General features: G+C 66.1%; 56 protein-coding genes and 1 other RNA gene (1 of these 57 cut by a window edge). 48 read left to right on the forward strand and 9 right to left on the reverse strand.

Features of this window, described 5'->3' with window-relative positions:
• Positions 1-651, forward strand: a 651-nt coding sequence (locus VH499_RS25545) for a zinc-dependent alcohol dehydrogenase family protein (RefSeq protein ID WP_332055599.1), incomplete at its 5' end; no start/stop codon positions are given.
• A gap of 17 nt (positions 652-668) precedes the next feature.
• On the forward strand, positions 669-1,046 hold the full coding sequence (locus VH499_RS25550; protein ID WP_332055600.1) for a nuclear transport factor 2 family protein: 378 nt from the start codon (positions 669-671) through the stop codon (positions 1,044-1,046).
• Between the two features lie 103 nt (positions 1,047-1,149).
• Here VH499_RS25550 and VH499_RS25555 read toward each other — a convergent pair whose 3' ends face one another.
• Positions 1,150-2,664, reverse strand: a complete 1,515-nt coding sequence (locus tag VH499_RS25555; protein WP_332055601.1) for an amidase — start codon at positions 2,662-2,664, stop codon at positions 1,150-1,152.
• Positions 2,665-2,778: 114 nt separating this feature from the next.
• On the opposite strand from VH499_RS25555, the gene VH499_RS25560 reads away from it, so the two are divergent.
• Positions 2,779-4,311: an amidase gene (locus VH499_RS25560; protein WP_332055602.1), complete on the forward strand. Its 1,533-nt coding sequence runs from the start codon at positions 2,779-2,781 to the stop codon at positions 4,309-4,311.
• 125 nt (positions 4,312-4,436) lie between these two features.
• On the opposite strand, the gene VH499_RS25565 is transcribed toward VH499_RS25560, so the two are convergent.
• On the reverse strand, positions 4,437-4,868 hold the full coding sequence (locus VH499_RS25565) for a MarR family winged helix-turn-helix transcriptional regulator (protein WP_332055603.1): 432 nt from the start codon (positions 4,866-4,868) through the stop codon (positions 4,437-4,439).
• 294 nt (positions 4,869-5,162) lie between these two features.
• On the opposite strand from VH499_RS25565, the gene VH499_RS25570 reads away from it, so the two are divergent.
• The 6 genes from VH499_RS25570 to VH499_RS25595 all read left to right on the forward strand — a co-directional run bounded on the left by VH499_RS25570 (position 5,163) and on the right by VH499_RS25595 (position 11,077).
• Positions 5,163-6,188, forward strand: a complete 1,026-nt coding sequence (locus VH499_RS25570) for a substrate-binding domain-containing protein (RefSeq protein ID WP_332055604.1) — start codon at positions 5,163-5,165, stop codon at positions 6,186-6,188.
• Between the two features lie 97 nt (positions 6,189-6,285).
• The gene (locus VH499_RS25575; RefSeq protein ID WP_332055605.1) at positions 6,286-7,521 is read left to right on the forward strand and encodes a transporter substrate-binding protein; all 1,236 of its coding nucleotides are present in this window, start codon (positions 6,286-6,288) and stop codon (positions 7,519-7,521) included.
• Between the two features lie 145 nt (positions 7,522-7,666).
• Positions 7,667-8,533 (forward strand): branched-chain amino acid ABC transporter permease, encoded by an 867-nt coding sequence (locus VH499_RS25580; RefSeq protein ID WP_332055606.1) that lies wholly within the window; start codon positions 7,667-7,669, stop codon positions 8,531-8,533.
• Positions 8,530-9,648, forward strand: coding sequence for an ABC transporter permease subunit (locus VH499_RS25585; RefSeq protein ID WP_332055607.1), 1,119 nt, complete (start codon positions 8,530-8,532; stop codon positions 9,646-9,648). The genes VH499_RS25580 and VH499_RS25585 overlap by 4 nt, the downstream gene beginning before the upstream one ends.
• Positions 9,645-10,373, forward strand: a complete 729-nt coding sequence (locus VH499_RS25590) for an ATP-binding cassette domain-containing protein (protein WP_332055608.1) — start codon at positions 9,645-9,647, stop codon at positions 10,371-10,373. Before VH499_RS25585 ends, VH499_RS25590 begins: the two co-directional genes overlap by 4 nt.
• Positions 10,373-11,077 (forward strand): ABC transporter ATP-binding protein, encoded by a 705-nt coding sequence (locus VH499_RS25595; RefSeq protein WP_332055696.1) that lies wholly within the window; start codon positions 10,373-10,375, stop codon positions 11,075-11,077. Before VH499_RS25590 ends, VH499_RS25595 begins: the two co-directional genes overlap by 1 nt.
• Positions 11,078-11,115: 38 nt before the next feature.
• Here VH499_RS25595 and VH499_RS25600 read toward each other — a convergent pair whose 3' ends face one another.
• Both VH499_RS25600 and VH499_RS25605 read right to left on the reverse strand, forming a co-directional pair.
• Positions 11,116-11,595: a peptidylprolyl isomerase gene (locus tag VH499_RS25600; protein ID WP_332055609.1), complete on the reverse strand. Its 480-nt coding sequence runs from the start codon at positions 11,593-11,595 to the stop codon at positions 11,116-11,118.
• A gap of 32 nt (positions 11,596-11,627) precedes the next feature.
• Entirely contained in the window at positions 11,628-12,173 is a 546-nt protein-coding gene (locus VH499_RS25605; RefSeq protein ID WP_332055610.1) for a peptidylprolyl isomerase, read from the reverse strand.
• Positions 12,174-12,517: 344 nt separating this feature from the next.
• On the opposite strand from VH499_RS25605, the gene VH499_RS25610 reads away from it, so the two are divergent.
• The 15 genes from VH499_RS25610 (at position 12,518) to VH499_RS25680 (ending at position 26,336) form a co-directional block, all read left to right on the forward strand.
• Positions 12,518-14,272 carry an ATPase, T2SS/T4P/T4SS family gene (locus VH499_RS25610; protein ID WP_332055611.1) on the forward strand — a complete coding sequence of 585 codons (1,755 nt, stop codon included), beginning with the start codon at positions 12,518-12,520 and terminating at the stop codon, positions 14,270-14,272.
• A 215-nt stretch (positions 14,273-14,487) separates the two neighbouring features.
• Positions 14,488-15,351, forward strand: a complete 864-nt coding sequence (gene coxB / locus VH499_RS25615; RefSeq protein WP_332055612.1) for a cytochrome c oxidase subunit II — start codon at positions 14,488-14,490, stop codon at positions 15,349-15,351.
• A 24-nt stretch (positions 15,352-15,375) separates the two neighbouring features.
• Positions 15,376-17,004 carry a cytochrome c oxidase subunit I gene (ctaD, locus tag VH499_RS25620; RefSeq protein ID WP_332055613.1) on the forward strand — a complete coding sequence of 543 codons (1,629 nt, stop codon included), beginning with the start codon at positions 15,376-15,378 and terminating at the stop codon, positions 17,002-17,004.
• Positions 17,005-17,067: 63 nt separating this feature from the next.
• The gene (locus tag VH499_RS25625) at positions 17,068-18,003 is read left to right on the forward strand and encodes a heme o synthase (RefSeq protein WP_332055614.1); all 936 of its coding nucleotides are present in this window, start codon (positions 17,068-17,070) and stop codon (positions 18,001-18,003) included.
• Between the two features lie 8 nt (positions 18,004-18,011).
• The gene (locus VH499_RS25630; RefSeq protein WP_332055615.1) at positions 18,012-18,155 is read left to right on the forward strand and encodes a hypothetical protein; all 144 of its coding nucleotides are present in this window, start codon (positions 18,012-18,014) and stop codon (positions 18,153-18,155) included.
• Positions 18,152-18,742, forward strand: a complete 591-nt coding sequence (locus VH499_RS25635) for a cytochrome c oxidase assembly protein (RefSeq protein ID WP_332055616.1) — start codon at positions 18,152-18,154, stop codon at positions 18,740-18,742. Before VH499_RS25630 ends, VH499_RS25635 begins: the two co-directional genes overlap by 4 nt.
• Positions 18,739-19,617, forward strand: a complete 879-nt coding sequence (locus VH499_RS25640) for a cytochrome c oxidase subunit 3 (RefSeq protein WP_414709839.1) — start codon at positions 18,739-18,741, stop codon at positions 19,615-19,617. The genes VH499_RS25635 and VH499_RS25640 overlap by 4 nt, the downstream gene beginning before the upstream one ends.
• Positions 19,618-19,683: 66 nt before the next feature.
• Positions 19,684-20,046, forward strand: coding sequence for a DUF983 domain-containing protein (locus tag VH499_RS25645; RefSeq protein WP_332055617.1), 363 nt, complete (start codon positions 19,684-19,686; stop codon positions 20,044-20,046).
• Positions 20,047-20,061: 15 nt separating this feature from the next.
• Complete coding sequence (locus tag VH499_RS25650) at positions 20,062-20,814, forward strand: SURF1 family protein (protein ID WP_332055618.1); 753 nt, start codon at positions 20,062-20,064, stop codon at positions 20,812-20,814.
• Positions 20,811-22,313 (forward strand): carboxypeptidase M32, encoded by a 1,503-nt coding sequence (locus VH499_RS25655; protein ID WP_332055619.1) that lies wholly within the window; start codon positions 20,811-20,813, stop codon positions 22,311-22,313. The genes VH499_RS25650 and VH499_RS25655 overlap by 4 nt, the downstream gene beginning before the upstream one ends.
• Before the next feature lie 161 nt (positions 22,314-22,474).
• On the forward strand, positions 22,475-22,981 hold the full coding sequence (locus VH499_RS25660) for a dienelactone hydrolase family protein (protein WP_332055698.1): 507 nt from the start codon (positions 22,475-22,477) through the stop codon (positions 22,979-22,981).
• 7 nt (positions 22,982-22,988) lie between these two features.
• Positions 22,989-23,168 (forward strand): hypothetical protein, encoded by a 180-nt coding sequence (locus VH499_RS25665; RefSeq protein ID WP_332055620.1) that lies wholly within the window; start codon positions 22,989-22,991, stop codon positions 23,166-23,168.
• Positions 23,169-23,224: 56 nt separating this feature from the next.
• Positions 23,225-23,476 (forward strand): DUF1272 domain-containing protein, encoded by a 252-nt coding sequence (locus VH499_RS25670; protein ID WP_332055621.1) that lies wholly within the window; start codon positions 23,225-23,227, stop codon positions 23,474-23,476.
• A 140-nt stretch (positions 23,477-23,616) separates the two neighbouring features.
• Positions 23,617-25,071, forward strand: a complete 1,455-nt coding sequence (gene thrC / locus VH499_RS25675; RefSeq protein WP_332055622.1) for a threonine synthase — start codon at positions 23,617-23,619, stop codon at positions 25,069-25,071.
• A complete protein-coding gene (locus VH499_RS25680) occupies positions 25,068-26,336 on the forward strand; it encodes a pitrilysin family protein (protein ID WP_332055623.1) in 1,269 nt (422 codons plus the stop codon). Before thrC ends, VH499_RS25680 begins: the two co-directional genes overlap by 4 nt.
• Positions 26,337-26,442: 106 nt before the next feature.
• On the opposite strand, the gene VH499_RS25685 is transcribed toward VH499_RS25680, so the two are convergent.
• Positions 26,443-27,282, reverse strand: a complete 840-nt coding sequence (locus VH499_RS25685; RefSeq protein ID WP_332055624.1) for an aspartyl/asparaginyl beta-hydroxylase domain-containing protein — start codon at positions 27,280-27,282, stop codon at positions 26,443-26,445.
• 164 nt (positions 27,283-27,446) lie between these two features.
• Here VH499_RS25685 and VH499_RS25690 point away from each other — a divergent pair, with 164 nt between their 5' ends.
• From VH499_RS25690 to VH499_RS25705, 4 genes are read left to right on the forward strand one after another with little or no spacing between them, the layout of a single operon-like run.
• Entirely contained in the window at positions 27,447-28,055 is a 609-nt protein-coding gene (locus VH499_RS25690) for a GNAT family N-acetyltransferase (RefSeq protein ID WP_414709840.1), read from the forward strand.
• Positions 28,056-28,091: 36 nt separating this feature from the next.
• Complete coding sequence (locus VH499_RS25695; protein WP_332055626.1) at positions 28,092-28,961, forward strand: dioxygenase; 870 nt, start codon at positions 28,092-28,094, stop codon at positions 28,959-28,961.
• Positions 28,961-29,731, forward strand: a complete 771-nt coding sequence (locus tag VH499_RS25700; protein ID WP_332055627.1) for an ABC transporter ATP-binding protein — start codon at positions 28,961-28,963, stop codon at positions 29,729-29,731. Before VH499_RS25695 ends, VH499_RS25700 begins: the two co-directional genes overlap by 1 nt.
• Positions 29,728-30,504, forward strand: coding sequence for an ABC transporter permease (locus VH499_RS25705; protein WP_332055628.1), 777 nt, complete (start codon positions 29,728-29,730; stop codon positions 30,502-30,504). The genes VH499_RS25700 and VH499_RS25705 overlap by 4 nt, the downstream gene beginning before the upstream one ends.
• 13 nt (positions 30,505-30,517) lie before the next feature.
• Here the strand turns inward: VH499_RS25705 and VH499_RS25710 are convergent, their stop codons facing one another.
• From VH499_RS25710 to uvrB, 3 genes are all read right to left on the reverse strand, one after another.
• Positions 30,518-31,291: a slipin family protein gene (locus VH499_RS25710; protein WP_332055629.1), complete on the reverse strand. Its 774-nt coding sequence runs from the start codon at positions 31,289-31,291 to the stop codon at positions 30,518-30,520.
• Between the two features lie 36 nt (positions 31,292-31,327).
• Complete coding sequence (locus VH499_RS25715; RefSeq protein WP_332055630.1) at positions 31,328-32,680, reverse strand: nodulation protein NfeD; 1,353 nt, start codon at positions 32,678-32,680, stop codon at positions 31,328-31,330.
• 105 nt (positions 32,681-32,785) lie between these two features.
• Positions 32,786-34,975: an excinuclease ABC subunit UvrB gene (gene uvrB / locus VH499_RS25720; protein WP_332055631.1), complete on the reverse strand. Its 2,190-nt coding sequence runs from the start codon at positions 34,973-34,975 to the stop codon at positions 32,786-32,788.
• Between the two features lie 72 nt (positions 34,976-35,047).
• On the opposite strand from uvrB, the gene VH499_RS25725 reads away from it, so the two are divergent.
• From VH499_RS25725 to VH499_RS25735, 3 genes are all read left to right on the forward strand, one after another.
• Positions 35,048-35,779 (forward strand): sulfite exporter TauE/SafE family protein, encoded by a 732-nt coding sequence (locus tag VH499_RS25725; protein WP_332055632.1) that lies wholly within the window; start codon positions 35,048-35,050, stop codon positions 35,777-35,779.
• A gap of 24 nt (positions 35,780-35,803) precedes the next feature.
• On the forward strand, positions 35,804-36,577 hold the full coding sequence (locus VH499_RS25730; RefSeq protein WP_332055633.1) for a TerB family tellurite resistance protein: 774 nt from the start codon (positions 35,804-35,806) through the stop codon (positions 36,575-36,577).
• 63 nt (positions 36,578-36,640) lie between these two features.
• Positions 36,641-37,330, forward strand: coding sequence for an N-acetylmuramoyl-L-alanine amidase (locus VH499_RS25735; RefSeq protein ID WP_332055634.1), 690 nt, complete (start codon positions 36,641-36,643; stop codon positions 37,328-37,330).
• Positions 37,331-37,341: 11 nt separating this feature from the next.
• Here the strand turns inward: VH499_RS25735 and VH499_RS25740 are convergent, their stop codons facing one another.
• Positions 37,342-37,794: a cupin domain-containing protein gene (locus VH499_RS25740; protein WP_332055635.1), complete on the reverse strand. Its 453-nt coding sequence runs from the start codon at positions 37,792-37,794 to the stop codon at positions 37,342-37,344.
• A gap of 303 nt (positions 37,795-38,097) precedes the next feature.
• Here VH499_RS25740 and rnpB point away from each other — a divergent pair.
• From rnpB to ftsZ, 17 genes are all read left to right on the forward strand, one after another.
• Positions 38,098-38,496, forward strand: an RNA gene (rnpB, locus tag VH499_RS25745) — RNase P RNA component class A.
• Positions 38,497-38,745: 249 nt separating this feature from the next.
• Positions 38,746-39,225: a hypothetical protein gene (locus VH499_RS25750; RefSeq protein ID WP_332055636.1), complete on the forward strand. Its 480-nt coding sequence runs from the start codon at positions 38,746-38,748 to the stop codon at positions 39,223-39,225.
• Positions 39,222-40,154, forward strand: a complete 933-nt coding sequence (gene rsmH / locus VH499_RS25755; protein WP_414709842.1) for a 16S rRNA (cytosine(1402)-N(4))-methyltransferase RsmH — start codon at positions 39,222-39,224, stop codon at positions 40,152-40,154. The genes VH499_RS25750 and rsmH overlap by 4 nt, the downstream gene beginning before the upstream one ends.
• Positions 40,151-40,702 carry a cell division protein FtsL gene (ftsL, locus tag VH499_RS25760; protein WP_332055637.1) on the forward strand — a complete coding sequence of 184 codons (552 nt, stop codon included), beginning with the start codon at positions 40,151-40,153 and terminating at the stop codon, positions 40,700-40,702. The genes rsmH and ftsL overlap by 4 nt, the downstream gene beginning before the upstream one ends.
• The gene (locus VH499_RS25765) at positions 40,699-42,549 is read left to right on the forward strand and encodes a penicillin-binding protein 2 (RefSeq protein ID WP_332055638.1); all 1,851 of its coding nucleotides are present in this window, start codon (positions 40,699-40,701) and stop codon (positions 42,547-42,549) included. Before ftsL ends, VH499_RS25765 begins: the two co-directional genes overlap by 4 nt.
• The gene (locus VH499_RS25770) at positions 42,533-44,020 is read left to right on the forward strand and encodes a UDP-N-acetylmuramoyl-L-alanyl-D-glutamate--2,6-diaminopimelate ligase (protein ID WP_332055639.1); all 1,488 of its coding nucleotides are present in this window, start codon (positions 42,533-42,535) and stop codon (positions 44,018-44,020) included. The genes VH499_RS25765 and VH499_RS25770 overlap by 17 nt, the downstream gene beginning before the upstream one ends.
• Positions 44,017-45,423 carry a UDP-N-acetylmuramoyl-tripeptide--D-alanyl-D-alanine ligase gene (locus VH499_RS25775; RefSeq protein WP_332055640.1) on the forward strand — a complete coding sequence of 469 codons (1,407 nt, stop codon included), beginning with the start codon at positions 44,017-44,019 and terminating at the stop codon, positions 45,421-45,423. The genes VH499_RS25770 and VH499_RS25775 overlap by 4 nt, the downstream gene beginning before the upstream one ends.
• A gap of 1 nt (position 45,424) precedes the next feature.
• Positions 45,425-46,516: a phospho-N-acetylmuramoyl-pentapeptide-transferase gene (mraY, locus tag VH499_RS25780; RefSeq protein ID WP_332055641.1), complete on the forward strand. Its 1,092-nt coding sequence runs from the start codon at positions 45,425-45,427 to the stop codon at positions 46,514-46,516.
• Between the two features lie 3 nt (positions 46,517-46,519).
• Positions 46,520-47,917 (forward strand): UDP-N-acetylmuramoyl-L-alanine--D-glutamate ligase, encoded by a 1,398-nt coding sequence (gene murD, locus VH499_RS25785; protein ID WP_332055642.1) that lies wholly within the window; start codon positions 46,520-46,522, stop codon positions 47,915-47,917.
• Entirely contained in the window at positions 47,914-49,041 is a 1,128-nt protein-coding gene (locus VH499_RS25790; protein WP_332055643.1) for a putative peptidoglycan glycosyltransferase FtsW, read from the forward strand. Before murD ends, VH499_RS25790 begins: the two co-directional genes overlap by 4 nt.
• On the forward strand, positions 49,041-50,162 hold the full coding sequence (gene murG, locus VH499_RS25795) for an undecaprenyldiphospho-muramoylpentapeptide beta-N-acetylglucosaminyltransferase (RefSeq protein WP_332055644.1): 1,122 nt from the start codon (positions 49,041-49,043) through the stop codon (positions 50,160-50,162). Before VH499_RS25790 ends, murG begins: the two co-directional genes overlap by 1 nt.
• Positions 50,159-51,622 (forward strand): UDP-N-acetylmuramate--L-alanine ligase, encoded by a 1,464-nt coding sequence (gene murC, locus VH499_RS25800; RefSeq protein WP_332055645.1) that lies wholly within the window; start codon positions 50,159-50,161, stop codon positions 51,620-51,622. The genes murG and murC overlap by 4 nt, the downstream gene beginning before the upstream one ends.
• Positions 51,619-52,548 carry a UDP-N-acetylmuramate dehydrogenase gene (gene murB / locus VH499_RS25805; RefSeq protein ID WP_332055646.1) on the forward strand — a complete coding sequence of 310 codons (930 nt, stop codon included), beginning with the start codon at positions 51,619-51,621 and terminating at the stop codon, positions 52,546-52,548. The genes murC and murB overlap by 4 nt, the downstream gene beginning before the upstream one ends.
• On the forward strand, positions 52,545-53,474 hold the full coding sequence (locus tag VH499_RS25810; RefSeq protein WP_332055647.1) for a D-alanine--D-alanine ligase: 930 nt from the start codon (positions 52,545-52,547) through the stop codon (positions 53,472-53,474). The genes murB and VH499_RS25810 overlap by 4 nt, the downstream gene beginning before the upstream one ends.
• Positions 53,471-54,385 (forward strand): cell division protein FtsQ/DivIB, encoded by a 915-nt coding sequence (locus tag VH499_RS25815; RefSeq protein WP_332055648.1) that lies wholly within the window; start codon positions 53,471-53,473, stop codon positions 54,383-54,385. Before VH499_RS25810 ends, VH499_RS25815 begins: the two co-directional genes overlap by 4 nt.
• A gap of 19 nt (positions 54,386-54,404) precedes the next feature.
• Positions 54,405-55,640, forward strand: coding sequence for a cell division protein FtsA (gene ftsA, locus VH499_RS25820; protein ID WP_332055649.1), 1,236 nt, complete (start codon positions 54,405-54,407; stop codon positions 55,638-55,640).
• A gap of 143 nt (positions 55,641-55,783) precedes the next feature.
• Positions 55,784-56,401 carry the beginning of a cell division protein FtsZ gene (ftsZ, locus tag VH499_RS25825; protein ID WP_332055650.1) on the forward strand. It continues 1,167 nt past the right edge of the window, so only the first 618 of its 1,785 coding nucleotides appear in the window; the start codon lies at positions 55,784-55,786; its stop codon lies off the right edge, out of view.

Below are 56,401 nucleotides of genomic sequence, written 5' to 3' on the forward strand. Positions count from 1 at the left end.
GATCTCAGGCAGGCAGCAATGGTGCGCATCAATCCGCCGACCGCCGAGCTGATGCTGTCTGACTTCGTCGATCTCAAGGGCGGTGAATGGGTGATCCAGAACGTCGCGAACTCGGCGGTCGGGCGCCTTGCGATCGTGCTGGCGCATGAGCGTGGGCTGCGCACGGTGAACGTCGTGCGGCGGGCCGAGCTAGCGGACGAGTTGAAGCAACTCGGCGCCGACCTCGTGCTGGTCGACGGCGACGATCTCGCGGCACGGGTCGCGCGCGAGACCGGCGAAGCGCCGATCAGGCTCGGGCTGGAGGCGGTCGGCGGCAAGGCGACCGGCCGCATCGCCGACTGCCTCGCGAGCGATGGCACGCTGGTGCACTATGGCTCCATGAGCGGGGAGAATCCCGAGGTCAGCCGCTCCAACTTCATCTATCGCGGCATAAGGCTCACCGGCTTCATGCTCGGGCGCTTCCTCGCACGCCGCAAGCCCGAGAAGATCCGCGAGATCTATGCCGGGCTCGCAGGGCAGGTACTTGAAGGAAAGCTCGGCGCCGCGGTGGACACGGTCTATCCGATCGACAAGATCAAGGAGGCGCTCGCACATGCCGACCGGGGCGGGCGCAATGGCAAGATCCTGGTCAGCCCCGGCGGGGCGATCTGAGTGCAAGGAGGAAAGAAATGAGTTCCGACGTCGCCGAAATCGAGAAAGTGCTGCAGGTCTATTTCGATGGCCTGTACGAAGGAGACACGAAGAAACTCGGACAGGCGTTCCATCCGGCGGCGCACCTTTACAGTGCCGGTGCCGATGGCAAGGCGGCCGATCTGCCGCGCGCCGACTGGTTCAAGGGCGTGGAAAGCCGGCCCTCCGGCAAGGCGAAGGGAAGCGAACGACGCGATCGCATCGTGTCGATCGATTTCTCCGGCCCGGCGACCGCCTTCGCCAAGGTCGAGTGCCAGCTACCGCCGCGTTACTTCACCGACTACCTCACGCTCCTGAAGGTCGAGGGCCGCTGGCAGGTCATCGCCAAGGCCTTCCATGCCGTGACTAAGGAGTAACAAGAAAGATCCCTCAGCTTCGCCTCGCGATGACAACAACATTTGTGTCATCCGGAATCGCGCTTGGGAATCTGCAGGCCCGAGCCAGCGATCTTCGATTCCCCTACATCTTCTTCCAGTCGCCGTCCTGCTCGAAGGCATGGGCGGCGCGGTAGACGGTGGCTTCGTCGTAGTCCTTGCCGATCAGCATCAGGCCGACAGGCAAGCCGTCGCTCATGCCGCAGGGCAGGGTCATCGCCGGATGGCCGGTGACATCGAACGGAGCCGTATTGCCGACCATCTCGAAGGCGCGCTGGATGTAGAGCGGCAACGGGCTGTCCGGAGCAGGAATGGGCGTGGCCTTCATCGGCAAGGTCGGCATCAGGAGCAGATCGTACTTGCCGAGCACCGAATCGTAGGCGGCCTTGAGCTTGCGGGCGAGGTTCTGCGCCTTGGCGTAGTAGTGCCCGCGATAGTGCTTCAGGAAGTACTCGCCGACGAACATCGAGATCTTCAGGCTGTCGGACAGCTCGTTCGCGCGGGCACGCCAGCCGGCATGGGCGTCGAGCAGGCTGGTCGTATAGAGACCCTTCCAGTTGAAACCCATGCCGTTGCCGCGCATCATCTGCGCCTGCAGGCCTTCCAGCGCGATGGGCGTCCAGATGGCTGGCCCGACGCGGTGCATGGCAATGCTGACCTGATCTACGGTCGCGCCGAGTCTGGCGAAGCGCTCGGCGCCCGCTCTCACGCGCTCGTCGACGTCCTTCTCCGAATTGGCATGACCGAAGCCTTCGTTCACGACGGCGATGCGCAGCCCCTTTGCGGGCCTGCCCAGCGCCTCGGTGTAGCGGGCCGTCCTCGGCGCGTACTGGCGCGGATCGAGGCCGTCGGCGCCGGCCAACACCTCGAGCAGCAGCGCATTGTCGCTCACCGTCGCGGTCATGGGGCCGGTATGGTCGATGGTGGACTCGATCGGCATCACGCCGGTGTAGGGAACGAGCCCGTGCGTCGCCTTCATGCCGTAGATGCCGCAGAAGGAGGAAGGGATGCGGATCGAGCCGCCCTGGTCGCCGCCGATCGCCATATCCACCTCGCCCCCCGCAACGAGGGCACCGCTGCCCGACGACGACCCGCCGGCGGAGTAGCCCATCTTGTGCGGATTGTGGACCGGACCGAGCGCATTGGTGTGGCTGCCGCCCGAGAGGCAGAAGAACTCGCAATGCGCCTTGCCGGCGATCGTGGCACCGGCATCGAGCATGCGGGTCACGATCGTGGCGTCGATGTCGGGCACGTAGCCTTCGAGTGTCGAGGCGCCGTTCATCATCGGCACGCCGGCCAGGCAGACATTATCCTTGAGCGCCACCGTCTTGCCGACAAGCTTGCCGGATGACGCGCCCTTGACGGTCGTCTTCACGTACCAGGCATTGTACTTGTTCTCGTCGCCTTCGGGCCGGTACCCCGGCGTGCGCGGATATTTTACCTCGGGCTTGTAGTCCGGCATCGCCTCCAGGAGATCGTAGGCGTCGAAATTCCCCTGCATCAGGCCGAGAAACTCCGCCGCCCGCTCGTCGGTGAGGGGAATGGCGAGGTCGTCGGCGATCGCCTTGAGCTCGGCCAGCGTGGCGCGCTTGACGGTCATGGACTCCTCCTCCTTGTTCCTGTCGCGGCGTGGAGTATGCGTCGAGGAAAGTTTACTTGAAAAGTAAAATAACGCCGCCATAGACTGCGTCCGACCGACGAGGAGAGCGATCGAATGACGACAGCGCCGCGGCTGCCGACTGCCGCCGAGATCCTGGACCTCGCGCAGGGCTTCGGCATGACGCTCACCGAGGCGGACGCGGACTCCTTCCGGGGCTTGATGGTGGGATCGATGGCGTCCTATGCGCGCCTCGACGAGCTTGCCGAACCGAAGCTGCCGGTGCGCTATCCGCGCTTGCCCGGCCATCGACCTGGACCGCAGGAGAACCCGCTGAACGCCTGGTACTGGAAGTGCGAGATCCGCGGCGCGGCAACCGGTCCGCTCGCCGGTAAGAAGATCGCAGTGAAGGACAATATCTGCGTCGCGGGCGTGCCGATGATGAACGGCTCGCGCGTGCTCGAGGGCTATGTGCCCGACGTCGACGCGACGGTGGTGACGCGCATCCTCGATGCCGGCGGCACGATCGTCGGCAAGGCGGCGTGCGAGGATCTCTGTTTTTCTGCCGGCAGCCACACCTGCGCCACCGGCCCGATCCGCAATCCGCACAGTCCGCAGCACTCGGCCGGCGGTTCGTCGGGCGGCAGTGCTGCTCTGGTTGCTGCGGGCGAGGTGGAGATGGCGCTGGGTGGCGATCAGGGCGGTTCGATCCGCACACCGTCGGGCTGGTGCGGCGTCTATGGCCTGAAGCCCACGTGGGGCCTCGTGCCGATGACCGGCGGCATGCCGATCTCCTACTCTGTAGATCACTGCGGACCGATCTGCGACAGCGTCGAAAACGTGGCGCGGCTCCTGGCCGTCATTGCCGGCCCCGACCCGCATGATCCGCGCACCGTCGGTGCCCGGGTGGGCGATTTCGTAGGCGCGCTCGGGCAGCCGGCCAAGGGCTTGCGCATCGCGGCGCTGAAGGAGGGCTTCGGCCACGAGACCGGCAATCCGCTGACGCCGGACACCGGCAAGAAGGTACGCCTTGCGCTCAGCAAGCTCGAGGACGCGGGCGCAGCGGTCGAGGAGGTGTCGATCCCTCTGCATCTCGACGGCCCGCACATCTGGACGGGCATCATCTTGGAGGGCGCGGCCGAGATGATGATCAAGGGCTATGCGTTGGGCAACAATTGGGCTGGTTACTACACGACCTCGCTTCAGGAGGCCTTCGCGCGTGGCTGGCGGTCACGGCCGGACGACGTGTCCGAGACGGTGAAGCTCGTTCTCCTGCTCGGCGAATACATGCACCGCAACTATCACAATCGCTACCACGCCAAGGCGCAGAACTTGCGTGTCCTGCTGCGCCGCGCCTATGACGAGGTGCTGGCGCGCTACGACGTGATCGCGATGCCGACGCTGCCATTCCCGGCGACGAAGATCCCGGCGCCCGACTGCAGCCGTGAGAACTATGTCGATCTCGCCCTCAACATGCAGCAGAACACCTGCCCGTTTGACGCGAGCGGGCATCCGGCCTTCACAGTGCCTTGCGGCAAGGTTGCCGGCCTGCCGGTCGGCCTGATGCTGGTCGGCAAGCATTTCGACGAGGCGACCCTGATCCGCGCCGGCCATGCGTTCGAGCGGCTTGGCGATTGGAAAAAGACGTAGGAATAAAGGTCCCTCGTCTTCACCCTAGGATGACGATTTTGGTTTGGCGCAAGGCGAACGCCAGAGAAGCGATGTCGCTCCGAGCGCAGGGGCCGTTTCCGGATTGAAGGCCGCGAGTCCAGCGCTCAAGCCGTGTGTTCGATGAGGCCCTCGATCAGGCGCTTGAGCTCCTCGGCCTGGCGGTTGCCATAGCTCTCGACGATCTCTGCCTGGTGCAGGTTGGCGAGCCGGTTGAGGCGCTGGATCACGGCGCGGCCGCGCTCGGAGATGAAGATGAGAACGCGCCGTCCGTCGCTCTTGTCGGCGCGGCGATAGACCAGCGCGCCCGAGACCATGCGATCGATAGTCTTGGTGAGTGTCGGATGGTTGAGCAGCGCAACCTCGGCAAGGTCGCCCATCGAGCGCCCATTCTTCTCGGCGAGCAGCTTGAGGATCCGCCACTGCTCGACCGGCACTCCCTCGGCGCGAAACTCCTGATCGAGCTGCCGGTTGAGTTGCCGTTCGGCCTGGGCGAGCAGGTAGGCCAAGTATTCGTTGATCGGAGGTGTCGTCGCCATTTCCAGTGTCTGCGCCAAGCGAAAGAGTTTAACTTTTCAAGGATTGATAGGGGTGCTACCGTCCATTGGCAAGATCGGAAGCGACCGTGGCGATGGGAACAGCGACCGGCAGGGCCGGTCGCGGCGCGGGCTGCGGCCGTTCCGGGATGGGGACGACACCACATGGTCGCTGCAGCCTCCGCATCGTCGATTGCGGCACGCGCAAGGTCAGCAGGAGCGTTCCTGCCCGGCGGCGCGCTCGATGCGGCTCCTTGGCTCCCGCGCCGGCGGCGCGATCGCCTTTGCATTGCGCTGTTGGCGCCGTTCAGCGGCCCCGCCGGACTTTGGGGACCATCGTGCCAGACCAGTGCCTTGCTGGCGGCGCGCGAGGTCAATGAGAGTGGCGGATTGCTCGGGCGTGAGCTCGAGCTCACCTTCATCGATGCCGGTCGCGATCCCGAAATTGTAACCGATGAGACCCTCGACCTCGTCGAGGGCGGGGCCGAGGCGGTGATCGGCATGCACATCAGCGCCGTCCGCCAGGCGCTGGTGCGTGCTCTCAGGGGCAGGGTCCCCTACGTCTATACGCCAGTCTACGAAGGCGGCGAGAAGGCGCCTGGTGTGTTCATGGTCGGTGAGACTCCCGCATTGCAGTTGAGGCCGTCGATCGCGTGGCTTGTCGGGCGACACGGAGCAAGGCGATGGTACCTCATGGGCAATGACTACGTCTGGCCGCGCGTCTCCCATCGCGCTGCCCGGCGCTACGTCGCAGCCGATGGCGGCGAGGTCGTTGGCGAAAGCTACGTACCCTTCGGCTGCGAGGACTATGACGCCTGCCTCGACTGCATCCGCAAGGCGCATCCCGACGCCATTCTCGTATCGATGGTCGGCAGCGACTGCGTGACCTTCAACCGTGCCTTCGCCGACGCCGGCCTCGACCGCCACATCCTGCGGCTGTCGGCAGCCAGCGAGGAGAACACGCTTCTGGGGATCGGCGCCGAGAACGCGGCCAACTTCTTCTTCGCTGCGGGCTATCTCTCGGGTCTGCAGACCGATGACAATCTGGCCTTTCTCGACCGTTATCACGGCGCGTTCGGCAGGGAGGCGCCGGTCCCGAACACGATCGGCCAGTCCTGCTACGAGGGCGTCCGGTTCTACGCCGAGTTGGGCCGCCGCGCGCAGGCGCTCGACATCGAGACGCTCGGCCGCGCCTCGCAGGACCTGAGCTACGTCGGCGCCCGCGGGCGGTCGCACATGATGGCGCGCCACTTGCATACCGATATCTATCTCGCCCAGGCGGACGGTCTCGATTTCCGCGTCGTTCAGCATTTTCCCGCTTGAACGCCGGGCGTCCTCCCGGGGTTATTTCTTGAAAAGTAAAATAAACTGACTTCTAATCAGCCGGCATCCGTCATCGGACGAGGCCAGGGAGCGAAGCATGAAGATAGCCCGCAGAAATCTCTTGAAGACATCGGCCGCCACCGCTGCCGCATTTTCCGCCAGTGCCGCGCTGAGTTCGCGCAGCTACGCCGCCGATCCGATCAAGGTCGCGAGCATTCACGACCTGTCCGGCGGGCTCGACATCTACGGCAAGCCGATGGTTGACGCGCTGACGCTCGCCATCGAGGAGACCAATGCCGGCGGCGGACTGCTCGGCCGCGAGCTCAAGCTGGTGAGCTACGATCCGCAGTCCAACATGCAGCTCTATACGCAGTATGCCCAGGACGCCGCCCTGAAGGAGAAGGTGGCGGTGGTTCACGGCGGCATCACGTCGGCATCGCGCGAGGTGATTCGGCCGGTTCTCGACCGCTTCAAGACTCTCTACTTCTACAACACGCAGTACGAGGGCGGTGTGTGCGACCGCAACCAGTTCGACACGGGCGTGACGCCGGCTCAGACGGTGCAGAAGCTCGTGCCTTATTCGATGAAGAAGTGGGGCAACAAGGTCTACATCGTGGCCGCCGACTACAACTACGGGCAGATCACCTCGGAGTGGGTGAAGAAGTATGTGAAGGACAATGGCGGCGAGACGGTGGCGACTGAATTCTTTCCGCTTGACGTCACGAACTTCGGCCCCTCGATCGCCAAGATCCAGGCGGCGAATCCAAACTTCGTCTGGTCGGCGCTGGTCGGCGGCGCGCACATCTCGTTCTACCGCCAGTGGGCCGCCGCCGGGATGAACAAGAAGATCCCGATGGCATCGACCACCTTCGCCGTCGGCAACGAGCACATCGTGCTGTCGCCGGAAGAGTGCAACGGCATGCTGATCTGCTACAACTACTTCCAGGATCTGAAGAACCCGCAGAACGCGGCGTTCATCGAGCGCTTCCACAAGCGCTTCGGCGCCAACTATCCCAACGTCACCGAGCTTGCCATGGGTACCTGGCAGGGCTTCCAGCTGTGGGCCACGGCGGTGAAGAAGGCGAACAGTGTCGATCGGATGAAGGTTATCGAAGCGCTCGAGACCGGCATCAGCATCGACGCGCCGAGCGGCAAGGTCACGATCGATCCGCCGACCCATCACTGCGTGCTCGACGTTCACATCGCGGAAGTGAAGGACAAGAAACTGAACGTGCTGGAGGATTTCAGCCAGCAACCGCCGGCCGATACCGCCGCCGTCTGCAACCTGAAGAAGAATCCGAACGACAACAAGCAGTATGTCATCAAGGCATGAGGCACCTTTCATCCCGACCGAAGCGGAGCGAGGTGGACCTTGCTTCAACGGCCGCAAATCGTTCGCGAGAAGATCCTTGCACGCCGCCTCGCTTCGCTCGGCTCCGGTCGGGACGACGGATAGGATTGTGATCGAGGGTAAGTAGGTGGATCTGGTCCTCGTTCTGGTCATCCAGGTGCTGTTTGCGATGGCGAGCCTGGCGCTGATCAGCGTCGGGCTGGCCGTCATCTTCGGGATGATGCGGGTCATCAACCTCGCCCACGGCGAGTTCCTGATGCTGGGCGGCTACAGCGCCATCGTCGCCAACCAGCACGGCATCAATCTCTGGATCGCGATGCTGGTTGTGGCGCCCCTCGTCGTGGGCGCTATTGGGGTTCTGGTGGAACGCACGTTGATCCGCTTCCTGTACGGCCGGATGATTGACACCATGCTTGCGACTTGGGGGCTGAGCCTGTTCCTGATCGGCCTGATCACCGGCATCTTCGGCAACACGACGGTCGGCATCTCGGCGCCGCTTGGCGGCATGGCTATCGGCAACTACCGCACCAGCATCTATGGCCTCGTGGTTATCGCCATCACGGCAGTACTGCTGGTCGCCATTTATCTCGTGCTTCGGCATACGCGAGTGGGCCTGTTGGCCCGCGGCACCATGCAGAATCCGAACATGGCGGCGGCACTGGGGCTGAGCCCGCCCAAGGTCTATGCCGTGACCTTCGGCGTCGGTGCGGCATTGTCGGGGCTCGCCGGGGCGCTGATCGCGCCGATCTCCGGCGTGTTTCCGACGATCGGCATTGCCTACATCGCCAAGGCCTTTATCACGGTGATCGGCGGCGGCGCGGCGATTCTCAGCGGCACGGTCACGGCCGCGGCCCTGTTCGGTGCCATACAGGAGGTGGCGACCTATTTCACGACGCCGGTGTTCGGCGTGGTCATTACACTGGCGGCGGCGATCGTACTCATTCGCCTCCTGCCGCAGGGCATCACCGGCCGCTTCTTCAAGAGGTGGCTGTGAGTGCGCGAACCTGGAACGTCGCCGGACTGGCCCTGGTCGGAGTGATCGGTCTTGTCGCGATGATCGGTTTGCCACAGTGGCTGGAACTCAGTTCGCTCCTCGACGTCACCGTCTACCTGATCCTCGCCATCCTGGCGCTCAGCCTGGCTGTGGTTTGGGGCTACGGCGGCATCCTCTGCTTCGGGCAGTCGGCCTTCTTCGGCCTTGGCGCCTACGCCTACGCCATCGCGATGTTCAATATCGGCGAGAGCACGATCCCCTTCGTCCTGGCGATCGCGCTGCCGGCGGCGTTCGCCGCCTTGCTGGGCTACTTCATGTTCTATGGCCGCATCAGCGACGTCTATCTGGGCGTGATTACGCTCACGGTCACGCTGATCCTGTTCAACGCGGTGAATTCGACGGCCGGCCCCGAATATCGCATCGGAGAGGCGCGGCTCGGTGGCTTCAACGGCATCCCCTCGATCCCGCCACTCAACTGGCCGGGCGTTCCGGACAGCGCGCTCGATCTCAACGATCTCTTCTATGTGTCCATCGTGCTTCTGCTCGCGGTCTATTTCGGACTGCGTTGGCTGCTGGTGAGCCGCTTCGGCCGTGTCATGGTGGCGATCCGCGAGAACGAGCAGAGGACGGGGTTCCTGGGCTACGATGCACGGCTGTACAAGCTCGGGACCTTCGCGCTGGGCGGCGCGCTCGCGGGCCTCGCGGGATGCCTGTTCGCAAACTGGGGCGCTTTCGTCAGCCCGACAATCTTCGGCCTGGGACAGTCGGCGCAAATCATCATATGGGTCATCGTCGGAGGGCGCGGCACTCTGATCGGACCGGTGGTGGGCTGCATCGCGATCCAATGGCTGACCGCCTATCTCGGTAGTGCGCAGCTGTCGAAGGCATCACTGACGCAGATTGTCGGCCCGACTGTCGCCAACGTGCTGTCTTCCACTCTGGGCATCGCCGACTTCAGCAATACGAACCTGGTCCTGGGCGCCGTCCTGCTCGCCTTCGTGCTGCTGGTACCGAGGGGCGTGATGCCGACACTGCGCGACCTCGTCCGTCTACCCTTCGCCCGCCGCCGGCCGGCCCGCGACCTGGTGCCCGACAAGGCGGAGGGCACGACATGACAGAGCGCGCGCTTCTGCTCGAGACCATGGATCTCGGCATGCGTTTCGGCGGCGTCGAGGCCGTGAGCGGCGTCAACTTCCGCCTCACCGAGGGCGAGCTGCGCTGCCTGATCGGGCCGAACGGCGCGGGCAAGAGCACGTTCTTCAAGCTTCTGACCGGACAACTGTTTCCGACAAGCGGCAAGGTGCTTTATCGCGGTCGCGACATCTCCGGCGCCGAGACGCACGAGGTCGCCCGCCTCGGCATCGGCATAAAGACCCAGGTGCCGAGCGTGTTCGATGGCTTGAGCGTACGCGAGAACATCTGGATCGCCGCATGCCGTGGCCGGTCGACGCGGCGCGCCAACGAGACGGTCGACACCATATTGTCCCGCATCGCGATGGTTGGCGCGGCTGATCGCGTGGTCGGCCAGCTGGCGCACGGCCAGCGACAATGGCTGGAGCTCGGCATCGTGCTTGCCGCCGAACCCGAGCTCATCCTGCTCGACGAGCCGGCCGCGGGGATGACCCATGAGGAAGTCGCGCGGACGGCGGAGCTCATTCGGGAGATCAACCGCACCCGGTCCCTGATCGTGGTCGAGCACGACATGCAGTTCATTCGCATGATCGCATCCAAGGTGACCGTCCTCGATCGCGGGCGCGTGCTGGTCGAGGATTCGATGGAGAACATCCTGCGTCATCCCACAGTGCGCGACGTCTATCTCGGCAAGCGGGTCGCTGCGTGATGCTTGCGGTCCGCGACCTCCATGCATCCTATGGGCGCATTCCGATCCTGCACGGCGTGACGTTCGCCGTGGCGGAAGGCCAGTCGGTCGGCGTTCTCGGCCACAACGGGATGGGCAAGACGAGCCTCTTGCGGGCGCTCATGGGTTTTCTGCCGGCGGCCGGCGGCACCGTCGCCCTCGACCGGTCCGAAATCACCGACTGGCCGCCCTTCCGGCGTGCGCGTGCCGGGATCGGCTATGTGCCTCAGGGGCGTGACATCTTTCCGAACCTGTCCGTGCTCGACAATCTGCGCATGGGTTGCGCCAAGGAAGCCGGCTCCGACGCGCCCGTGATCGGGGCAGTGCTGGACGAGTTCCCGCGACTGAAGCCGCTGCTGGACCGGCTCGGCGGCGCCCTGTCGGGTGGCGAGCAGCAACTGCTCGCCATCGCGCGCTGTCTCTGCGGCAAGCCGGCGGTCTTGCTGCTGGACGAACCGACCGAGGGCATCCAGCCGTCGATTATCGACGAGATCATCGAGCTCCTGGCGCGGCTGAAGCGGAGCCGCCGGCTGACCATGGTCCTGGTCGAGCAGAACCTCGAGTTCATCGCCGCTCTCTCGGACCGCATTCTGCTGATCCAGAAGGGCCGGATCACCCGCGAGGTGGCGCCGGACAACTTGCAGGATCCCGACCTGATCGGCGAATTCGTCGGCGTGGAAAGGTAGCACAGGCCGGCTGCGCGGCCCGCGTCGTGCTCGGCGAGCTACTCGGCCGCGTCGGCCGCCACCTGGACCTTCACCATCTTGTCCTGCGGAGCGGAAACGCTGCCCGACTGGCCGGCGCCCTTCTTGATCTTGTCGACGAACTCCATGCCCGAGGTGACTCGGCCCCAGACCGTGTACTGGCCATCAAGGAAGTTCGAATCCTTGAAAACAATAAAGAACTGGCTGCGCGCGCTGTTGGGGTCGCTGGTGCGCGCCATCGACACGGCGCCGCGCGTGTGTGGCTCCTTGTTGAACTCCGCCGACAGCATCTCGCCCATGCCGCCCGAGCCGGTGCCGGTGGGATCGCCGGTCTGGGCCATGAAGCCGTCGATGACGCGATGGAAGACAATGCCGTCATACTTGCCTTCGCGCGCAAGCTTCTTGATCTGCGCCACGTGCCGGGGCGCGATATCGGGGCGCATCTCGACTACGACGCGGCCGTCCTTGAGGTCGATATAGAGCGTGTTTTCCTTGTCCATGGGCGGCTCCTTGAAAAAGAGTTGGTCGAGGATCAGGACTTCTCGTCGGCTGCGACGCGCACCTTGATCATCTTGTCCTGCGGCGGCGCCACGATGCCCGACTGGCCGGCACCCTTCTTGATCTTGTCGACGAACTCCATGCCGGAGACGACGCGGCCCCACACCGTGTACTGGTGGTCGAGGAACTTCGAGTCCTTGAGCACGATGAAGAACTGGCTGCGTGCGCTGTTGGGATCCTGGGTACGGGCCATCGATACGGCGCCGCGCGTATGCGGCTGGTCGTTGAATTCGGCGGGGAGCGGATCACCCATGCCGCCCGAGCCGGTGCCCGTCGGGTCTCCGGTCTGCGCCATGAAGCCGTCGATCACGCGATGAAAGACGATGCCGTCGTATTTATGGGCGCGGGCCAGCTCCTTGATGCGCGCCACGTGCCTGGGTGCGAGCTTGGGATACATTTCGACAACGACACGTCCGTCTTTGAGATCGATGTAGAGCGTGTCCTCGAGGTCGGCCGCGCGGGTCGTGCCGGCCGATAGCAGGGCAAGGGCGACCAGGGCTGCAATGGAAACCAGACGCATACGAATCGTTTACTCCTGTGCCGCTGGAGCCGTCGTGTCGGACGGCGGGCGCGACCATACCGGCCGGCAAACGAAAGACAAGTAGGTCGGGATGGGCCCGGTGCCGGTCACAGGAATGGCTTACGACTGCCACAGTAATCTCTCGGGGCCTGTAACTTTTGGCGTGGCGCGGTGCCATTCATGATGGCAGAAAGATGAAGCGATCAGGTTGGGAGCCGACAGCAATGGCGGTACTGGTCGTGGTGTGGGAACGTTTTTTAATGGATTGATCGATGGCCGCCTCGAGCGGTGGGGATCGTCCTCCCGAAGAGGACCGGTCACCCCTGAGATCATTGCGAGAGAGCGTGGACGCGGCCGGTAACGGCCAGCGCGCCGAACCGCGGGCGCTCGACGAGATCCTTCCCGAGCGTGGCGACGCCGCCCGCGCCCGCGACATGCAGGCGACGTGGCACGCATTCTGCCTGGAGCGCTACGACATGGTGCGCGCGGCGCTCGGCAGTGGCCGCACGCCGCCGGAGATCGCCTATCAGTTGGGCGAGCTCGTCCATACCTACTTCCGTCCGCGCGGTATCACCCTCACCAGCCACGAGCTGCGGCGGCTGGTCGCCGAACTGCTGGAGCCTGCCGACCGCACCCGGCCGCCGGCGGCGGCCGAATCCGTGCCCGCGCCGCCGCCCGAGCAGACGACACCGCCGGTCGGGGAACCGTCGCCGCCACGGTCGCCAGCCGCGGTCCAGGAACAGCCTGCGCCGTCACCCGAACCGCCGCCACGAGTGCCAGAGCCGGCGCCCTCGGCGCCCGCTGCCGAACCGACCATTGAGCGGCAAAAGCCCGACGATTCCGGCCTTGTGAGTTTCGGCGAATCGTCTGCTCCCGAGGCGAGCGCGTGGACCGGCGACGAGGCGCCGCCGCGCGAATCGCCGGTGGCGACGACCGTCCCGGACCAGGCGTTCGAGGCGCCGACCTCACCACTGGTGACCGTGGCCGATCGGGAGGCGCTGGGTGTGGAACGCGTGCTTGCGCATACGCTCGACCTTGCCAAACCGCGCCTCGCTGTGCCGTCCGGCGGCCGCGTCGGCCGCGACGAAGCGTTGCGCGCCATCGATGCGGCGATGGACGAGGTGATCCGTACCGAGCGCCTGCCGGCCTTGGCGCCGGACGTCCGCCAGCATCTGGTGCTGGTGGCGCTGAGCGAGATTTCCGGGCTCGGTCTGGTCGACAGGCTGTGGGCCGATCACACGATCCGCGCAGTCTTTATCAACGGACCGAAGGCGGTCTTCGTAGAGCGCGACTCGGGTGGCCTGGCGCCGGCCGCCGAAGTGTTCCACGACCAGGCGCACCTGCTCGAATTGGTGAACCGCCTGGCTGAGAAACCGGCCAATGCAGTGGCCGATTTTCAGCTCCGCGATGGTGCCAGCGGTACCGTGATCTTCCCGCCGGCCGCGCCCGAGGGGCCTGTGCTGACGCTGCGTCGCGCCGAGCCCGGCACGGCGACCTTCGCTCGCCTGATGGCCTCGGAGGTGCTGGATCAGAAGACTGCGGCGCTGTTACGCGTGGCGGTGCGGGCGCGACTCAACATCCTGATCCTGGGACCGGCGGGCGCCGGCAAGACGGCGATGCTGGCGGCGCTGGGGCGTGATCTCGAGACGGCAATGCGCATGGTCACGGTGGCGCGCCATCGCCAGTTCCGCTGGCCGGCCGCGACCAAGGTCGAACTCGTCGCCTCGCAGGAGACGCCCTATCCAGTGCTGCTGGGCGCGGTCGAACGGCTGCGACCGGAGATCTTGCTGCTCGATTCACTGCAGCGCTCGGAGACCGAAGCGCTCGGGGTCTTGGCCGCTCGCGGCCCGCGTGGCGTTGTCGCGGCCTGTGAGCCGGGTGTCGCTGCCGCCGACTTCACGCGCACCGTGGATCTCCTGGTGCGGCTCGGCCGCAGCCGCGACGGGATCTATCGCGCGCTCTCGATGGAGGATGCGGCGGGTGCGGCGGTGTTCGTGCACGAGGACGGCCGTTTCGTCTGCCGCACGCGTCATCCTGCCTTCGCACCGAAGGTCCAGGCGGCGGGCTTCGCCGAGCATCTCGCGACGTTGTTGCGGTAGGATTCACGCTTCATCGGACAACGCGCATCTTGCCCACCCATGAGCGGGCCGGAAGTCCGCGCTCCGCTTGAGGAGTGCGACTGGCCGCCACATACCGGCCATCATCGAAAACCCGTTACGACAACCCGCCATATCTGGTACTAACCGCTTTGAATTGCGGGGGATTTTGCGAGTCGGAACCCTTTCGGGAGACGGCACGCTGAAGGGACGGTTGCATGATCGGCAAGCGCGTATCGGGTTTTCTCGGGCTTCCAGCGGCGATCGCGGGGCTCGGCCTTGCGGGCGGCGCCAACGCGCAGCCGGTGGTCGGCATCCCGCACCAATGGCAGATGGCCTTTCCGCCGTCCTACACGACGGTGATGGACAAGGTCGAATCGCTGCACAACCTCCTGCTGGTCATCATCACCCTGATCTCGCTGTTCGTGCTGGCGCTCCTGCTCTACGTGGTGTTCCGCTTCCACGCCTCGCGCAACCCGACGCCAAGCATGGTCACCCACAACACGGTGCTGGAGATCGCCTGGACGATCGTCCCGATACTGATCCTGGTCGTGATCGCCATCCCGTCCTTCCGCCTGCTGTATTACAGCGACAAGGCTCCCGACGCCGCCATGACCGTCAAGGTGACAGGGCACCAGTGGTACTGGCAGTACGAGTATCCGGACCAGGGCAACTTCTCGGTCGACAGTCGCATTTTGGCAGAAGCGGACCGCGTCAAGCAGAAGCCGCAGGTCCCGCGGCTGCTGGCGGTCGACAACGAGATGGTGATCCCGGTGAACACCACGATCCGGATCATCGGCACCGGCGCCGACGTCATGCACGCCTGGACGGTACCGGGTTTCGGCATCAAGAAGACCGTGATTCCCGGCCGCCTCAACGAGGGCTGGATCAATGTCGAGCACGAGGGCTACTACTTCGGCGAATGTTCGCAGATCTGCGGCAATAACCACACGTACATGCCGATTGCGGTGCGCGTGGTTTCCAAGGCCGAGTTTGACAATTGGGTCGAGCAGCAGAAGAAGGCCGCCGGGTTGACTGCGCCCACGGGTCTTGCCTCCGCCACTATTCCCGCCAACCGCTAAAGCTCTTCTCCGCAGGAGACACCAATGGCCACCGCGTACGGCGCCGCCGCTCCCAGCCATCACGATGAACACCATACCCCCACCGGCATCAAACGGTGGCTGTACAGCACGAACCACAAGGACATCGGCACGATGTACCTGGTGTTCGCGGCTATCGCCGCGTTCATCGGGGGTGCTTTCTCGATATTGATCCGGCTCGAGCTGCTGGAGCCCGGCGTTCAGTTCTTCAACACCGCCGACGGCACCCCCGACGGGCACTTGTATCAGACAATCGTCACGGCGCACGGCCTGACCATGGTGTTCTTCGTGGTCATGCCTGCGCTGATCGGAGGGTTCGGCAACTGGTTCGTGCCGCTGATGATCGGCGCTCCGGACATGGCCTTCCCGCGCATGAACAACATCAGCTTCTGGCTGCTGCCGCCGGCCTTCCTGCTGCTGCTGCTGTCCGCTGTCATCGGCGGCGGCGTGGGCACCGGCTGGACGATCTATCCGCCGCTCACAGTCCAGCAGGGCGCCGGCATGGATCTGGTGATCTTCTCGCTGCACCTTGCCGGCGCGTCCTCAATCCTGGGCGCCATCAACTTCATCACCACCATCTTCAACATGCGCGCGCCCGGGATGACCCTGCACCGCATGCCGCTGTTCGCCTGGTCGATTCTGGTGACGGCCTTCCTGCTGCTGCTCGCCCTTCCGGTCTTGGCCGGCGCCATCACGATGCTGCTGACCGACCGCAATTTCGGCACGCACTTCTTTGATCCGGCCGGCGGCGGCGACCCGACGCTGTTCCTGCACCTGTTCTGGTTCTTCGGCCATCCCGAAGTGTACATCATGATCTTGCCGGCCTTCGGCATCGTGAGCCAGATCGTGTCGACCTTCTCGCGCAAGCCGATCTTCGGTTACCTCGGCATGGCTTATGCGATGGTGGCGATCGGCGTCGTCGGCTTCGTCGTGTGGGCGCACCACATGTTCACGGTTGGCATGGACGTCGACACCCGCGCCTATTTCGTCGCCGCCACGATGGTGATCGCGGTGCCGACCGGCGTGAAGATCTTCTCGTGGATCGCCACGATGTGGGGCGGCTCGATCCGCCTCGAGGTGCCGATGCTGTGGGCAATCGGCTTCATCTTCCTGTTCACCATCGGCGGCGTGACCGGCGTAGTGCTGGCCAACGCCGGCGTCGACTACTCGATGCACAACACCTACTACGTGATCGCGCACTTCCACTACGTGCTGTCCCTCGGAGCGGTGTTCGGCATGTTCGCCGGCTACTACTACTGGTCCGGCAAGATGACCGGCCGGCAGTATCCGGAGTGGGCGGGGCAAGTCCATTTCTGGACCTTCTTCATCGGCGTCAATCTGACGTTCTTTCCGATGCATTTCCTCGGGCTCGCCGGCATGCCGCGCCACTACGTCGACTATCCCGACGCCATGTGGGACTGGAACTTCATCGCCTCGATCGGCGCTTTTATCTCTTTCGCCTCGACCATCTTCTGGCTGATCTTCGTGGTGTTCGCCACCTTCCTCGCGGGCCGCAGGGTCGGCGCCAACTACTGGGGCGAGGGCGGCACGACGCTCGAATGGACGGTACCCTCGCCGCCGCCGTTCCACACCTTCGAGGAGCTGCCGCACATCTCTCCCGCGGCACATCACTGAGGGAAAGGAAGCGCAGGCACCGCGTGAAAGGCTCTTACAAAGCGGCGCCTTCGCCTTGAGGACATGAGCGACACGACACAGGGCTTTCTGGTGGCTACCGGCGCGCAGGCGACGCCCGCCCGCGTGCGTGACTATATCGCGCTCCTGAAGCCGCGCGTGATGTCGCTCGTAGTCTTTACCGGCCTGATCGGTGTCATGATTGCCCCCGCCCATCTGCATCCGTTTGAGGCGGCGCTGGCGGTGCTGGCGATCGCGCTGGGATCGGGGGCAGCCGGCGCCATCAACATGTGGTACGAGCGCGACCTCGACGCGCTGATGGCACGCACGCGCAACCGGCCGCTACCCTCGGGGCGCGTCGAGCCCGACGATGCACTGGGGCTCGGCGTGCTGCTGTCGATCTTCTCGCTACTCCTGATGTCGCTTGCCACCAACTTCGTGGCGGCGGCGCTGCTGGCGGCGGCGATTCTGTTCTACGTCTTCATCTATACCGTCTGGCTGAAGCGGCGCACGCCGCAGAACATCGTGATCGGGGGCGCTGCCGGCGCCTTTCCGCCGATGATCGGCTGGGCGGCTGCGACTGGTGACGTGTCGGCCGTGGGCGTCGCGCTCTTTCTGCTGATCTTTCTCTGGACGCCGCCGCATTTCTGGGCGCTGTCGCTCTATCGCAGTGACGACTATCGCCGCGCAGGCGTGCCGATGCTGCCGGTAGTGGCGGGCGCGCGCGAGACCAAGCGCCAGATGCTAATCTACACGCTGCTGCTCGTGCCGATCGCGCTGGCACCGACGCTGCTGGGCGCGGTGGGCTGGTTCTATGGCGCGGCCGCCGCCGCGATGAGCCTCGCCTTCGTTGGCCACGCGGTGCGCGTGTGGCGCACCGCCGACGACGAAACCGCTCATCCCGCGGCACGCCGCATGTTCCGCTTCTCGCTGCTCTACCTCGCCATCCTGTTCGCGGCGCTGCCGCTCGATCATGTGGCGGGACGGGTCCTGGGCGGATGACGATCGCCATGGCAGACGACGACCGCCGTCCCGGCGACAGCGACATGCATCGCCGGCAGCGGGGCAAGAACCTGGTCATGCTCGCGATCCTGCTGGCGATGGCCGCGATCTTCTTCGCTCTCACCATGGTGCGCATGAGGGGCAAGCTGTGAAAAGGCCGATCGATCGCAACGCACGTCTCGCCTGGACCATGGTGCTGGTGGTCGGCGGCATGCTGGGGCTGGCCTACGCGGCGGTGCCGCTCTACCAGGCCTTTTGCAAGGCAACCGGCTTCGCCGGCACGCCGCTCGTGGCGCAGTCGGACGACCACCCGGTGATCGCGCGCACGATGGTCGTGCGCTTCGACAGCAACACCGACTCCAACCTACCGTGGCGCTTCGAGCCGGAGCAGCGCGAGGTCACGGTTCATCTCGGCGAGCAGAAGCTCGTCTACTTCCGCGCCACCAACCTCTCGCAACGGCCGATCGTCGGCACGGCGACCTACAACATCACGCCGGAGGCCCCGGCCAAGTGGTTCAACAAGCTGCAATGCTTCTGTTTCACCGAACAGTTGCTGAAGCCCGGCCAGTCGGTCGACATGCCGGTACTGTTCTTCGTCGATCCCGACATGGACAAGGATCGACGCTACGATGACGTCCACACCGTCACGCTCTCGTACACCTTCTACGAGTCCAAGACGGAGCGGGCGAAGATCTTGCTCGGCAGTTTGGCCGCCGGGCATACCGGAAAGGGTGGATGACTATGTCCGAAGGCGCGCCTAAGCACCCCTATCACCTCGTCGATCCGAGCCCGTGGCCGGCGCTCGGCGCGCTGGGGGCGTTCATCATGATGTTCGGCTTCGCGCTCGGCATGCATCCGGAGATGCTGGGACCCGAGGTCGAGAGCGTCCTGAAGGCGATCAACTGGTGGATCCTCTTGCCCGGCCTCGCGATCGTTCTGCTCACCATGTACCTGTGGTGGGGCGACGTTATCGTCGAGTCGCGCACCTTCCACTCCGCCGTGGTCCAGATCGGCCTGCGCTACGGCATGATCCTGTTCATCGCCTCGGAAGTGCTGTTCTTCGCCGCGTTCTTCTGGGCGTTCTTCGATTCGGCACTCTATCCCAACGCGATGGATATGCCGGCACGGACGGAAGCCGACGGCGGGGTATGGCCGCCCAAGGGCGTGACCGTGATCGCGCCGTTCGACCTGCCGTTTATGAATACGCTGATCCTGCTGCTGTCCGGCACTACCGTGACCTGGGCGCATCACGCGATCCTCGAGAACAACAAGCGTGATGCCGTTCGCGGACTGCTGCTCACGGTCATCCTTGGCCTCTGCTTCACCGGCATCCAGGCCTACGAATATTTCCACGCGCCATTCGGCTTCCGCGACAATATCTATTCGTCGACCTTCTTCATGGCGACCGGTTTTCACGGCTTCCATGTGATGGTCGGCACGACCTTTCTGCTGGTCTGCCTGTTCCGTGCAATGAAGGGCCAGTTCAAGCCCAATCAGCATTTCGGCTTCGAGGCCGCGGCCTGGTACTGGCACTTCGTCGACGTGGTATGGCTGTTCCTGTTCTTCTGCATCTACTGGTGGGGCTCCGGCAACGCGCCGATCGCGCACCATTGAAGTGACTGGAACGTCTATGATCGGAACCGCCGGGCCCTCCCGGCGGTTCGTCTTTGGAGATCGCGCATGTCGGACTGGCCGCGCCCTTCGATGGTCGATGTCGTGCTGCGCGGCGCCTGCCCGCGCTGCGGGCGGGGCCGGCTGTTCAAGGGCATGCTGGGCATCGCCGACCGCTGCTCCGCCTGCGGGCTCGATCTCAGGGGACACGATGCCGGCGACGGGCCCGCGGTGTTCGTGATCCTGGGGCTCGGTGCCATCGTCATGCTGCTGGTCTTCTGGGTCGAATTCCGCTTCGAGCCGCCGTGGTGGGTGCACGTGCTGCTGTGGGTACCGCTCACCTTCTTCGCTGCGGCAGGAATGCTGCGGCTCCTGAAGGCCTGGCTGATTGCACAGCAATACATTCACCGCTCGACTTCGCTCGAAGAATAGCAGGCGAGGTACGACATGTTCAGACTGAGGCCGGCGTTCTGGCCCACCGTGATCTCGCTGCCGATCTTCATCCTGTGCATGGGGCTCAGCGTTTGGCAGCTCGAGCGGCGCGAGTGGAAATGGGGCATCCTCGATCGCATCGCCGCCAACCAGGCGGCGGCGCCGGTCACACTCGACGAGCTTCTGGAGGGCGATCCATTGGCGCATGAATACGGCAAGGTGAAGCTTTCCGGTGCGTTCCTGAACGACAGGGAGTTCTATCTGGCCGCCCGCTCGCTGAAGGACCGGGTCGGCATGCATGTGATCACGCCGGTGCGCACCGACAAAGGCCGGATCGTATTGTTCGACCGCGGCTGGATCCCGTCGGCCAGGAAGGATCCGAAGACCCGCGCGGCAAGCGAGATCGCGGGGCATGTCGATCTCGTGGGTGTCGTGCGCCGCAGCCAGATCAAGCATTACTTCGCGCCCGCCAACGATCCGGCGAAGAACTTCTGGTTCAATGTCGACGTGTCCACGATGCGTGAGATCGCGGGCGGCACGCCCGATCCCAGACTCGACAGCTTCTTTCTCGAGGCTGACGCCACACCCAATCCGGGCGGCGTGCCGGTCGGCGGCCAGACGCAGCTCGACATCCCCAACGACCACCTGCAATACGCCATCACGTGGTTCCTCATCGGGTTGGCGCTGGTCGGCGTCTATCTTGCCTACCACTGGGAGAACGGCTGGCTGACGGTGAACGGCCGCGCCAAGGTCAGGGGTTCGGCATGATCTCCAACGATCCTTACGCCGAGCTGGAGCGCCGCTTCGGCCGGCTGAGCGCCATCAACCGCGCCGGCGCGATCCTGAACTGGGACCGGTCGACCATGATGCCCGAGGGGGCGAGCGAGGATCGGGCCGATCAGCTCGCCACGCTGAACGTGCTCGCGCACGAGATCATGGTGGCGCCCGACATGCCGGCGCTGCTGGCGCGGGCCGAGGAGGGAAGGCCGATACTCGGTGTCTGGCAGTCCGCCAACTTGCGCGAGATGCGCCATGCGTGGACTCACGCCAACGCGCTGCCGGCCGATCTCGTCGAGGCGCGCACGCGTGCGGCCTCGACCTGCGAGATGGCCTGGCGCGAGGCAAGGAAGAGGGCCGACTTCAAGAGCCTGCTGCCCAGTTTGGCCGAGGTCGTGACGCTCACGCGTCGCGTCGGCGAAGCCAAGGCCGCCGCGCTCGGCTTATCGCTCTACGATGCCCTGCTCGACGAATATGAGCCGGGCGGTCGCAGCGCCCGCATCGACGCGCGGTTCGACGAGCTCGCGACTTTCCTGCCTGGCCTGCTGCAACGGGTGATGGAGCGGCAGAAGCTGGCCGGCGACCCACTGCCGCTCGACGGGCCGTTTCCGGTCGAGGCGCAGCGCGCACTCGGCGAGAAACTGATCCGTGCCATCGGCTTCGATTTTGCGCACGGCCGGCTCGACGTCTCGGCGCATCCGTTTACCGGCGGCACGCCCGACGACGTGCGCGTCACGACGCGCTACGACGAGGCCGATTTCGCCCGCGCGCTGATGGGCGTGCTGCACGAATGTGGCCACGCGCTCTATGAGCTCGGCCTGCCGCGCGACTGGCGGCGCCAGCCGGTCGGCGCGGCGCGCGGCATGGTGCTGCACGAGAGTCAGTCGCTCCTGATGGAGATGCAGGCCTGCCGCAGCGACGCCTTCATCGCCTTTGCGGCCCCGCTGATGCGCACTGCCTTCGGCAGGGCGGGCCCGGCCTGGGAGTCGAGCAACATCCATCGGCTCTACACGCGCGTCGCGCCCGGTTTGATCCGCGTCGACGCCGACGAGGTTACTTATCCGCTGCACATCATGCTGCGCTATCGGCTGGAGCGCGCGATCCTGGCCGGCGACCTCGCGCTCGCCGATCTGCCCGCTGCCTGGAACGACGGCATGGCGGAGCTGCTGGGCATCGTGCCGGCGGACGACGCCATGGGCTGCCTGCAGGACATCCACTGGCCCGATGGCGCGTGGGGATATTTCCCTACCTATACGCTGGGCGCGCTCGCCGCCGCGCAGCTCTTCGCGTCGGCCTGCAGAGCCGATGCGAGCCTGATGACAGCGATCGGCCAGGGCGATTTCGCGCCGCTTCTCGGCTGGTTGCGCATCAACGTGCATGGCAAGGGTTCGCTCGTCGACACCGATACGCTGCTCACCGAGGCAACCGGGGCGTCGCTTGGGACGTCGGCTTTTAAAGCCCATCTGGAAAGCCGCTATCTCCCGGCCTAGAAGGGCGCACCACTTCCTGCTCTGGGGGCAGCATGTCCATGCAAGGCCTGTTTGGAAGTCTGCTTGTCGCGATGACCGTTGCCTGCACAAGCGTCTCTGCGGGCGAGTTCGTTCAAATCGAGAGCGGAACGAGGGCAGACCCGCTTCGGCTTGTTGCCTACATGGCTCGTCCTCCGGGATCGGGGCCCTTCTCGGCCGTCGTGCTCCTGCATGGATGTGGCGGCTTCCATAGCTCCATGATCTCCTGGGCGGATAGACTGTCGCGCTTCGGTTACGCTGCGCTGGCAATCGACAGCTTCGGTTCACGTGGGTTCGATGAACACTGCGTCGGATTCTTTCCCGACCAGGTGGCGGATGGCTACGCGGCGCTCCGCTATTTGACGACCAGGCCCTTTGTTCGCGCATCTCATGTCGCGGTCGTTGGGTTTTCACAAGGTGGCGGATCTGTTCTGGCCTCGCTGGAAAAGGGCTCGGTAGAACAGCGCTACCCGGAGAAATTCCGCGCCGGCATCGCCTTCTATCCCATATGTCAGTACGCCTCCGGGCTTTCAACGGGCCCGGTGCTCGTCCTGATCGGCGGCGCGGATACCTGGACGCCTTCATCCTCCTGTGAAGCCATGGTCGCCGGCCGGAGCGAATTGGGCGCGCCTCGCATTCCCGGTGGGTGACCGTTCGTTGATCGAGCTCGTCATCTTCCCTGGAGCACATCACAACTTCGACGTGCTGGACCTGTCGCTGGCCCCTACCGGCGGCGTGACGTCTCACGGACATCGCGTCGAATATAACGAGGAAGCCACAAAGGCCTCCATCGAGAGGGTGCGCGACTTCCTGCAGCGAACAATTGGAATGCAGTGAACGGCGCTTTCCGCTGCGATTTTGACCTTTCCGATCGCCCGGCGTAAGAGAAAGTCATGCTGGAATTGCGTCCCAACTGCGAATGCTGCGACAAGGACCTGCCGAACGGCGCTCCCGATGCGCTGATCTGTACCTTCGAATGCACCTTTTGCGTCGACTGCGCGCGCACGCGCCTAGGCGGCGTCTGCCCCAATTGCGGCGGCGATCTGGTGAAGCGACCGACGCGCCCGGAGCGCCTGCTCGCCAAGAATCCGCCCTCCACCAAACGCATCCGCAAGGACCACGCGGCCTGCCGTCAGGTGGCGTGATGTTCTGCCGTTCATGTTCCTCTTCCCCGGAACGGCGAGAGGCGAGGAGAGGGGACAGTGAAGGTTCGTGCGTCACCCCCTCGTCCGTCCTCTCGCCCGATCGGAAGAGAGGACAAAGAAGAAGAGTTGGACGCTGAGGAATGCGTTACATCAGCACCCGCCACGGCTCGCAGGGCAATCCTGCGCCGCTCTCGTTCCAGGAGGTCATGCTGGCCGGTCTGGCACGCGACGGCGGGCTCTATCTGCCGGAGAGCTGGCCGCAGTTCTCCAGAGCCGAGATCGCGGCGCTCAAGGGCGAACCCTATGCCGAGGTGGCATTCCGCGTCATGCGGCCCTTCGTGGGCGAGTCCTTCGACGAGCGGACCTTTCGCCGCTTGATCGGCGAGGCCTATACCAGCTTCGAAACGCCGGAGGTCGCGCCGCTGAGGCCACTGGGCAAGGATGGGCTGCATCTCCTCGAGCTGTTCCACGGCCCGACGCTTGCCTTCAAGGACGTGGCGCTGCAGCTCCTCGGCCGCCTGCTCGACCACGCGCTCGCGAACCGCGGCCAGCATGCCACCATCGTCGGCGCGACCTCCGGCGACACCGGCTCGGCGGCGATCGAGGCGGTGCGCGACCGCAAGACCATCGACATCTTCATGCTCTATCCGCGCGGGCGGGTGAGCGAGGTGCAGCGTCGCCAGATGACCACGGTGCTGGCACCCAACGTGCACAACATCGCGATCCAGGGGACCTTCGACGACTGCCAGGATCTCGCCAAGGCCTGCTTCAACGACCTCGACTTCCGCGACCGCCATGCGCTGACGGCCGTGAACTCGATCAATTTCGCGCGGGTGATGGCGCAGATCGTCTACTACTTCTGGGCGGCGCTGAAGCTCGGGGCGCCGGAGCGACCCGTCGCCTTCACCGTGCCGACCGGCAATTTCGGCAATGTGTATGCGGGCTACGCGGCACGCCAGATGGGGCTGCCCGTGTCGCACTTCGTGGTCGCGGCCAATGCCAACGACATTCTGCCCCGCTTCTTCGAACGGGGCACGATGACAGCGACCGGCGTCGTGCCAACGCTCAGCCCCTCGATGGACATCCAGATCTCGAGCAACTTCGAGCGGCTGTTGTTCGATCTCTATGACCGCGACGGCAAGGTGCTGGCCGAGGCGATGGCGGCGTTTCGCAAGACCGGCACGCTCGCGGTCGGCGCCAACGCGCTCGGTGGCGTGCGCGACCTGTTCGATGCCGGCCGCCTCGACGATCCCGGCACCCTGCAGGCGATCGCCGATTGCAACCGCCGCTTCGGCGAGACGCTCGATCCGCACACCGCGGTCGGCTATGCCGTGGCCCAGCAACATCGCCGTGATCCGAAGGTGCCGATGATCGTGCTCGCGACCGCCCATCCCGCCAAGTTTCCCGACGCGGTACAGAAGGCGACGGGCGTCCGGCCGCCGCTGCCGCCACGCCTCGACGATCTCCTCGACCGCACCGAGCGGGCCGACCGTCTGCCGAACGATACGGCGGCGCTGAAGGCGCTGATCGACGAGCGCATGTCGGCCGTGCGCCGGACAGGCCGGGGGTCCACGCGCACGAAGGTGAGGACATGAGCGCAGTCAAGGTCACCACACTTGCCAACGGCCTGCGCGTGGCGACCGACGCCATGCCCGAGGTCGAATCGGCTTCGCTCGGCATCTGGGTCGCCTGCGGCACGCGGCACGAGAGCGCCGAGTTGAACGGCATGGCGCACATGCTGGAACACATGGCCTTCAAGGGCACCCGCACGCGTAGCGCACGCGCCATCGCCGAGGAGATCGAGAACGTCGGCGGCAGCCTCAATGCCTATACCGGGCGCGAGATCACCGCCTACCATGCTTCGGTGCTGAAGGAGGACGTGGGGCTCGGCGTCGAGCTCGTGGCCGACATCCTGCGCAACTCGGTGTTCGATCCCGACGAGCTGCAGCGCGAGCGCGGCGTCATCCTGCAGGAGATCGGCCAGGCGCTCGACACGCCCGACGACCTGGTCTTCGACCAGTTCCAGGAGATCGCGCTGCCCGACCAGCCGCTCGGCCGGCCGGTCCTGGGCACGGCGGACTCGGTCGAGGCGATCGGCCGCGACCATCTGTTCGCCTTCCTCGCCCGTCACTATACGGCATCGAACATGGTGCTGTCGGCGGCCGGGCGGGTCGAGCACGAGCGGATCGTCGAGCTGGCCGAGAAGCATTTTGGTTCGGTGCCACGCACGCCGGCCAACGCGCCGTCGGTGCATCCGCTCTCCTACGTCGGCGGCGACGGGCGCGAGACGCGCGCGCTCGAGCAGGCGCATCTGGTGCTGGGCTGCGAGGGCATCGGCTATCGCGATCCCGACTATTACGCCAGCGCGGTCTATTCCACCCTGTTCGGCGGCGGCATGTCATCGCGCCTGTTCCAGCGCATCCGTGAGGAACGGGGGCTGGTCTACGGCATACACTGCTTCAACTCCGCCTATGCCGATGGCGGGCTGTTCGGCATCTATGCCGGCACCGGCGAGGACGATCTCGCCGAACTGGTCCCGGCGGTATGCGAGGAGTTCGTAGGTGTCGTGGAGTCGCTCAGCGAGGCCGAGCTGTTGCGCGCCCGCGCCCAGATCAAGGCCGGCACGCTGATGGCGCTGGAATCGAGCGGCGCGCGCTGCGAGCAGGCGGCGCGGCATCTCCTGATCCACGGCCGGCCGATCCCCTATGCCGAGATAGTGGCGCGCATCGAGGCGGTCGATCAGGATGCCGTGCGGCGCGTCGCCCGCCGCCTCCTGCAAAGCAAGCTCACGCTCGCGGCCCTGGGGCCCATTGCCGCCCTCGAACCTTTGGACAAGATTGCGGCCCGCCTCGCGGCCTGATGCGAGGGATCCTTCGGCTCGCCTCAGGATGACACAGCAAACAACCGTAAAGTTGTCATCCCGAGCGGAGCGAGGGATCTTTCATTTGCGGCGTTGAGCGTCGTCCTTACCGCCGTTCGGCGGGAACGGTGGCGCTGCGGGCGCCGCTGATCAGGCCGTCGGTGGCGGCTGCGGGCTGGTTGCGTGGGGGGACGCCGATGGCGGCGCGGTCGTGAACCGCCTTCACCTCACTCGAATGACGGATGAGGTTGTAGCGCAGCGCCGTGTAGAGGTTCACCGGAAACGGCATGTCGGCGTTGAAGTCGATGATCAGCACCACGCGTGTTTCCTCGGTCTGGTTCTTGACCCAGTGCTCGCGCGTGTCGTCGAACACCAGCGGCACGCCTTCCTGCCAGAAAAAATGGTGGCCGCCGATCTCGATCCAGCACTGCTCCGGCTCCTTCGGGACGATGAGCGGATAGTGGAAGCGGATCACGCCCGCCGCCGAGCCGCGATGGGGCACGATCTCCGCGCCGCCCGCGAGGATGCTGAAGAGCGCCGTGTGCACGCCGGGGATGCGCTGTATCGCCTCGTAGGTATCCGGCACCGCCGCGGTGTTCTCCTTGATCTCATGGCCCCAGATCTTGAGCAGGAAGGTACGCCAGGCGCGGCCCGCGACGTACAGGTCGCGCGGATGGACCTCGTGTAGCGCCGGGATCTCCTCATGGTGGCTGAGCAGGTACTGGAGGTCGGCCTTGATCTTGTCATGGCTCTTCTTCAGCTCGGCCAGCACGGGGAATGCCTTGATGGCATCCTCGCCACCCAGCGGCAGCTTGGGCATGCGGCGCAGGATCATGTCCGACATCTTGAGATTGAAGTTCTCGATCGGCTCCTGCGGCACCCAGATGTGCTTGGTGAGGTAAAAGCGGCCTTTCTGGCCGACGTTGGAATGCTGATCGGTTTCCATGGCGGGGGGTCCGGTCTCCTTCGCTCGCTGAAATTTCATCCCGCCGACGGCCTTTTTCAAGGTATTGAATTGACGCGGAGGCAGCCGGCGAGCTTGACGGAGGCCGTGGCCAAGCCTCGGAAATCATGGAACGAATCCCCGCATCAGCTTAATATCCACCGGTAATGTTCCGCTTTGCCGACGTTCCTCTGTCGCTTTCGGGGATGACCCGGATTTCGGGCAAGCGTGTTTACCTGCGCGCGCCCAGCATGGAGGACTGGCCGGAATGGGCCGAGTTGCGCGCCCGCAGCCGCACCTTTCTCATTCCTTGGGAACCGACCTGGCCGGACGATTCGCTGGGCCGCGACCATTACCGCCGCCGCCTGCGCCAGCAAGTGCGCGAGTGGCGGGCGGGCGAGGCTTACGGGCTGTTCGTCTTCCTGGCCGACCGCCGCCGGCTGGTGGGCGGCATCAATCTCAGCAACGTGCGCCGTGGCGTCGCCCAGGCCGCCTCGGTCGGCTACTGGATGGGCCAGCCCTATGCCGGCCAGGGCCTGATGACCGACGCGCTGCGCGCCGTCCTGCCGTTCGTATTCGATGATCTGCGGTTGCATCGGCTGGAGGCAGCCTGCCTGCCGCACAACGAGCCCTCCAAGGCGGTGCTCGCCAAGGTGGGCTTTCACGAGGAGGGCCTGGCGCGCCAATACCTCAGGATCAACGGTCATTGGGCCGACCACCTCCTGTTCGCCCTGTTGCGCGCCGACTACGATGCCATCCTGAGGGCGGACGGCTGAGACGGACCGGCAGCCGACGATCAACGAAGGAACTTCATGCGCAATCTCACCCCGGCCACCATCACCCAGGCTTTCGCCGACTATGCGAGGAACGCGCCCTCGGCCCGCACGCGCGAGCTGCTGGTGAGCTTGGCCGGACACCTGCACGCCTTCGTGCGCGACAACAGGCTGACCGAGGCCGAGTGGAATTCCGCGATCGACGCGCTGACGCGGGCGGTCGGCTTCACCGACAACAAGCGCAACGAGTACATCCTGTTCTCGGACCTGCTGGGCGTTTCCTCGCTCGTCGACATGGTGAACGCCGCGGGCAAGGGCACGCCGTCCTCGGTGCTGGGACCGTTCCACATCGAGAACGCGCCGGAGCTGCCGAACGGCGGCGATCTCTGGAAGGGTCAGGTCGGAGAGCCGCTGGTGGTGACCGGAAAGGTGGTCGACGACAAGGGCGACCCCGCCAGGGGCACCCTGCTGGCCCTGTGGCAGAATGCCGGTAACGGCCTTTATGCCCAGCAGGACAGTAACCAGCATCCGACCAACTACCACGCTCGCCTCGGCGTCGCGGTAGACGGCAGCTTTGCCTTCTCGACGGTCCGGCCGATCGCCTACAAGGTGCCGGACGATGGTCCCGCCGGCGACATGCTGCGCGCGCTGGGCCGTGACGCCTGGCGACCGGCGCATCTGCACATGATCGTCCAGGCGCCGGGTCGCAAGCCCCTGATCACCGAGTTCTTCCCCGACGACGACAAATTTCTCGATCGCGACGCCGTGTTCGGCGTGCGCGCGGGCCTCGTGTTGCCGTTCAAGCGCGTCGCCGACCGTGCGGCCTTGCCGGCCAATCTCGCGGCGCGCGACACATTGCCGATGCCGGTGTGGACCGCGACCATCAACCTCGCGCTGCCGCCGCTCTGATGGAGCGGACCTGGACGTCGGTGGTTTCCGCACGCGGCGTCTCCAAGGAGTTCGCCAACGGCCTGCGGGCGCTGAGCGACATCACCCTAAATGTCCTGGAGGGCGAGTTCCTGAGCGTCCTGGGGCCGTCGGGCTGCGGCAAGACCACCCTGTTGCGCCTGATCGCCGGCCTCGCCGCGCCGACCGGCGGCATCCTCGAACGGCCCGACGCCCGCAACGAAACCGGCTTCGTCTTCCAGGAGCCGACGCTGCTGCCGTGGACGACGGCGCTTGCCAACGTCGCGCTGCCGCTCAAGCTCGCGGGCGTCGGCCGGAAGGAGCGGCTGAGGCGGGCCGGCGAGGCGCTGGCCGGTGTCGGCCTGGTGGGCTTCGAGCGCAGCTATCCGCGCGAGCTCTCGGGCGGCATGAAGATGCGCGTGTCGATCGCGCGCGCGCTGGTAACACGGCCGCGCCTTCTCCTGATGGACGAACCGTTCGCCGCGCTCGACGAGATCTCGCGCCACAAGCTCAACATCGATCTGCTCGCGTTGTGGCAGCGCGAGCGCTTCACCGCGGTGTTCGTCACCCATTCGGTATTCGAGTCGGTCTTCCTATCGCAGCGCATCGCGATCATGAGCGCAAGGCCGGGCCGTGTCTGGACGGAACTCGCGATCCCCGTCGCCTATCCGCGCGACGAGGCATTCCGCACCTCCGCTCAGTATGCCGGCCTGTGCCGGCAAGCCTCGCAGCGCCTTTTCGAGGCGATGGCCGTGAAGGCAGAGGCCGCATGAGCGCGCGGGCGACGGCGCCGCTGTTGCTGGGCGTGCTGGTCCTGGCGCTGTGGGAGGAGGCGGTGCACCTCCTCGCTATCCCGCCCTACGTGCTGCCGGGCCCGATCCTGATTGCCGAGACGCTCGTGACCGACTGGACCATGCTCGCGCCTTCGCTCTGGGTCACGCTCACGATCACGCTGCAGGCGCTCGCGGCGGCTGTCGTCATCGGGGCACTGCTTGCGATTCTGTTCTCGCTGTCGCGCTGGGTCGAGCTCTCGCTCTTTCCCTACGCCGTCGTGCTGCAGGTGACTCCGATCGTGGCGATCGCGCCGTTGATCATCATTTGGGCGAACAACATCGACCTGTCGCTCCTCATCTGTGCCTGGCTTGTGGCGTTCTTTCCGATCCTGTCCAACACCATCCTCGGTCTGCGCTCGGTCGATCGCAATCTGCTCGACCTGTTCGAGCTGCACGGTGCCGGACGCTGGCGCACGCTTCTGCATCTGCGCCTGCCCGCCGCGCTGCCCTATTTCCTCGGGGCCTTGCGTATCTCCGGCGGGCTGGCGCTGATTGGCGCCGTGGTCGCCGAGTTCGTGGCCGGCACCGGCGGCAACGCCTCCGGTCTCGCCTGGCGCATTCTCGAAGCCGGCTACCAGCTCAAGGTGCCGCGCATGTTCGCGGCCCTGGCGCTGATCTCCGCGACCGGCATCGCGATCTTCCTTTCGCTCACGCTTCTCTCCCACCTTTTGCTCCGCCGCTGGCACGAGAGCGCGCTCGCAATGCAGGAGTGATCGCGAGTCTGGGTCATTTGGCGTCGCGCGCGGCGGCCATTTGCGAGGCCCATCCTTGCATCAGGTCGATCGGGAAGGGGAACACGATCGTGGAGCTGCGCTCACCCGCGATCTCGAACAGCGTGGCGAGATAGCGGAGCTGCATGGCCTGCGGCACCGGCGCCAGCATCTGAGCCGCCTCGACGAGCTTCTGCGCCGCCTGCTGCTCGCCCTCGGCATTGATGATCTTGGCCCGGCGGCTGCGTTCGGCCTCGGCCTGGCGGGCGATGGCGCGGATCATGCTGTCGTCGAGGTCGATCCGCTTGATCTCGACGTTGGAGACCTTGATTCCCCAGGCATCGGTCTGCTTGTCGAGTGCGTCCTGGATGTCGGCGTTGAGCTTGTCGCGCCCGGCCAGCATCTCGTCGAGGTCGTGCTTGCCCAGCACCGAGCGCAGCGTGGTCTGCGCGAGCTGGCTCGTTGCCTGCATGTAGGTGGCCACCTGGATGACCGCCTTCTCCGCGTCGACTACCCGGTAGTAGATGACCGCGCTCACCTTGACCGAGACGTTGTCCCGGGAGATCACATCCTGGCTCGGCACCTCGTCGACCACGATGCGCAGATCGACACGGACCATCTGCTGCACGAACGGGACCAGCAGCACCAGTCCCGGCCCCTTGGTGCCGGTATAGCGGCCAAGCGTGAAAACCACGGCGCGTTCGTATTCGCGCAGGATGCGGATCGCCAGGACGGCGATGTAGAGCACAAGGACGACGATGACGGCGACGATGCCGGCGGTGATGAACATGTTTGGTTCCTTCGCTATGGGCGGCGAGCCGAGCCTTCACATCGGCTCGACGGTGAGCACGAGATCCTTGCGGCTGACGACCCGGATGCGCGCGCCGGGCGTGAGCGGTTGCCCCGCGTGGGCTTTCCAGATCTCGCCCATGATGCGGATCCTGCCGCTGTCGCCGTGCCATTCCACGGTCTCGCCCTCGGCGCCGATCATGGCTTCGCTGCCGGTAACGACACGGCGTCGGCGGGAGCGCAGGAGCAAGACGAGCACGAGGGCGAGGAAGCCCGCTGTCACTGCAGTGGCCGCGATCACAAGCGAGACCGAGAGCGTGAACCCCGGCGCATTCGACTGGAACATGATGATCGAGCCGATGGCGAAGGCGGCGATGCCGCCCGCGCCGATCACGCCGAACGAGCCGATGAACACCTCCGCGACCATGAGTGCGATGCCGAGCAGCACCAGTGCGGCGCCGGCATAGTCGATCGGCAGCATGTTGAGCGCAAAGAGCGCCACCAGGATGCTGATGGTGCCGACAACGCCGGGCAGGACAGCCCCGGGATTCGAGAGCTCGAAGATCAGCCCGTAGGCGCCGAGCAGCATCAGGAGATAGGCGACATTGGGATTGGTGATGATGGTCAGGAGCCGCGTCCGCCAGTCAGGGCCCACCGTCACTACTTCCAGCCCTGCCGTCGTCAACTGCCGAGCCTGGCCGGCGACGATCGCGGTCCGGCCGTCGATCTTGCGCAAAAGATCGGGCACGTCGTCGGCGATCACGTCGATGACCTTCTGCTTCAGTGCCTCGGGGGCCGGCAGGCTGGCGGCCTCGCGCACCGCTTCGGTCGCCCACTCGGCGTTGCGGCCGTGGAGATGGGCAAGGCTTTGGATGTAGGCGACGGCGTCGCTGATCATCTTGCGCGACTCGGTGTCCTGCCCCTTGCTCTTGGTGTCGCCCTCCTTGCGATCGCCAGGCAGGGTCGACGGTGCACCGAGCTGAATGGGCGTGGCGGCTCCGATATTGGTTCCCGGCGCCATGGCAGCGACGCCAGCAGCATAGGTGATGTAGGCGCCGGCACTCGCCGCCCGAGCGCCGCTGGGCGCGACATACACGGCTACCGGCACGGGCGAGGCGAGCATCGCCCGAATGATCTCGCGCATGGAGGTGTCGAGTCCGCCCGGCGTATCCAGGCGCAAGACGACGAGACCGGTGTCACGTGGTGTCGCCGCATCGATTGTCCGCACGACATAGTCCGCCATCCCGGGACCGATCACCCCGTCGACTTCCAATACGATCGCACGCTGCGCCGCCGCGTCGGCGAACGTCGCCAGCGCCACGAGCATCGCGCCGATGATCGGTCCGGCAAGCCGCGAGGCCCGCTTCCCTGCCCGAAGGCCTGGTCGCATGGAGGCTCTCCTCCCGCAGGGTTCGGCGTCATCGCGCGGCGCCGGGATCAATCCTGCGAACTATGGCCCTATGCTACGTCAAGCCGGGTGGTCCGTCCGACCTTATTATCGACCGCTGCGCCGCGCCGGACGGCCGCGTGAACCCGAACCGGTGCGCACACCGCGGAAGACACGGCTGTTCTGCATCTTGCCCAGATTGATGTTGGCCGTGGCGCCAACCGCCTGGCCGGGCAACTCGAGCTCGTTGGCCTCGAGGCGGCGGATCTCATCGCGGATGCGGGCGGCTTCCTCGAATTCGAGATTGGCAGCGGCATTGCGCATGCGCTTCTCGAGCTCGGCAATATGGCTGCGTAGATTGTGTCCAATCAGGTGCACGTCACCCGACACGCCGGTGTCGATCGTATAGTGGTCGCGCTCGGCGGTGGACTGCAGGATTTCGGCGATGTTCTTCCTGATCGAGGCCGGCGTGATGCCGTGCTCCTTGTTGTAGGCGAGCTGCTTGGCGCGGCGCCGGTCGGTCTCGGCGACGGCGTACTTGATCGAATCGGTCTGCTTGTCGGCATAGAGAATGACGCGACCCTCGACGTTGCGCGCGGCACGGCCGATCGTCTGCACCAGCGAGGTCGGCGAACGCAGGAAGCCCTCCTTGTCGGCATCGAGGATAGCGACCAGCGCGCATTCGGGAATGTCGAGGCCCTCGCGCAGAAGGTTGATGCCGACCAGGACGTCGAACGCGCCGAGTCTCAGGTCGCGGATGATCTCGATGCGCTCCAGCGTGTCGATGTCGGAATGGAGGTAGCGACAGCGGATGCCGGCCTCGTGGAGATACTCGACCAGATCCTCGGCCATGCGCTTGGTGAGCACTGTGACCAGCACGCGCTGGCCTTTCCTGGCGCAGTCCTTGCACTCGGCGATCAGATCGTCGACCTGCTTCTCCACCGACCGGATGATGACGGTGGGATCGATCAGCCCGGTCGGCCGGATGACCTGCTCGATAAAGATGCCTTGCGTGCGCTCCATCTCCCACGGCCCGGGCGTGGCGCTGACGAACGTGGTCTGGGGCCGCAGCGCCTGCCATTCCTCAAACTTCAGTGGCCGGTTGTCGATTGCCGAGGGCAGGCGGAAGCCGAACTCGGCCAGCACGCTCTTGCGGTTGAAGTCGCCACGGAACATGCCGCCGATCTGCGGCACCGTGACGTGGCTCTCGTCGACGATCAGCAGCGAGTTCTCGGGGAAGTACTCGAACAGGGTCGGCGGCGGCTCGCCCGGCCTGCGGCCGGTGAGATAGCGCGAATAGTTCTCGATGCCGGCGCAGGCGCCGGTCGTCTCGAGCATCTCGATGTCGAACAGGGTGCGTTGTTCCAGCCGCTGTGCTTCCAGAAGCCGGCCGGCGCGGTTGAACTCGTCGAGCCGCTGTCTGAGGTCGGCTTTGATCTGCTGGATGGCGTGTTGCATCGTCGGCCGCGGTGTCACGTAGTGGCTGTTGGCATAGACGACGACGTCGGTCAGCGTGGCCGACTTCTCGCCGGTGAGCGGATCGAATTCGGTTATGGAATCGATCTCGTCGCCGAACAGCTCGATGCGCCACGCCTTGTCCTCGTAGTGGGCCGGGAAGAGATCGATCGTGTCGCCACGCACACGGAAGGTGCCGCGCTGGAAGGCGTTGTCGTTGCGCTTGTACTGCTGCTCGACGAAGCGGCGGAGCAGGGTGGTGCGGTCGATCTTCTGGCCCTTGTGCAGGCGGAAGGTCATCGCCTGGTAGTTTTCGAGCGGCCCGATGCCGTAGATGCACGAAACCGAAGCCACGATCACCACATCGTCGCGCTCCATCAGAGCACGCGTCGCCGAGTGGCGCATGCGGTCGATCTGCTCGTTGATCGACGAGTCCTTCTCGATATAGGTGTCGGTGCGCGGCACGTAGGCTTCGGGCTGGTAGTAGTCGTAATAGGAGACGAAGTACTCGACCGCGTTCTCCGGGAAGAAGCCCTTCATCTCGCCGTAGAGCTGCGCCGCCAGCGTCTTGTTGGGCGCCAGGACCAGGGCCGGCCGCCGCTGCGAGGCGATGACGTTGGCCATGGTGAAGGTCTTCCCCGAGCCGGTGACGCCGAGCAGCACCTGGTCCTTCTCGCCCCCGGTCACGCCCTCGATGAGCTGACGGATCGCTTCCGGCTGGTCGCCCGCCGGCGTGTAGTCCGACACGAGCCTGAAGGGCTTGCCTCCGACATTCTCCGGACGCCGCTGGACGTACGGCATCAGGAGCGGCACGGGGGAAACAGCGAGATTCTTTGAGGGCATGGCCTGCATTATATGATGCCCGTGCCGGGCGCCTGCAATGCTAGAGGGAGGTCCTCCCTTCCAGACTTGTGAATGCCCGACCTCCTCGCTCCTTCCTTCCTGATCGCCGCCTCGATCGCCGTGATCGCCGGCATGGTACGCGGTTTCTCGGGCTTCGGCGCCGCCATGCTGATGACGCCCGCCTTTTCGGCGCTTTACGGTCCCGGGATCGGCGTGTCGCTGTGCCTGATGCTGGAGGTCGTCGTGGCTTTGCCGCTATTGCCTCGCGCCGTGGCCCATGTCGACTGGCGGCGCATCGGCCTTCTCTTGATGGCCGCGGCGGTAGCGGTGCCGATCGGGAACTTCACGCTTACCCAAATCGAACCCGAGCCGATGCGCTGGGCGATTTCGGCGATCGTCCTCGCGGCGGTGGCGCTGCTGGCGAGCGGCTGGCGCTACCATGGCAAGCCGCGCCCTGCGCCAACGCTGGTCGCGGGTGGGATCAGCGGCTTCCTCAATGGCCTCTCCGGCATGGCCGGGCCGCCCATCGCCTTCTACTATCTCGCCGGCAAGGACAGCGTCGAGCGCGTGCGGGCCAACCTCACGACATACTTCGTGTTCGTCGACGTCGCCGCACTCGCGGCGTTCGTGGCGCGTGACCTCGTGCGGCCAGACACCGGAATCCTCGGCCTTTGCCTCGCACCTGCGGTGGTTGCAGGTGGCATGCTAGGCGAGCGGCTATTTCCCCTCGCCAGCGAAGGATTCTACCGCCGTCTTGCACTCGTCCTGCTGGTTGCGGTGGCGATCGGCGCCTTGATCCTGTGAGCAGGGACGCGTAGCGGTGGCGGCATGAAAATCTGGGGCAAGATCGTGGGAGGTACGGCGGGCTTCGCGCTGGGCGGGCCGATTGCTGCCTTGCTCGGAGTGATGGCCGGTCATGCGGTCGACCAATATGTGCTCGAGGAGCGGCCGAGTGGCGAGACCGCGCCGGCCGAGCGGCGCGACCCCGCGGATCATCCCGGCCTGCGCCAGATCGCCTTCACCATCGGCGTGATCGCGCTCGGTGCCAAGATGGCCAAGGTCGACGGCGATGTGACGGGCATCGAGGTCGAGGCGTTTCGCTCCTTCTTTCAGGTGCCGCCGGGCGAAGAGCGCAATGTTGAGCGCTTCTTCGACCTCGCCAAGCGCGACGCTGCAGGTTTCGAGCCGTATGCACGCCAGGTGGCGGCGTTGTTTCCCGACGCGCCCGAGATTTTGGAGAACGTGCTCGAGGGCCTGTTCGACATTGCCCGTGCCGACGGCGACGTGACGACGGAGGAGGCCGAGTACCTTTCCAGGGTAGCGAGCATCTTCGGCTTGAGTGCCGAGCGGTTCGAGCGGGCGCGGGCTGCGGCGCTGGGTGATGTAGAGTGCGAACCTTGCGTGATTTTGGGTATCGATCCGCTGGCGACCGACGAACAAATCCGCGAGGCCTGGCTGCGCCAGGTGCGGGCCAATCATCCGGATCGTCTGATCGCCGAGGGCCTGCCTGAGGAGGCGATCGCCGTCGCCAACCGCAAGCTCGCGCTGATCAACGACGCCTACGACCGCCTCCGGCGCCAGCGCGGTCTGGCGGCGGCATGATCATGTTCGAGCGGACCGCGGGCTTTCAGGCCGCTCATGAGCGCCGGGGATGCACGCTGTCCAATGAACATCATTGACCGCCCTTCGCCCAATCAGGCGGTGCGGCCTGCGGGCGGGCCGGTCGACATCCTGGTGCTGCACTACACGGAGCTGCCACTCAAGGATTCGCTCGATGTGCTGAGTGACGCGGCGCGAGAGACACGCGTCAGCGCGCACTATGTGCTTGATGAGGACGGCACGGTCTATCGCCTCGTGCCGGAGGATCGCGTCGCCTGGCATGCCGGCCGTTCGCACTGGCGCGGATACGAGGCGCTGAACGTGCGCTCGACCGGAGTCGAGATCGTGAACCTGCACGGCGATCGACACGATTATCCGCCGCGACAGATCGCGGTGCTGATCGAGCTCTGTCGTGCGATCCTTGCGCGTCATCCCGCGATCGTGCCGCAGAATGTCGTCGGCCATTCCGACATCGCACCCGGGCGCAAGATCGATCCCGGCCTGCGCTTTCCCTGGAAGGCCTTGGCGGACGCGGGCATCGGGCTCTGGCCCAAGGCCGGGGCCGCGCCGATCGAAGGCGACATCCTGCCGGCCCTGCAGCGCTTCGGCTATTCGCCGCCGCGCGACCTCGCGCCCGAAGAGATCGTGAAGGCCTTCCAGCGTCACTTTCGATCCACGCGTGTCGACGGTGTGGCCGACCGCGAGACACGCGCCCTGCTCGCCGGGCTGCTCGACCAGGTGGGATCGCAGACCTGAAACGGAATACTTCAGAGTGGATTGGGCCCGAGCACTTCCCAGCCGGACTCCTCTAGCCGCTTCCTGAGATCGCCTTCGGCCGGCCGCTCAAGCATGCCCTCGACGAAGCGACCGGCGCCAGCCGGGGTATAGACGAACACGACTCGGCCCGGCTGGTCGCCGCTGTTTTTCCAGGCGTGGGGTACGTTGCGCGGCAGGAAGGCGCAGGTGCCTGGTCCGCCGGTCGTCACCTTGTCGCCGATCTTGAACGTGAACTCTCCCTCAAGCACCCAGGCGACCTCGTCGCTGTCACGATGCAGATGGAGCCAGCTGTTCTTGGAGCCGGCCGGCACCGCCTGCTCGAACAAGGTCACGCTCTGACCGGTCTCGCGACCGAACAGCTTCATGGACATGACCTGGCCCGACGCTTCCTCGAGATGCTTGCCGCCGCCTGGCGGCACAACGACACCCTTGCTGATGGGCATGGGCACCTCCTCGTTGCGGACAGCAAGAAGGTAGGTCGGCTACCGGGCAGCCACAATCAGATCTCGATAGCCTGTCAGGTCGCCGTCGTCCCGACCGAAGCCGAGTAGCGCGCGGCACCCCGTGCGCTGAAGCGAGGCGTAGTGGAGGGACCTTATCTCAAGGATTTGGAGCCATTCGTCGAAGCACGGTCCGCCGACTTCGCTACACTCCGCTCGGGGACGACGGTGATTTGCCGAGAGCTGATTTCAGGCGAGCGGATCGGCTTGACCGGGTGAGGGCGAGGGCCTAGCTACGCCGCCGGATCAGACGGCCGGATGGCTGCGCTCGGGCGGGCAACCGTCCGGGTGAGGAAAGTCCGGGCTCCACGGAGACACGGTGCCGGCTAACGGCCGGCGGGGGCAACCCCAGGGAAAGTGCCACAGAGAACAGACCGCCGGCCTGGTTCGCCCATTGGGCGCACCGGGTGGCAAGGGTGAAACGGTGGGGCAAGAGCCCACCGCGCGACCGGCAACGGAAGCGGCACGGCAAACCCCACCGGGAGCAAGACCAAATAGGGGTGGCACGCCGGGCAACCGGCAAGCGCGTCTCTGCGCTGCCATCCGGGTCGGTCGCGCGAGGCGCTCGGCGACGAGCGTCCCAGAGGAATGGCCATCCCTGCCGCAGAGGCGGGACAGAACCCGGCTTACAGGCCGTCTGATCCTTATTCAGCCGCAAAGGCCAGCAGCCTTTTCCGCTTGGTTTCACGGGCTGGGATGGGTCTGCACAAGGCCTTGCGGTTTTTTGCATATGACCGACAATAGATATAGCGGCTAAGCGTTTAAGATTCCTTGGTGATTCCCGCTTTGGCAGTTGCATCCCTGGAATTCCCATGGTATCCCATTGTATCCCGTGTATCAGTAAGCGCAGGGGCGTGGGGCACCAGCGGCGCGGGATGCAGGGGGAGAGGGCCGTTGGCATTCCGGTCCGAAATCCTGATCAAGCTCGACAAGAAGGGACGGGTTCTGCTGCCCGCCGCCTTTCGCGATGAGCTGCCGGCGGAGGACCGTGGCGCTTTCATCCTCTATCACTCGCCCAACGTGCCGGGTGTCGTGAACGGCAACAGCCGCGCCGGCTTCGATGCCATGCTCGAACGCCTGCGCGCCGAGGCGCTGGGCCCGAAAGGCGCGCTCAAGGTTGCACTCGACGACGAGGCCTTCGATCCGGCCGGCTATCTCTCGTCCAGCGCGCGGAACGTGCCGATGGAACCCGACGGCCGCTTCACGCTGCCGGCCGAGTTCGCCGAGGTCCTGGAGGTCAGCGACGGCGTGATGCTGGTCGGCAAGGGAGACAAGTTCCAGCTCTGGAATCCCAAGCGCTGGCAGGCGCGCCGCGACTCCGATCGCGGGAAGATGGCGGTCTTCGTGCGCGGCCTCACGGGAGGCGAGGCATGACCGGCCACGTTCCCGTGCTGCTTCAGGAAGTGATCGACGCGTTGCGGCCGCGCGACGGCGGCCGTTATGTCGACGGCACCTTCGGCGGGGGCGGCTACGCGACCGGCCTGCTCGACCGCGCCGATTGCCACGTGATCGCGATCGATCGCGATCCCGACGCGGTGGCCGCAGGCCAGGCGCTCGCCGAGCGTTATGCGCCGCGCCTGCGCCTGATCGAGGGCCGTTTTGGCGACATGGTCGAAATCTTGTCGGCCGAGGGTGTCGCAGAGGTGGACGGCGTGGCACTCGATCTCGGCGTCTCGTCGATGCAGTTCGACCGCGCCGAACGCGGCTTCTCCTTCCGCGCTTCCGGCCCGCTCGACATGCGCATGGAAAAGCGCGGACCGTCGGCGGCCGATCTGGTGAACGAGGCGGACGAGAAAGAGCTCGCCGACATCTTCTGGCGCTACGGCGAGGAGCGCCACAGCCGTCGCGTGGCGCGTAGCATCGTCGCGCGACGCAAGGAGAAGCGCATCGAGACTACCGGCGAGCTGGCCGAGATCGTGCGCCGCGCGGTCGGTTCCTCTGCGAAGGACGAGATCGATCCCGCCACACGCAGCTTTCAGGCGTTGCGCATCGCAGTCAACGACGAGCTGGGCGAGATCGAGCGCGGACTGACCGCTGCCGAGTCCGTTCTCGCCGCGGGCGGGCGGCTCGCCGTCGTCTCCTTTCATTCGCTCGAAGATCGCGCGGTCAAGGACTTCGTGCGCAAGAGAGCCGGCCGCTCGCCGGCGCCCTCCCGCCACGCACCACCCCGGACGGCGCACGCCGCTAGTCTGCGCGACCTCACGCGCCGGCCGGTGACGCCCAGCGATGCGGAGGTCACCAGCAACGCACGCGCGCGCTCGGCGCGGCTCAGGGTCGCCGAGAAGCTCGGGAGTCGCGCATGATCCATCGCGGACTCCTTTTCTGGTCGGTGGTCGCCGTCGGCACGGCGGTCGGCCTGTTTGCCGTCAAGTACAAGGTGCAGGATCTCGAGGAGAGGATCGATCGCACCAACCAGAAGATCGTCGAAAGCCAGCAGGCAACCCACATCCTCAAGATCGAGTGGGCGCACCTCAACGAGGCCGAGCGCATCGAGCATTTGGCGCAGGCCCATCTCTCGCTCGAACAGGCGTCGATCAAGCAGGTCGTGCGTCTCGATTCCCTTGGAAACCCATCTGTCCCCCCGCGACGCGATACGCCACTCCCTTCCCCCCCACGAACGGGCAACGACGTCCCCTCGTCGAGCTTGCCCGGTGGCGGTCGCGTCGCAGCGGAGGCCGGCCGCCCCTCGCCGGCCTCCGCACCCCTTTCAGGGCGTTCATCCGGACCCACGACGCCCCCTCGACCGGCTCTTGCTGAAGCGCCGGCCCCCCCGGGTCCGGTTGGTGCGGGCCGCGGCGCCGCGGTGACCATCGACGACATCCTCGCGAGAAACGAAGGGGAGCGTCGGTGAGGCCGTGGCGCAAGGCAGTCCCGCCCGAACCGGCCGCCGCGTCCCCCGCGGCGGCCGGCGCGCATTTCACGTTGCCCAAGGAGCGCCACAAGGGCGACGTGCAGGAGACGGCTCGCCAGCGGCTGGTCGTCACGTCGGTGCTCCTGGTGGTTGCCTTCATGGCGATCGCCATGCGCATGTCCTACGTCTCGCTGCTGCGCGACGGCGGCGAGCCGACCCAGCGCGTGGCGGCACGCGGCGGGACGATCCAGTCGGAGCGCGCCGACATTGTCGACCGCAACGGCATCGTGTTCGCGACGTCCCTGCCGGTGATGTCGGCTTTCATCAATCCGCACCTGGTGATCGACGCACAGGATGCGGCCCGCAAGATCGTATCGGCGCTGCCTGACCTCAAGTACGACGAAGTCAAGGCCAAGCTCGATTCGGACAAGACCTTCGTGTGGGTCAAGCGCGGGCTGAGCCCGCGAGAGAATGACCGCGTGAACCGGCTCGGCATTCCCGGCCTCGAGTTCCAGGCCGAGGAACGGCGCATCTACCCGCAAGGCATGACCGGCGCGCATGTCGTGGGCTATGCCAGCATCGACAATGCCGGCCTCGGCGGCGCCGAGCGCTACTTCGACCAGCAGCTTCAGAGCGGCCAGACCGTACAGCTCTCGATCGATCTGCGCCTGCAGCGCATGGTCGAGGACGAGATCGCGCATGCAGTCCAGAAGTTCTCGGCGATCGGCGCCCAGGCGATCGTGATGGATGCGACGAACGGCGAGATCCTGGCACTCGCGTCGCTGCCCACCTATGACGCCAACAAGGCGAGGACGATCACCAACGAAGCCCTGTTCAACCGCGCCACGCTCGGCGTCTACGAGCAGGGCTCGATGTTCAAGGTCTTCAATACCGCGCTCGCGCTCGACAGCGGCAAGGTCACTCTCGCCGACAGGTTTGATGCCAGCTCGCCGATCAAGATCGACCGCTTCACCATCCACGACGATCCCGACGTACCGCACCGCGTGCTCACGGTGCCGGAGGTCTTCAAGTTCTCGTCCAACATCGGCTCGGCCAAGATGGCGGTCGAGGTCGGTACCGAGGCGCAGCGCGCCTTCTTCGACAAGATCGGCTTCCTGAAGCCGATCCACACCGAGCTGATGGAGCTCGGCACGCCGCTCTATCCGCAGCACTGGGCGAAGATCAACACCATGACCATCGCCTTCGGGCATGGCATGTCCGTGACCCCGTTGCACGTGGTCATGGGGGTGGCGGCGATGATCAACGGCGGCATCGAGTTCCCGCCGACCTTCCTCAAGCGCACGTCGGCGAGCGATCCGGGCCGCCGCGTGATCCAGGCCAAGACTTCCATGACGATGCGCCAGCTCATGCGTCTCAATGCAGTCGAGGGCACCGGCAAGAAGGCCGATTTGACCGGCTACGAAGTCGGCGGCAAGACCGGCACGGCCGAGAAGGTGGCGCACGGCGCTTACGCCCGGAAGGCGTTGTTCAGCTCGTTCGTCGGCGCCTTTCCGATGAGCGACCCGAAGTTCATCGTCCTGGTCTCGCTCGACGAGCCGAAAGGTACCAAGGAGACCGGCGGCTACGCGACCGGCGGCATGGTCGCCGCACCCAGCGTGAAGGTGATCATCGAGGACATCGTGTCGCTTTATGGCATTCTGCCGGGCGACTGGAATGCGCGGCCGGCCTCGCTCGAGATCTCGTCGCGGCCGGTCCAGCAGAATACCATGGCGCGCGCGGTGCCGGTGGCTGCGCGCGGGCAAAGGGTCGACCACAAGGCGCTGCCATTGCGGCCCGGTGAGCATTTGGCGGCGCCTCCGGGAGTGCGTCGTGCTTCGGTTGAGTGATCTCATGCGACAGAGCGCCGACTCCGCAGCCGTCGGCGCGCTGCCGCGCGATCCCTCCATTGCCGGCCTCACTCTCGACTCGCGCAAGGTCCAGCCAGGTTTCTTGTTCGCCGCCCTCGCGGGCTCGCACGCCGACGGTGCAAGCTTCGTCGCCGAGGCGGTAAAGCGCGGCGCGGTCGCGATCCTCGCCGCGCCCGACTCGGTGCTGCCGCCGCTTGCGCCGGAAATAGCGGTCGTGCGCGATCCCAATTCCCGCCGGCGCGTGGCGCTGATGGCGGCGGCCTTCGCCGGCCTGCAACCCGCGACCATCGTCGCCGTGACGGGCACCAACGGCAAATCCTCGACCGTCCATTTCGTGCGCCAGATCTGGGCCGCGCTGGGCCTGAAGGCGGCGAGCGTCGGCACGCTAGGCATCGTCTCGCCGGGCTTCACGCGCGATGCCGGGCTCACGACACCCGATCCGGTGCAGCTCCATGCCGACCTCGCCGCTCTCGCGCGCGAAGGCGTGACGCATCTCGCCCTCGAAGCTTCGAGCCACGGTCTTGACCAGCACCGGCTCGACGGCCTCAAGTTTGCGGCGGCGGCCTTCACCAATCTCACGCACGAGCATCTCGACTATCACCCCTCGATGGACGCATATTTTGCGGCCAAGGCACGGCTGTTCGAGGATCTCCTGTCCGCGGATGGCACGGCTGTGGTGAATGCTGACAGCTCGCGTGCGGACGCGGTGGCGGCGATCTGCGCCCGGCGCGGCCTCCGCTTCTGGACCTATGGCGCCAAGGGCCGTGAGTTCCGATTGCTGAGCGACGTGCCGACGCCGGCCGGTCAGCATCTTGCGATCGAAGCGCTGGGTACACGCCACGAGACCGATCTGCCTTTGGTCGGGGGCTTCCAGGCCTCGAATGCGCTGGCGGCGCTGGGCCTCGTCGTGGCCACGGGCGGTGATCCGGCACGTGTGATGGCGGCACTCGCGACACTGAGCGGCGCCGCCGGCCGGCTTCAGCTCGTGGCGCGGCATGCAAGCGGCGCGCCGGTCTATGTCGACTATGCCCACAAGCCCGAAGCGCTCGAGACTGTCCTCGCGACACTGCGCCCGTTCGCCAAGGGCCGGCTGGTCGTGGTGTTCGGCTGCGGCGGTGATCGCGATCGTGCCAAGCGGCCCGTGATGGGCGAGATCGCCACGCGCCTCGCCGATCTGACGCTGGTCACCGACGACAATCCACGGTCGGAGGAGCCCGCGACGATCCGCTCCGAGATCCGGCGCGGCATTCCGGTTGAGCGGAAGAACTGGGCCGAGGTAGGCGAAGGGCGCCGCGCCGCGATCGCGCACGGTCTCGCCGCACTCCGCTCGGCGGACGATCTGCTCCTGATCGCCGGCAAGGGTCATGAGACGGGGCAGACGATCGCCGGGGTCACGTATCCGTTCGACGATGCCGAGGTAGCGCGCCAACTCGTTCGAGGCGAGGCATGAGCGCGCTCTGGACTTCCGAGGAGGTGGAGCGCGCACTCTCGCCTCTGGCGATGCCCGCACCATTCGAGGCAAGCGGTGTCACCTTCGATAGCCGCGCCGTTGCCGAGGGCGACCTCTTCTTCGCGCTCGCCGGAGAGACGGCCGATGGCCATGCATTCGTTGGCGAGGCGCTCGAGCGCGGTGCCGCGGCGGCCGTTGTGTCGCGCGATCTGCCGGAGGCCAGGGGGAGGATGGTGCGCGTCGCCGACACCCTTCAGGCGCTGATCGCCCTCGGCCGCGCTGGCCGCCGGCGCAGCGCAGCGCGAATCGCGAGTGTCACCGGTTCGGTGGGCAAGACCAGCACCAAGGACGCGCTGCGCACGATGTTGGCGGCGCAGGCGCCAACCACGGCCAGTGCAGCGAGCTTCAACAACCACGTCGGCGTGCCGGTCAGTCTCGCTCGCCTGCCGCGTGACGCGCGCTATGGCGTGTTCGAGATCGGCATGAACCACCCCGGTGAGATCGAGCCGCTGGCGCGCCTGGTCGAGGCGCATGTCGGCGTTATCACCAACGTCGAGCCGGCGCATATCGGCCACATGGGCTCGGAAGAGGCGATCGCCGACGAAAAAGCCGGCCTGTTTGCCGGCATGGGCGAGGGTGCGGTCGCGGTGCTCAACCGTGACAGCCGGCACTTCGAGCGGCTGGCCGCGCACGCCCGTCGTCTGGGTGGGACCCGGATCGTCGGCTTCGGCCGTAGCGAGGCTGCCGACGCGCGACTTCTAGCGTGCTCCCTGCAGGATCGCGGCAGCGACATTGTCGCCTTGATCCATGGCCGGCGGATCGAGTATCGGCTGGGCGCGGCCGGCGAGCACTGGGTTCTGAACAGTCTTGCCGCGCTCGCGGCGGTCGAGGCGCTGGGCGCCGACCTCGCCAAGGCGGCGGCAATGCTCGCCAAGGTCGAGGCCTCGCCAGGCCGCGGGGCGCGGCGACGTCTCGCCTTCGGTTCGGCCACCATCGAGCTGCTCGACGAGAGCTACAATGCGAACCCCGCCTCGGTGCGCGCCATGCTTGCGGTACTTGCACGCACCGAACCGGCACCGGGCGGCCGGCGTCTGCTGGTGCTGGGTGACATGCGGGAACTGGGCGAGAAGGCCGACGAATATCACGCCGGACTTGCCGATGCCGTGGCGGCGAGCGGCGCTCAGCAGGTCTTTCTCTGCGGCCCGCACATGAAGGCGCTGTGGCGATGCCTCGCGGCGGACCAGCGGGGCGTGCATCGGCCGGATTCGGCGACGCTCGCGCCCGATGTGACCGCGGCGTTGCATGCGGGCGATGTGATTGCGGTGAAGGGCTCTCTGGGCTCGAAAATGAAGATGGTCGTCGATGCGGTTCTCGCCGCCAGCGGCGGCGAGATGGAACGCTGATATGATTTACAACCTTCTTTATCCGCTGGCGGATTTGTTCTCGCCCTTCAATCTGTTTCGCTATCTGACGTTCCGTTCGATCGCGGCGTTCCTGACGGCACTGGTGCTGAGCTTCCTGATCGGTGGTCGCCTGATCCGCTGGCTGCGCAGCAAGCAGAGGCAGGGCCAGCCGATCCGCGAGGACGGACCCGCGAGCCACATCATGGGCAAGAAGGGTACGCCGACCATGGGCGGTCTCCTGATCCTGATCTCGCTGTCCGCGGCAACGCTCCTGTGGGCCGACCTCACCAACCGGTATGTCTGGATCGTGCTCGGGATTACCGTGGCCTTCGGCGCGGTCGGCCTGTCGGACGACTATCTCAAGGTGACCAAGAAGAATCCCAAGGGCGTACCCGGCAAGGTGAAGCTCGGCCTCTCGGTCGTGGTGGCGGCGATCGCCGCCTATTTCATCTCCCAGGCCTCCCCGCCGGCGCTGCGCTACACGCTCGCGCTGCCGTTCCTGAAGGACGTGCTGGTGCCGCTGGGGCTGGTGGGCTTCGTAATTTTCGCCGTGCTGGTGATCGTCGGCACTTCGAACGCGGTCAATCTGACCGACGGCCTCGACGGTCTCGCGATCGGGCCGGTGATCATGGCCTCGATCGTCTTCGGCCTGATCGCCTACGTGGTCGGCAACCTCGTCTACACGAACTATCTCTATCTCCACCACATCCCGCGCTCGGGCGAGCTCTCCGTGCTGCTCTCGGCTTTGGTCGGTGCCGGGCTCGGTTTCCTGTGGTTCAACGCGCCGCCGGCGATGGTGTTCATGGGCGATACCGGCTCGCTTGCGATCGGCGGGGCGCTGGGCGGCGTCGCCGTCGTCACCAAGCACGAGATCGTGCTGGCCATCGTCGGCGGGCTGTTCGTACTCGAGACCGTGTCGGTGATCGTGCAGGTAGTGTCCTACAAATGGACCGGCCGCCGCATCTTCCGCATGGCGCCCCTGCACCATCATTTCGAGCAGAAGGGTTGGGCGGAGCCGACCATCGTGTTCCGCTTCTGGATCATCGCGGCCATCCTCTCGATGGTCGGCCTCGCCACCCTGAAACTGAGGTAGCGCATGATCGATCTTGGCGTCCTCAAGGGCTTGTCCTTTGCCGTGCTGGGGCTCGCGCGCTCCGGCCTGGCGACGGTGCGAGCGCTCGAGGCGGCCGGAATCGAATGCGTCGCCTGGGACGACAACGCGCCTTCGCGTGAGGCCGCCGCCGAGGCAGGCGCGAAGCTGGTCGAGCCGGCTCACATCGACTGGCCGAAGATCAGCGCACTCGTCATCAGCCCCGGCATTCCCAATCGCTTGCCCGAGCCCCATCCCGCGGCCGCGGCGGCGCGCGCGGCCGGCAAGCCGGTGATCTGCGACGTCGAGCTTCTGGCGCGCGCACGGAAGGCCGCGCGCTTTGTCGCCGTCACCGGCACCAATGGCAAGTCGACGACGACGGCGCTTATCGGCCACGTGCTGAAGAGCGCGGGAATGGCCTGCGAGGTCGGCGGCAATATCGGCCGCGGCGCGCTCGACCTGGCGCCGCTCGGCGCCGACGGCATCTACGTGCTCGAGCTCTCCTCCTATCAGCTCGAGCTGCTGCAAACGTTCCACGCCGATGTCGCGGTATGGCTCAACATTGCGCCCGATCACATCGATCGCCACGGCGACATGGCAGGCTACGTCGCCGCCAAGGCCCATATCTTCGATCGCCAGCAGGCCGGCGACTGCGCCGTGATCGGGGTGGACGATGACTATTCGCGCGCCGTCCACGAGACGGTCGCCGCGCTTCCCGGCGTGGCCGCCATTCCGGTCGCAGCCGACCGGCCGGTCGCCGGCGGCGTGTCGTTTCGCGCCGGCATGCTGGTCGACGCGGACGGTTACATGGTCGATTTCTCGGACGTGCCGACGCTCCCGGGCACGCACAATGCGCAGAACGCTGCCTGTGCGTGGGCCGCCTGCCGGTGGCTCGGCGTTCCGCGAGAGACCATCGTCGAGGGTCTGCAAAGCTATCCTGGCCTGCCGCACCGCCAGGAGCGCGTGGCCGCCATCGGCAAAGTCGTCTACGTGAATGACAGCAAGGCGACCAATGCCGATGCGACGGCGCGCGCACTCTCGTCGTATCGCGATATCTACTGGATTCTGGGCGGCCAGGCGAAAGAGGGCGGCGTGACGCCGCTCGCGCCCTGGTTCGACCGCGTGCGGCATGCCTTCCTGATCGGCCGGGCGACCGAGCTGTTCGCAAGCCAGCTCGAGGGGAAGCTGCCCTACAGCCGATGCGGCGACCTGAAATCGGCACTCGATGCCGCGCATGAGCGTAGCCAACGCGAGAGCGCCCGAGACGGCTGCGCGGCGGTCGTGCTGCTGTCGCCGGCCTGCGCGTCGTGGGATCAATGGAAGAGCTATGAGCATCGCGGCGATGCGTTCCGCGCCATGGCGCGGGCCCTGCCGGGCGCACAGATATTGGGGAGAGCGGCATGATCCAGGTTCCACGCGACGACCGCAGTGTCATCGGCCAGTGGTGGTGGACAGTCGATCGCTGGGCGTTGGGCGCGGTCCTCGCCATCATGGCCTTCGGCGTGCTGCTCACGCTTGCCGCCTCGCCGCCCGCCGCCGAGCGCATCGGTGCCGATTCGTTCATCTTCGCCAAGCGCCAGTTCGTCTTCCTGCCGATGGCGCTGGCGCTCATGCTCGCCATCTCGCTGACCTCGCCGCGCCATGTGCGCCGGCTGGCGCTGCTGGTGTTCATGGCGAGCATCGTGCTGCTGGCGCTTACCTTTGTAATCGGCGTCGAAATCAAGGGCGCACGTCGGTGGATTGCCGTGCCCGGCCTGTCGGGGATCCAGCCATCCGAATTCGTGAAGCCGAGCCTTGCCGTCATCTCGGCATGGCTGCTGGCGCAAAGCCGCGCCGAGCGCCGCGCGCCGGGATACATTCTTTCGACCTTGCTGGTCGGCATCGTGCTGGCGCTGCTCGTGATGCAGCCTGACCTCGGCATGAGCATCGTGGTGGCTTCTGTGTGGGCGGCCCAGCTTTTCGTCGTCGGCTTGCCGATGTGGGTCGCGGGCTTCGGCGTGATCGGCGGCGCGGCGAGCCTGGTCGGCGCCTACTTCGTGTTCGGCCATGTCCGCAGCCGCTTCGACCGCTTCCTCGACCCCTCGTCGGGCGACAACTATCAGGTCAACACCGCGCTCGAGGCGTTCATGAACGGATCGCTGTTCGGCCGCGGACCCGGCGAGGGCACGGTGAAGGCCCAGCTTCCCGATGCGCATACCGACTTCGTGATGGCTGTGTGCGGCGAGGAGTTCGGCCTGATTGTGTGCCTCATCATCCTCGCGTTGTTTGCCTTCGTGACCTTGCGTGCCTTGCAGCGCGCCTCGAAGGAGACCAGCCTTTTCATCACCTTGGCGGCGACCGGGCTCAGCGTGCAGTTCGGCCTGCAGGCCGCCATCAACATGGCCTCGACGGTGCAGCTCATTCCCGCCAAGGGCATGACGCTGCCTTTCATCTCCTACGGCGGTTCGTCCGCGCTCTCGATGGCGATCTGCGTCGGCATGATGCTGTCGCTGACGCGCGAGCATGCCGGCTTGAGAGAGATCGTCTGATGATCGAGGCGCGCCCTGTCGTTCTCGCCACCGGCGGCACCGGCGGGCATGTTTTCCCCGCCGAGGCGCTGGCCGGCGAGCTCGAGGCGCGCGGCGTTCCCTTCGCGCTGGTGACCGACGCGCGCGGCCGGCAGTGGCAGGGCGCACTGTCGCGGCGGCCGATCCACTACATCCATTCGGCAAGCCCCAGCGGATCCCTCAGCGCGCGACTGCTGGCCGTGCTGTCGCTCGGACTGGGCCTGTTCGATGCTTGGCGGGCCCTGCGCCGCATCGGCCCCTCGGCCGTGGTAGGCTTCGGCGGCTATGCCTCCGTGCCAACCGTGATCGCCGCGCGGCTGCGTCGCACGCCGACGATGCTGCACGAGCAGAACGCCGTCCTGGGCAAGGCCAACCGGCTGGTGCTGGGCGGCGTCGCGCGTGTGGCGACGTCTTTCGCCCGCACTCGTCACATTGCCGCCGACGATCCCCGGGCGCGGCTGGTCGGCAATCCGGTACGCGAGCCGGTTCGGGCGCTGTGCGGCGCATCCTATCGTGCACCCGGCCCCGGACGCGTGGTCGACATCCTGATCTTCGGCGGCAGCCAGGGAGCCGCGTCGTTCAGCCAGGTGGTGCCCGAGGCCATCTTGTCCCTGCCGCCCGAATTGCGGGCGCGGCTGCGCCTCGTGCAGCAATGCCGGCCCGAGGATCTGGAACATGTGCGCCGACTCTATGCCGGCGCCCGCATCGTCGCCGATCTGGCGCCGTTCTTCACCGATCTTCCGCAACGCATCGCCTCGTCGCATCTGGTCATCGGCCGCTCGGGCGCCTCGACGGTGGCCGAGCTCGCGGCAGTCGGACGGCCATCGATCCTGATCCCATATCCCTATGCCGCCGACGATCATCAGACGGCGAATGCGCGCGCCTTCGAGGCCATCGGCGCGTGCATCGTGATCCCACACGCCGATTTCATTCCCGGCACGCTCGCCGGCCATCTCGGAGCGTTGATTGCGGCACCACACCGCCTCGACGAGATGGCACGGGCCGCGCATGCTGCCGGCCGGCCGGATGCGGCGGCACGGCTGGCCGACGTCGTCGCCGAGCTGGTTTCCCTTCCATTCACGCCGTCAGGAGTCGCCGCATGAGGGCGTTGCCGCTCGATATCGGTCTCATTCATTTCGTCGGCATCGGTGGCATCGGCATGTCGGGCATCGCCGAGGTCCTGCACAATCTCGGTTACAAAGTGCAAGGCAGCGATGTGGCTGAAGGCGCCAACACGCGCAGGCTGGCCGAGCTCGGGATCAAGGTCGCGATCGGACACCGCGCCGACAATTTAAGCAATGCTCAGGTGGTGGTCGTTTCGAGCGCGGTGAAGAAGGACAATCCCGAGGTGCTGGCAGCGCGTGCGCGCCTCGTGCCGGTAGTGCGGCGTGCCGAGATGCTGGGCGAGCTGATGCGGTTGAAATGGTCGATCGCGGTCGGCGGCACGCACGGCAAGACGACGACGACCTCGATGGTCGCCGCCATGCTGGACGCCGGCGGTCTTGATCCCACCGTGATCAACGGCGGCATCATCAATGCCTACGGGACCAATGCGCGCATCGGCGCCGGCGACTGGATGGTGGTGGAGTCCGACGAATCGGATGGTTCGTTCCTGCGCCTGCCGGCCACCATCGCCATCGTCACGAACGTCGATCCCGAGCACCTCGACCACTACGGCACCTTCGATGCGCTGCGCGATGCTTTTGTTCGCTTCGTCGAGAATTTGCCGTTCTACGGCTTTGCCGTGCTGTGCGCCGATCATCCCGAGGTGCAGGCGCTTATTCCGCGCATTGCCGACCGGCGCATCGTCACCTACGGCCTCGGCGTCAATGCCGACGTCCGGGCGATGAACCTCCGGCTTGATCGCGCCGGCGCCGACTTCGACGTCCTGGTCGCCAATCGCGCCACCAACGAATCGCGGTCGATCGACGGGCTGCGGTTGCCGATGTTCGGCCAGCACAACGTGCAAAATGCGCTGGCCGCCATCGCCGTTGCGCAGGAAATGGGCCTTCCTGACGAGATCATCCGCCGTGCGCTGGGCGCGTTCTCGGGGGTGAAGCGTCGTTTCACCAGGACCGGCGAGGCGCGCGGCATTACCGTCATCGACGATTACGGCCACCATCCGGTCGAGATCGCGGCCGTGTTGCGCGCCGCCCGCCAGGCCTATGGCGGCTCGGGCCGCGTGATCGCCGTGATGCAGCCGCATCGCTACACGCGGCTCGCCTCGCTCAAGAACGAGTTCGCGACATGCTTCGGCGACGCCGACATCGTGATTATCGCTGATGTCTATGCCGCCGGCGAGACGCCGATTGAAGGCGTCAACCGCGACATGCTGGTCGGGCTGGTGCAGCGCGCGGGCCATCGCGACGTCATGACCTTCGACGGGCCGGGCGACCTGCCGAGCATGATCTGGCGTATCGCGCGGCCGGGCGACGTGGTGGTGTGCCTTGGCGCCGGCAACATCACCTCCTGGGCGCAAGCCTTGCCGGGCCAGCTTCAGCAACTCGCGGCGGAGCATGCGGGTCCTCGCTCGATTGCCAACGATTCGGGGTCGGCCGCATGACGGCACTCGCTGCGTCCCGTTCCCATCTGGTCGACAGGCTCGCCAGGCCGCGCGGCCGGCTGACGGCCGATGCGCCAATCGGGCCGCAAACCTGGTTTCGCACCGGCGGACCGGCCGAGGTTCTTTTCCGCCCGGCCGATACCGAGGACCTCGCTTCCTTCCTGGCGGCGTTACCGGCGGATGTGCCGGTGACGGTGTTGGGTGTCGGTTCAAACCTGCTGGTGCGCGACGGCGGTGTGAAGGGCGTCGTGATCCGCCTGATGCGCGGCTTCACTGGCATCGTCGTCGACGGCGAAGAGGTCGGCGCTGGCGCCGGCGCGCTCGACCTCAACGTGGCGCTTACCGCGCGCGACCATGCGCTGGAAGGCCTCGAATTCCTGAGTGGCATTCCCGGCACGATCGGCGGCGCCCTGCGCATGAATGCCGGCGCCTATGGCGGTGAGCTCGCGCAGGTGCTGATGTCGGCCGAAGCGGTCGACCGTCGCGGTGCCCTCCACAACGTCGGTCCGGCCGAGATGGGGTTCAGCTATCGTCACAGCGAAGTGCCCACCGACTGGATTTTCACCTCGGCCCTGCTGCGCGGCAGGCTCGGCGATCGCATGGCCATCGCGCGCCGCATCGCTGAAATCGACGCCGCGCGCATCGAATCGCAGCCACGCAGCCGTACCGGTGGCTCGACCTTCATGAATCCTCCGGGCGACACGGCGTGGCAGCTGATCGACCGCGCCGGCTGCCGCGGCCTTCGGATCGGCGACGCCCAGGTCTCGGACAAGCACTGCAACTTCCTGATCAATCTCGGCGCGGCGACAGCAGCCGATATCGAGGCGCTGGGTGAGGAGGTGCGGCGGCGCGTGCTCGAGAAGACCGGCGTCCGGCTCGATTGGGAGATCCGTCGCATCGGCGAGCCCGCCGGGACGTCGGCATGAGCACGGTTGCGGTCCTGATGGGCGGCTGGTCGCCGGAGCGCGAGGTCTCGCTGGTGAGTGGCAAGGCCTGCGCCCAGGGCCTGCGCGAGGGCGGCCACGCGGTGATCGAGTATGACGTCAAGCGCGACTTGAAGGCGCTGATCGACTTCCTGCGGCCGGCAGCGGGCCGGGGCCCCGATGTCGTCTTCAACGCTCTGCACGGCAAATACGGCGAGGATGGCTGCATCCAGGGCGTGCTCGAGATCCTCGCCGTGCCTTACACCCATTCCGGCGTGCTCGCCTCGGCCCTCGCTATGGACAAGCCGATGTCGCGGCACGTCTTTACCTCCGTCGGCATTCGCGTCGCCGACGGCAAGGTGGTCGAGCGCCGCTCGTTGGCCTCGGGCGATCCCATGCCGCGTCCCTACGTCGTGAAACCGATCGACCAGGGGTCGAGCGTCGGCGTCCACATCGTGCGCGAGGGCGACAATCTCGCCGCCGTCGAGGCGGCGGAAGCCGCGTTCGGCGAGCGCGTGCTGGTGGAGCGATTCGTGCCGGGACGCGAGCTGACGGTGGCCGTGATGGGCGACAAGGCGATTGCCGTTACCGAGCTGAGGCCGCGCACCCGCTTCTACGACTACGAGGCGAAGTACACCGACGGTATCACCGAGCACCTGGTGCCGGCGCCCGTCCCGCCCGAGGTCTATGAGCAGGCGCGTCAATGGGCGCTGCAGGCGCACCAGGCGCTTGGCTGCGACGGGCTGAGCCGCGCCGATCTGCGCTGGGACGACGGCCAGCCGGGGACCTCGGGCCTGGTCATGCTGGAACTCAACACCCAGCCCGGCATGACGCCGCTCTCGCTCGCGCCGGAGCAGGCGAAATGGGCGGGCATCTCCTGGCCGGAGCTCATGAACTGGATGGTCGATCATGCGAGGCGGCCGGCATGAAAGCGCCCGCACGCAATCCCACCTCGTCCGGCGGCGCACCGCGGCGGCGCGACTACGACCGGCGGCGCAGGAAGAAGCGCAGCACGGGCCGCAAGTCGAGCCGGCCGCTGTGGCGCCGGCCGGTTCTGCTGGGCGTTGTCGTCCTGCTGCTGGGACTGGGTGGCAGCGGCGGCTGGGTGGCGTGGCACGAAGGATGGGTCGCGACTGCGCAGGAGCGCGCCGCCGAGGTCACGCACCGCGTGATGACGGCGCTCACCCCCTTCAAGCTCGCCGATGTGACAGTGGAAGGCCGCGACTATGTCACCCGGGAAGCCATCCTCGCAGCGCTGAACGTGAAGGCGGGCGATTCGTTGCTCGGCATCGATTTGCAGGCCGCCCGCCATCGGCTTGAATCGATCGACTGGGTGGCGAGCGCCACGATCGAGCGGCGCCTGCCCGACACGCTCTATGTGACGCTGAAGGAACGCCGTGCGGTCGCAATCTGGCAGAACGGCAACGAGTATACGCTGATCGACCAGAACGGCCGCACCGTGCGGGCGAGCCGAATGCCGCCTGGCGCCGACACGCTTCTGTTGCTGGGCGGCGCAGGCGCGCCCGAGCATGTCGGCGATCTCCTGCTGCTGCTCGCCTACGAGCCCCAGGTCGCCAAGCAGGTGCGCGCGGCGGTGTGGGTCGGGCAGCGGCGCTGGAACCTGATCCTGAAGAACGACGTGGAGATTCGGCTGCCGGAAGAGGACGCGGTTGCGGCGCTGCAGCGGCTGGCCAAGCTCGACAGCGACTACAGGCTCTTGTCGCGCGAGTTCGGCGTGATCGATCTTCGGTTGCCGGACAAGCTCTATCTCAGGAAGCGCGGCTCGGCAGACGACATGCCGTCGGCGGCGGCCAACAAATCGGTTCAGTCAAAAGTGTAGCGTAAGCACGGGGGACATCGTGGCCAGGACTAGGAATGGCGTCATCGCGGCGCTCGATATCGGAACCAGCAAGGTCGTCTGCTTCGTGGCGCGGGTCGACGGGCAGGGCCTGCGGGTGGTCGGTATCGGCCACCAGCCCGCGCTCGGCATGCGCACCGGCAACATCATCGACATGGAAGCCGCGACGCGGGCCATTTCCACCGCCGTCTCGACGGCCGAGGAGATGTGCGGCGAGCAGGTCCGCGAGGTGATCGTCGGGGTAAGTGGAGGCTCGCCGGCCTCCCATACCCAGACACTGGAAGTCGGGATCGGCCACCACGAGATCGGCGAGCGCGACGTGCGCCGCGTGCAGCAGCACATCCACCTGCCGGCAGAGACGGCGGACCGCGACATCGTCCATTCGGAGGCGATCGGCTACACCGTCGACGGCACGCCCGTGCGCGATGCGCGCGGCATGTTCGGCGAGCGGCTGGGCGTCGACGTGCATCTCGTCACCGCTGCGAGCAGCGCGATGCGCAACCTCCAGGTCTGCGTTCGCCGCGCCCATCTCGAGATCGCCGAGCGGGTCGTGGCCTCGCACGCGGCAGGCCTGAGCTCCCTGGTTGCCGACGAGCGTGACCTGGGCGTCACGCTGATCGACATGGGGGGCGGCACGACCTCGATCGCGGTGTTCTACGAAGGCCATCTAGTGCACGTCGATTCGATCCCGGTGGGCGGCGACCATGTCACGCGCGATATCGCTCGCGGCCTCGCGACGCCGCTCGCCCATGCCGAGCGCATGAAGACCCAGATCGGCCGGGCCGTCGCCAAACCGAACGACGAGTACGACATTGTCGACGTCCCTCTGATCGGCGAGGAGGACCGCACCCAACCCAACCATATTCCACGCTCGATTCTGGTGGGCATCATCCGGCCGCGCGTCGAGGAGACGTTCGAGCTGGTGCGCAGCCGTCTCGAGGCGAGCGGTGTGGATAAGTTGGCCGGCGGACGCGCCGTCCTGGTCGGCGGCGCCTGCCAGCTCGACGGCGTGACCGAGGTCGCGTCCATCATCCTGAATAAGAAAGTGCGTACCGGCGCGCCGCTGCGGCTCGCCGGACTTGCCGATTCGACCGGCGGGCCGGCATTTTCCGCCGCTGCCGGACTGCTCTCCTTCGCGCTCCTGCATCACGCGCCTGTGCAATCGCAGCCCGCCGTGCCGGAAGTGCCGTCGAGTCGAATTGGCCGGATTGGCAGTTGGATTAGGGAAAACTTTTAGGCAATATGTTGTGTGGGACGAAACTGTCCCCAAGAGATGTTGATAAAGAAGAACAAGCCGGTGGCAGGCTAAGCGCTTCCCGCAAGAGGGGCCGACCTGTCGCTCCGAGCAGATTGCCCTCTCGTTTGCGTGGAGAAAACCGTATGACAATCAACCTCAGTCTCCCTCAAAAGGAGTCGGAGATTAAGCCCCGTATCACCGTCATCGGCATCGGTGGCGCGGGCGGGAACGCCGTCAACAACATGATCAGCGCCGCGCTGGAAGGCGTGGAATTCATTGTCGCCAACACCGACGCGCAGGCGCTCGGCCAGTCGCTTGCCGACCGGCGCGTGCAACTCGGCATCACGGTGACGCAGGGCCTGGGTGCCGGCGCCCGACCTGAGGTCGGCCGGCAGGCGGCCGAGGAGGCGCTGCCCGAGATCCTGCAGCTTCTCGACGGCGCCAACATGGTTTTCGTCACCGCCGGCATGGGCGGTGGTACCGGCACCGGCGCGGCGCCGGTCATCGCCGCCGCCGCGCGCGAGCAGGGCATCCTCACCATCGGCGTCGTCACCAAACCGTTCCATTTCGAAGGCCGCCGCCGCATGCAGGCGGCAGACCAGGGCATCACCGAGCTTGAAAAGGTCGTGGATACGCTGATCGTCATCCCCAACCAGAATCTGTTCAAGATCGCCAACGAGAAGACGACCTTCGCCGATGCCTTCAAGATGGCCGATGACGTGCTCCACATGGGGGTGCGCGGGGTCACCGACCTGATGGTG

The organism is Reyranella sp., assembly GCF_036558665.1.
In the GTDB taxonomy this organism is placed as follows: Bacteria; Pseudomonadota; Alphaproteobacteria; order Reyranellales; family Reyranellaceae; genus Reyranella.

Bases quoted from the DNA above. Each gene is read 5' to 3' on its own strand.
- VH499_RS25735 (WP_332055634.1), top strand. From the start codon at position 36,641: ATGAACATCATTGACCGCCCTTCGCCCAATCAGGCGGTGCGGCCTGCG.
- VH499_RS25655 (WP_332055619.1), top strand. From the start codon at position 20,811: ATGATCTCCAACGATCCTTACGCCGAGCTGGAGCGCCGCTTCGGCCGG.
- rsmH (WP_414709842.1), top strand. From the start codon at position 39,222: ATGACCGGCCACGTTCCCGTGCTGCTTCAGGAAGTGATCGACGCGTTG.
- VH499_RS25625 (WP_332055614.1), top strand. From the start codon at position 17,068: ATGAGCGACACGACACAGGGCTTTCTGGTGGCTACCGGCGCGCAGGCG.
- murD (WP_332055642.1), top strand. From the start codon at position 46,520: ATGATCGATCTTGGCGTCCTCAAGGGCTTGTCCTTTGCCGTGCTGGGG.
- ftsL (WP_332055637.1), top strand. From the start codon at position 40,151: ATGATCCATCGCGGACTCCTTTTCTGGTCGGTGGTCGCCGTCGGCACG.
- VH499_RS25710 (WP_332055629.1), bottom strand. From the start codon at position 31,291: ATGTTCATCACCGCCGGCATCGTCGCCGTCATCGTCGTCCTTGTGCTC.
- VH499_RS25695 (WP_332055626.1), top strand. From the start codon at position 28,092: ATGCGCAATCTCACCCCGGCCACCATCACCCAGGCTTTCGCCGACTAT.
- VH499_RS25590 (WP_332055608.1), top strand. From the start codon at position 9,645: ATGACAGAGCGCGCGCTTCTGCTCGAGACCATGGATCTCGGCATGCGT.
- VH499_RS25700 (WP_332055627.1), top strand. From the start codon at position 28,961: ATGGAGCGGACCTGGACGTCGGTGGTTTCCGCACGCGGCGTCTCCAAG.
- VH499_RS25595 (WP_332055696.1), top strand. From the start codon at position 10,373: ATGCTTGCGGTCCGCGACCTCCATGCATCCTATGGGCGCATTCCGATC.
- VH499_RS25715 (WP_332055630.1), bottom strand. From the start codon at position 32,680: ATGCGACCAGGCCTTCGGGCAGGGAAGCGGGCCTCGCGGCTTGCCGGA.
- mraY (WP_332055641.1), top strand. From the start codon at position 45,425: ATGATTTACAACCTTCTTTATCCGCTGGCGGATTTGTTCTCGCCCTTC.
- VH499_RS25775 (WP_332055640.1), top strand. From the start codon at position 44,017: ATGAGCGCGCTCTGGACTTCCGAGGAGGTGGAGCGCGCACTCTCGCCT.
- VH499_RS25730 (WP_332055633.1), top strand. From the start codon at position 35,804: ATGAAAATCTGGGGCAAGATCGTGGGAGGTACGGCGGGCTTCGCGCTG.
- VH499_RS25645 (WP_332055617.1), top strand. From the start codon at position 19,684: ATGTCGGACTGGCCGCGCCCTTCGATGGTCGATGTCGTGCTGCGCGGC.
- VH499_RS25600 (WP_332055609.1), bottom strand. From the start codon at position 11,595: ATGGACAAGGAAAACACGCTCTATATCGACCTCAAGGACGGCCGCGTC.
- VH499_RS25685 (WP_332055624.1), bottom strand. From the start codon at position 27,282: ATGGAAACCGATCAGCATTCCAACGTCGGCCAGAAAGGCCGCTTTTAC.
- VH499_RS25815 (WP_332055648.1), top strand. From the start codon at position 53,471: ATGAAAGCGCCCGCACGCAATCCCACCTCGTCCGGCGGCGCACCGCGG.
- murG (WP_332055644.1), top strand. From the start codon at position 49,041: ATGATCGAGGCGCGCCCTGTCGTTCTCGCCACCGGCGGCACCGGCGGG.
- VH499_RS25680 (WP_332055623.1), top strand. From the start codon at position 25,068: ATGAGCGCAGTCAAGGTCACCACACTTGCCAACGGCCTGCGCGTGGCG.
- murC (WP_332055645.1), top strand. From the start codon at position 50,159: ATGAGGGCGTTGCCGCTCGATATCGGTCTCATTCATTTCGTCGGCATC.
- VH499_RS25690 (WP_414709840.1), top strand. From the start codon at position 27,447: ATGTTCCGCTTTGCCGACGTTCCTCTGTCGCTTTCGGGGATGACCCGG.
- uvrB (WP_332055631.1), bottom strand. From the start codon at position 34,975: ATGCCCTCAAAGAATCTCGCTGTTTCCCCCGTGCCGCTCCTGATGCCG.
- thrC (WP_332055622.1), top strand. From the start codon at position 23,617: ATGCGTTACATCAGCACCCGCCACGGCTCGCAGGGCAATCCTGCGCCG.
- VH499_RS25640 (WP_414709839.1), top strand. From the start codon at position 18,739: ATGACTATGTCCGAAGGCGCGCCTAAGCACCCCTATCACCTCGTCGAT.
- VH499_RS25725 (WP_332055632.1), top strand. From the start codon at position 35,048: ATGCCCGACCTCCTCGCTCCTTCCTTCCTGATCGCCGCCTCGATCGCC.
- VH499_RS25650 (WP_332055618.1), top strand. From the start codon at position 20,062: ATGTTCAGACTGAGGCCGGCGTTCTGGCCCACCGTGATCTCGCTGCCG.
- coxB (WP_332055612.1), top strand. From the start codon at position 14,488: ATGATCGGCAAGCGCGTATCGGGTTTTCTCGGGCTTCCAGCGGCGATC.
- VH499_RS25560 (WP_332055602.1), top strand. From the start codon at position 2,779: ATGACGACAGCGCCGCGGCTGCCGACTGCCGCCGAGATCCTGGACCTC.
- VH499_RS25565 (WP_332055603.1), bottom strand. From the start codon at position 4,868: ATGGCGACGACACCTCCGATCAACGAATACTTGGCCTACCTGCTCGCC.
- VH499_RS25605 (WP_332055610.1), bottom strand. From the start codon at position 12,173: ATGCGTCTGGTTTCCATTGCAGCCCTGGTCGCCCTTGCCCTGCTATCG.
- VH499_RS25550 (WP_332055600.1), top strand. From the start codon at position 669: ATGAGTTCCGACGTCGCCGAAATCGAGAAAGTGCTGCAGGTCTATTTC.
- murB (WP_332055646.1), top strand. From the start codon at position 51,619: ATGACGGCACTCGCTGCGTCCCGTTCCCATCTGGTCGACAGGCTCGCC.
- VH499_RS25810 (WP_332055647.1), top strand. From the start codon at position 52,545: ATGAGCACGGTTGCGGTCCTGATGGGCGGCTGGTCGCCGGAGCGCGAG.
- VH499_RS25575 (WP_332055605.1), top strand. From the start codon at position 6,286: ATGAAGATAGCCCGCAGAAATCTCTTGAAGACATCGGCCGCCACCGCT.
- VH499_RS25740 (WP_332055635.1), bottom strand. From the start codon at position 37,794: ATGCCCATCAGCAAGGGTGTCGTTGTGCCGCCAGGCGGCGGCAAGCAT.
- VH499_RS25555 (WP_332055601.1), bottom strand. From the start codon at position 2,664: ATGACCGTCAAGCGCGCCACGCTGGCCGAGCTCAAGGCGATCGCCGAC.
- VH499_RS25660 (WP_332055698.1), top strand. From the start codon at position 22,475: ATGGCTCGTCCTCCGGGATCGGGGCCCTTCTCGGCCGTCGTGCTCCTG.
- VH499_RS25790 (WP_332055643.1), top strand. From the start codon at position 47,914: ATGATCCAGGTTCCACGCGACGACCGCAGTGTCATCGGCCAGTGGTGG.
- VH499_RS25630 (WP_332055615.1), top strand. From the start codon at position 18,012: ATGGCAGACGACGACCGCCGTCCCGGCGACAGCGACATGCATCGCCGG.
- ctaD (WP_332055613.1), top strand. From the start codon at position 15,376: ATGGCCACCGCGTACGGCGCCGCCGCTCCCAGCCATCACGATGAACAC.
- VH499_RS25670 (WP_332055621.1), top strand. From the start codon at position 23,225: ATGCTGGAATTGCGTCCCAACTGCGAATGCTGCGACAAGGACCTGCCG.
- VH499_RS25705 (WP_332055628.1), top strand. From the start codon at position 29,728: ATGAGCGCGCGGGCGACGGCGCCGCTGTTGCTGGGCGTGCTGGTCCTG.